Source organism: Pseudomonas sp. SJZ078 (genome assembly GCF_007828255.1).
In the GTDB taxonomy this organism is placed as follows: Bacteria; Pseudomonadota; Gammaproteobacteria; order Pseudomonadales; family Pseudomonadaceae; genus Aquipseudomonas.
On the sequence record NZ_VIUG01000029.1, the window covers coordinates 1 to 57,183 of the forward strand.

At 57.5% G+C, this 57,183-nt stretch carries 51 protein-coding genes, 2 tRNA genes, 1 other RNA gene and 2 pseudogenes (1 of these 56 only partly in view); 33 read left to right on the forward strand and 23 right to left on the reverse strand.

Features of this window, described 5'->3' with window-relative positions; translation table 11 throughout:
* Positions 1-434: 434 nt before the first annotated feature.
* Positions 435-1,106, reverse strand: coding sequence for a hypothetical protein (locus FBY02_RS21685; RefSeq protein WP_178115381.1), 672 nt, complete (start codon positions 1,104-1,106; stop codon positions 435-437).
* Between the two features lie 205 nt (positions 1,107-1,311).
* Between FBY02_RS21685 and FBY02_RS21690 the strand changes: the two genes are divergently transcribed.
* The 3 genes and pseudogenes from FBY02_RS21690 (at position 1,312) to FBY02_RS21700 (ending at position 4,148) form a co-directional block, all read left to right on the forward strand.
* Positions 1,312-2,658 carry a hypothetical protein gene (locus tag FBY02_RS21690; RefSeq protein WP_144930199.1) on the forward strand — a complete coding sequence of 449 codons (1,347 nt, stop codon included), beginning with the start codon at positions 1,312-1,314 and terminating at the stop codon, positions 2,656-2,658.
* Positions 2,659-2,729: 71 nt separating this feature from the next.
* Positions 2,730-2,965, forward strand: a pseudogene (locus tag FBY02_RS21695) (helix-turn-helix transcriptional regulator).
* 484 nt (positions 2,966-3,449) lie between these two features.
* Positions 3,450-4,148 (forward strand): inovirus Gp2 family protein, encoded by a 699-nt coding sequence (locus FBY02_RS21700; RefSeq protein WP_144930200.1) that lies wholly within the window; start codon positions 3,450-3,452, stop codon positions 4,146-4,148.
* Between the two features lie 180 nt (positions 4,149-4,328).
* Here the strand turns inward: FBY02_RS21700 and FBY02_RS21705 are convergent, their stop codons facing one another.
* Entirely contained in the window at positions 4,329-4,730 is a 402-nt protein-coding gene (locus tag FBY02_RS21705; RefSeq protein ID WP_144930201.1) for a very short patch repair endonuclease, read from the reverse strand.
* 482 nt (positions 4,731-5,212) lie between these two features.
* Between FBY02_RS21705 and FBY02_RS21710 the strand changes: the two genes are divergently transcribed.
* Genes FBY02_RS21710 through FBY02_RS21720 form a run of 3 tightly spaced genes read left to right on the forward strand, consistent with a single transcriptional unit; the run spans position 5,213 to position 9,828 of the window.
* The gene (locus tag FBY02_RS21710; RefSeq protein ID WP_144930202.1) at positions 5,213-6,601 is read left to right on the forward strand and encodes a DNA cytosine methyltransferase; all 1,389 of its coding nucleotides are present in this window, start codon (positions 5,213-5,215) and stop codon (positions 6,599-6,601) included.
* A gap of 36 nt (positions 6,602-6,637) precedes the next feature.
* Positions 6,638-8,098, forward strand: a complete 1,461-nt coding sequence (locus FBY02_RS21715; protein ID WP_144930203.1) for an McrB family protein — start codon at positions 6,638-6,640, stop codon at positions 8,096-8,098.
* A complete protein-coding gene (locus tag FBY02_RS21720; RefSeq protein ID WP_144930204.1) occupies positions 8,095-9,828 on the forward strand; it encodes a DUF2357 domain-containing protein in 1,734 nt (577 codons plus the stop codon). Before FBY02_RS21715 ends, FBY02_RS21720 begins: the two co-directional genes overlap by 4 nt.
* A 72-nt stretch (positions 9,829-9,900) precedes the next feature.
* On the opposite strand, the gene FBY02_RS21725 is transcribed toward FBY02_RS21720, so the two are convergent.
* Together FBY02_RS21725 and FBY02_RS21730 are read right to left on the reverse strand one after the other, a co-directional pair.
* On the reverse strand, positions 9,901-10,719 hold the full coding sequence (locus FBY02_RS21725; protein ID WP_256662548.1) for a hypothetical protein: 819 nt from the start codon (positions 10,717-10,719) through the stop codon (positions 9,901-9,903).
* A gap of 34 nt (positions 10,720-10,753) precedes the next feature.
* On the reverse strand, positions 10,754-11,122 hold the full coding sequence (locus tag FBY02_RS21730; protein ID WP_144930205.1) for a hypothetical protein: 369 nt from the start codon (positions 11,120-11,122) through the stop codon (positions 10,754-10,756).
* 137 nt (positions 11,123-11,259) lie between these two features.
* Here FBY02_RS21730 and FBY02_RS21735 point away from each other — a divergent pair, with 137 nt between their 5' ends.
* A complete protein-coding gene (locus FBY02_RS21735; RefSeq protein WP_144930206.1) occupies positions 11,260-11,607 on the forward strand; it encodes a helix-turn-helix domain-containing protein in 348 nt (115 codons plus the stop codon).
* Here FBY02_RS21735 and FBY02_RS21740 read toward each other — a convergent pair.
* The 7 genes and pseudogenes from FBY02_RS21740 to FBY02_RS21770 all read right to left on the reverse strand — a co-directional run bounded on the left by FBY02_RS21740 (position 11,594) and on the right by FBY02_RS21770 (position 16,157).
* Positions 11,594-11,899 (reverse strand): hypothetical protein, encoded by a 306-nt coding sequence (locus tag FBY02_RS21740; protein ID WP_144930207.1) that lies wholly within the window; start codon positions 11,897-11,899, stop codon positions 11,594-11,596. The genes FBY02_RS21735 and FBY02_RS21740 overlap by 14 nt on opposite strands.
* Before the next feature lie 59 nt (positions 11,900-11,958).
* A complete protein-coding gene (locus FBY02_RS21745) occupies positions 11,959-12,168 on the reverse strand; it encodes a hypothetical protein (RefSeq protein ID WP_144930208.1) in 210 nt (69 codons plus the stop codon).
* Between the two features lie 11 nt (positions 12,169-12,179).
* Positions 12,180-12,677, reverse strand: a complete 498-nt coding sequence (locus tag FBY02_RS21750; protein ID WP_144930209.1) for a JAB domain-containing protein — start codon at positions 12,675-12,677, stop codon at positions 12,180-12,182.
* Positions 12,652-13,599 (reverse strand): annotated as a pseudogene (locus FBY02_RS21755) (hypothetical protein); the annotation flags it as partial. The gene FBY02_RS21750 and the pseudogene FBY02_RS21755, both read right to left, overlap by 26 nt.
* 90 nt (positions 13,600-13,689) lie before the next feature.
* Complete coding sequence (locus FBY02_RS21760; protein ID WP_144930210.1) at positions 13,690-14,694, reverse strand: YqaJ viral recombinase family protein; 1,005 nt, start codon at positions 14,692-14,694, stop codon at positions 13,690-13,692.
* Between the two features lie 73 nt (positions 14,695-14,767).
* Entirely contained in the window at positions 14,768-15,736 is a 969-nt protein-coding gene (locus FBY02_RS21765) for a DUF932 domain-containing protein (RefSeq protein WP_144930211.1), read from the reverse strand.
* 91 nt (positions 15,737-15,827) lie between these two features.
* Positions 15,828-16,157, reverse strand: a complete 330-nt coding sequence (locus FBY02_RS21770; RefSeq protein ID WP_144930212.1) for a hypothetical protein — start codon at positions 16,155-16,157, stop codon at positions 15,828-15,830.
* 228 nt (positions 16,158-16,385) lie between these two features.
* Between FBY02_RS21770 and FBY02_RS21775 the strand changes: the two genes are divergently transcribed.
* Complete coding sequence (locus tag FBY02_RS21775) at positions 16,386-18,200, forward strand: ATP-dependent endonuclease (RefSeq protein ID WP_144930213.1); 1,815 nt, start codon at positions 16,386-16,388, stop codon at positions 18,198-18,200.
* Positions 18,197-19,960 carry a UvrD-helicase domain-containing protein gene (locus FBY02_RS21780; RefSeq protein WP_144930214.1) on the forward strand — a complete coding sequence of 588 codons (1,764 nt, stop codon included), beginning with the start codon at positions 18,197-18,199 and terminating at the stop codon, positions 19,958-19,960. Before FBY02_RS21775 ends, FBY02_RS21780 begins: the two co-directional genes overlap by 4 nt.
* A 64-nt stretch (positions 19,961-20,024) precedes the next feature.
* Here FBY02_RS21780 and FBY02_RS21785 read toward each other — a convergent pair whose 3' ends face one another.
* From FBY02_RS21785 to FBY02_RS21820, 8 genes are all read right to left on the reverse strand, one after another.
* Positions 20,025-21,281 carry an integrase domain-containing protein gene (locus tag FBY02_RS21785; protein WP_144930215.1) on the reverse strand — a complete coding sequence of 419 codons (1,257 nt, stop codon included), beginning with the start codon at positions 21,279-21,281 and terminating at the stop codon, positions 20,025-20,027.
* Between the two features lie 184 nt (positions 21,282-21,465).
* Positions 21,466-21,859, reverse strand: a transfer-messenger RNA (tmRNA) gene (gene ssrA, locus FBY02_RS21790).
* A 95-nt stretch (positions 21,860-21,954) separates the two neighbouring features.
* Positions 21,955-22,233 carry a hypothetical protein gene (locus FBY02_RS21795; RefSeq protein WP_144930216.1) on the reverse strand — a complete coding sequence of 93 codons (279 nt, stop codon included), beginning with the start codon at positions 22,231-22,233 and terminating at the stop codon, positions 21,955-21,957.
* Between the two features lie 95 nt (positions 22,234-22,328).
* A complete protein-coding gene (locus tag FBY02_RS21800) occupies positions 22,329-25,196 on the reverse strand; it encodes an FAD-binding and (Fe-S)-binding domain-containing protein (RefSeq protein ID WP_144930217.1) in 2,868 nt (955 codons plus the stop codon).
* Entirely contained in the window at positions 25,193-25,864 is a 672-nt protein-coding gene (locus tag FBY02_RS21805) for a lactate utilization protein (protein WP_144930218.1), read from the reverse strand. Before FBY02_RS21805 ends, FBY02_RS21800 begins: the two co-directional genes overlap by 4 nt.
* Positions 25,861-27,318, reverse strand: coding sequence for a LutB/LldF family L-lactate oxidation iron-sulfur protein (locus FBY02_RS21810; protein WP_144930219.1), 1,458 nt, complete (start codon positions 27,316-27,318; stop codon positions 25,861-25,863). The genes FBY02_RS21805 and FBY02_RS21810 overlap by 4 nt, the downstream gene beginning before the upstream one ends.
* On the reverse strand, positions 27,315-28,139 hold the full coding sequence (locus FBY02_RS21815) for a (Fe-S)-binding protein (protein WP_144930220.1): 825 nt from the start codon (positions 28,137-28,139) through the stop codon (positions 27,315-27,317). Before FBY02_RS21815 ends, FBY02_RS21810 begins: the two co-directional genes overlap by 4 nt.
* A gap of 150 nt (positions 28,140-28,289) precedes the next feature.
* Positions 28,290-29,984 carry a lactate permease LctP family transporter gene (locus FBY02_RS21820; RefSeq protein ID WP_144930221.1) on the reverse strand — a complete coding sequence of 565 codons (1,695 nt, stop codon included), beginning with the start codon at positions 29,982-29,984 and terminating at the stop codon, positions 28,290-28,292.
* 263 nt (positions 29,985-30,247) lie between these two features.
* On the opposite strand from FBY02_RS21820, the gene FBY02_RS21825 reads away from it, so the two are divergent.
* A complete protein-coding gene (locus FBY02_RS21825; protein WP_144930222.1) occupies positions 30,248-31,015 on the forward strand; it encodes an FCD domain-containing protein in 768 nt (255 codons plus the stop codon).
* A 113-nt stretch (positions 31,016-31,128) separates the two neighbouring features.
* On the opposite strand, the gene smpB is transcribed toward FBY02_RS21825, so the two are convergent.
* Positions 31,129-31,611, reverse strand: a complete 483-nt coding sequence (gene smpB, locus FBY02_RS21830) for an SsrA-binding protein SmpB (protein ID WP_030139770.1) — start codon at positions 31,609-31,611, stop codon at positions 31,129-31,131.
* Positions 31,612-31,729: 118 nt separating this feature from the next.
* Here smpB and FBY02_RS21835 point away from each other — a divergent pair, with 118 nt between their 5' ends.
* From FBY02_RS21835 to FBY02_RS21845, 3 genes are read left to right on the forward strand one after another with little or no spacing between them, the layout of a single operon-like run.
* A complete protein-coding gene (locus FBY02_RS21835) occupies positions 31,730-33,133 on the forward strand; it encodes a sodium-dependent transporter (protein ID WP_144930223.1) in 1,404 nt (467 codons plus the stop codon).
* Between the two features lie 7 nt (positions 33,134-33,140).
* A complete protein-coding gene (locus FBY02_RS21840) occupies positions 33,141-33,584 on the forward strand; it encodes a type II toxin-antitoxin system RatA family toxin (protein WP_041025009.1) in 444 nt (147 codons plus the stop codon).
* On the forward strand, positions 33,581-33,883 hold the full coding sequence (locus FBY02_RS21845) for an RnfH family protein (RefSeq protein ID WP_144930224.1): 303 nt from the start codon (positions 33,581-33,583) through the stop codon (positions 33,881-33,883). Before FBY02_RS21840 ends, FBY02_RS21845 begins: the two co-directional genes overlap by 4 nt.
* A gap of 59 nt (positions 33,884-33,942) precedes the next feature.
* Here the strand turns inward: FBY02_RS21845 and FBY02_RS21850 are convergent, their stop codons facing one another.
* Positions 33,943-34,467: an outer membrane protein assembly factor BamE gene (locus tag FBY02_RS21850; protein WP_041025007.1), complete on the reverse strand. Its 525-nt coding sequence runs from the start codon at positions 34,465-34,467 to the stop codon at positions 33,943-33,945.
* Positions 34,468-34,564: 97 nt separating this feature from the next.
* Here FBY02_RS21850 and fur point away from each other — a divergent pair, with 97 nt between their 5' ends.
* Positions 34,565-34,969: a ferric iron uptake transcriptional regulator gene (gene fur, locus FBY02_RS21855; RefSeq protein WP_144930225.1), complete on the forward strand. Its 405-nt coding sequence runs from the start codon at positions 34,565-34,567 to the stop codon at positions 34,967-34,969.
* A 75-nt stretch (positions 34,970-35,044) separates the two neighbouring features.
* On the opposite strand, the gene recN is transcribed toward fur, so the two are convergent.
* Positions 35,045-36,718 (reverse strand): DNA repair protein RecN, encoded by a 1,674-nt coding sequence (recN, locus tag FBY02_RS21860; protein ID WP_144930226.1) that lies wholly within the window; start codon positions 36,716-36,718, stop codon positions 35,045-35,047.
* A 241-nt stretch (positions 36,719-36,959) separates the two neighbouring features.
* On the opposite strand from recN, the gene grpE reads away from it, so the two are divergent.
* The 8 genes from grpE (at position 36,960) to FBY02_RS21900 (ending at position 47,402) form a co-directional block, all read left to right on the forward strand.
* Positions 36,960-37,526, forward strand: coding sequence for a nucleotide exchange factor GrpE (gene grpE / locus FBY02_RS21865; RefSeq protein ID WP_144930227.1), 567 nt, complete (start codon positions 36,960-36,962; stop codon positions 37,524-37,526).
* A gap of 101 nt (positions 37,527-37,627) precedes the next feature.
* Positions 37,628-39,544 (forward strand): molecular chaperone DnaK, encoded by a 1,917-nt coding sequence (dnaK, locus tag FBY02_RS21870; RefSeq protein ID WP_144930228.1) that lies wholly within the window; start codon positions 37,628-37,630, stop codon positions 39,542-39,544.
* Positions 39,545-39,828: 284 nt separating this feature from the next.
* Positions 39,829-40,953: a molecular chaperone DnaJ gene (gene dnaJ, locus FBY02_RS21875; protein ID WP_047699393.1), complete on the forward strand. Its 1,125-nt coding sequence runs from the start codon at positions 39,829-39,831 to the stop codon at positions 40,951-40,953.
* Between the two features lie 9 nt (positions 40,954-40,962).
* Positions 40,963-41,769, forward strand: coding sequence for a 4-hydroxy-tetrahydrodipicolinate reductase (dapB, locus tag FBY02_RS21880; RefSeq protein WP_144930229.1), 807 nt, complete (start codon positions 40,963-40,965; stop codon positions 41,767-41,769).
* Between the two features lie 257 nt (positions 41,770-42,026).
* The gene (gene carA, locus FBY02_RS21885) at positions 42,027-43,163 is read left to right on the forward strand and encodes a glutamine-hydrolyzing carbamoyl-phosphate synthase small subunit (RefSeq protein WP_047699397.1); all 1,137 of its coding nucleotides are present in this window, start codon (positions 42,027-42,029) and stop codon (positions 43,161-43,163) included.
* A gap of 105 nt (positions 43,164-43,268) precedes the next feature.
* Entirely contained in the window at positions 43,269-46,490 is a 3,222-nt protein-coding gene (carB, locus tag FBY02_RS21890) for a carbamoyl-phosphate synthase large subunit (protein ID WP_144930230.1), read from the forward strand.
* Positions 46,491-46,492: 2 nt separating this feature from the next.
* Positions 46,493-46,969 carry a transcription elongation factor GreA gene (gene greA, locus FBY02_RS21895; protein ID WP_047699695.1) on the forward strand — a complete coding sequence of 159 codons (477 nt, stop codon included), beginning with the start codon at positions 46,493-46,495 and terminating at the stop codon, positions 46,967-46,969.
* Positions 46,970-46,997: 28 nt separating this feature from the next.
* Entirely contained in the window at positions 46,998-47,402 is a 405-nt protein-coding gene (locus FBY02_RS21900) for a hypothetical protein (protein ID WP_047699402.1), read from the forward strand.
* Positions 47,403-47,412: 10 nt separating this feature from the next.
* Here the strand turns inward: FBY02_RS21900 and FBY02_RS21905 are convergent, their stop codons facing one another.
* A complete protein-coding gene (locus tag FBY02_RS21905) occupies positions 47,413-47,721 on the reverse strand; it encodes a YhbY family RNA-binding protein (RefSeq protein WP_024779952.1) in 309 nt (102 codons plus the stop codon).
* 105 nt (positions 47,722-47,826) lie between these two features.
* On the opposite strand from FBY02_RS21905, the gene rlmE reads away from it, so the two are divergent.
* The 11 genes from rlmE to infB all read left to right on the forward strand — a co-directional run.
* Positions 47,827-48,477, forward strand: coding sequence for a 23S rRNA (uridine(2552)-2'-O)-methyltransferase RlmE (gene rlmE / locus FBY02_RS21910; RefSeq protein ID WP_144930231.1), 651 nt, complete (start codon positions 47,827-47,829; stop codon positions 48,475-48,477).
* Between the two features lie 192 nt (positions 48,478-48,669).
* Positions 48,670-50,580, forward strand: coding sequence for an ATP-dependent zinc metalloprotease FtsH (gene ftsH, locus FBY02_RS21915; RefSeq protein WP_144930232.1), 1,911 nt, complete (start codon positions 48,670-48,672; stop codon positions 50,578-50,580).
* 8 nt (positions 50,581-50,588) lie between these two features.
* Positions 50,589-51,440 (forward strand): dihydropteroate synthase, encoded by an 852-nt coding sequence (gene folP / locus FBY02_RS21920; protein WP_144930233.1) that lies wholly within the window; start codon positions 50,589-50,591, stop codon positions 51,438-51,440.
* Positions 51,441-51,456: 16 nt separating this feature from the next.
* A complete protein-coding gene (gene glmM, locus FBY02_RS21925; protein ID WP_144930234.1) occupies positions 51,457-52,794 on the forward strand; it encodes a phosphoglucosamine mutase in 1,338 nt (445 codons plus the stop codon).
* A 66-nt stretch (positions 52,795-52,860) separates the two neighbouring features.
* On the forward strand, positions 52,861-53,616 hold the full coding sequence (gene tpiA / locus FBY02_RS21930) for a triose-phosphate isomerase (protein ID WP_144930235.1): 756 nt from the start codon (positions 52,861-52,863) through the stop codon (positions 53,614-53,616).
* Positions 53,617-53,620: 4 nt separating this feature from the next.
* Entirely contained in the window at positions 53,621-54,004 is a 384-nt protein-coding gene (gene secG, locus FBY02_RS21935; RefSeq protein WP_055127902.1) for a preprotein translocase subunit SecG, read from the forward strand.
* 21 nt (positions 54,005-54,025) lie between these two features.
* A tRNA-Leu gene (locus FBY02_RS21940) sits at positions 54,026-54,111 on the forward strand.
* A 99-nt stretch (positions 54,112-54,210) separates the two neighbouring features.
* Positions 54,211-54,287: transfer RNA gene (locus FBY02_RS21945), tRNA-Met, on the forward strand.
* A 139-nt stretch (positions 54,288-54,426) separates the two neighbouring features.
* Complete coding sequence (gene rimP / locus FBY02_RS21950; RefSeq protein WP_047699697.1) at positions 54,427-54,885, forward strand: ribosome maturation factor RimP; 459 nt, start codon at positions 54,427-54,429, stop codon at positions 54,883-54,885.
* A gap of 59 nt (positions 54,886-54,944) precedes the next feature.
* Positions 54,945-56,426, forward strand: coding sequence for a transcription termination factor NusA (nusA, locus tag FBY02_RS21955; protein WP_144930236.1), 1,482 nt, complete (start codon positions 54,945-54,947; stop codon positions 56,424-56,426).
* A 27-nt stretch (positions 56,427-56,453) separates the two neighbouring features.
* Positions 56,454-57,183, forward strand: the beginning of a protein-coding gene (infB, locus tag FBY02_RS21960) for a translation initiation factor IF-2 (protein ID WP_144930237.1). The gene runs 1,796 nt beyond the window's last position; 730 of the gene's 2,526 nt are visible here — the first part of the coding sequence; it begins with the start codon at positions 56,454-56,456; the stop codon falls past the right edge of the window.

A 57,183-nucleotide genomic window follows, 5' to 3' on the forward strand; every position in this document is an offset into this window, starting at 1 on the left:
TGCCCAGTTTGATGTAGAGCTTGACCGCTCGGATACGGTCTTCGTATGAATACATGAACTACCTCCAGGTAGTCCAAGATTTCCGCCGCATCCCCACCGGGTCAGTTTTCGGTCAGCGGCAACACACATCCTCTCCGAGCGAGCTGATGAGCGTTTTATGCCCCCATATATGCCCCCGTCAACTGTGGGATGCCCTGGGATTAGGTGGGAAAACGCGGGCAAGAAAAAAGCCGTAAAGCTTTGATTTCTCTGGGCTTTACGGCTTTTCTGGGTCTTCCTGGGAAGACTAAATGGTGGGCCGGGGTAATCTGAAATGGTTCTATATCTATATGAAATTCAACAAAAAAACTAGTTTAAAAAGTCTTGTGGAATACCTTTTGGAATGCCGAGCCGATTGGTCTGAGTGCGTGGATAGGGCTTGGCTTGGAGGGGGCTCATGGCATGGGACGTTCGGTCGTCAGGGTATCCCTGAAGGCGATGTAGGCTAGCGCGTCCTTGAGTTCCTTCATTCTGGGTTCAACGCGTTTCTTGATGTCATCGTCGCTGGCTGTCGGTGGCTTATCGTCTGGCCACATCAGTTCCCAGCGAGCAACAAGCTCTAGACATCGCTCCAGGTGTTTCAGCGCCTCATCCAACTGAGCCGTTAGGAAGGCAGCGCGCTGCTGACCATTTTTGCGCTCCAGTGCGACTGCAGTTTTGAGCTGTTTCTCATAATTTTTTTGGGTTTCGAGGGCCTCGCCCTCTTGAGTGATGAGCGCTGTGATCAGCGTAGCCTCGCTAACTTTGTGTCGCCTGGCGAGAGACGTCAGTTTGGTGATTGTCTCGTTGCTCAGGGTGAACGTCAGCGGCTTCCTGCCGTTGCTGTCCGAGCGATAGCGGCGTTGTCGTATGGTCCCTTGCAGTCTGAAAACAAGTTCCGGTCGTTCCCTCTGGAGTTTTCTGATAACGGAAACCACGCTCTCATACGTCTCAAGACGAGTAGACGGATTGGGCGCTAACGACTTTATGTGCTCAGGTCCGAGCGCTTCCACGAGATAGTCGGCAGCCCACCGCCACTCACCCTCATGCTCGCGTAGCCACTTTAATGGTTTTTCGTGTTCTGACATTCCATCCTCCAGCGGGGTAATCGGGCCATGTGACGGAGCCCTTGCGCTAGACTGGAATATATATCGTTACTGTAACGTCATACAACGTTTTATGAGATGTTGCGGTTGTGTTGGTGCTACGTTAGTTAGCGTTACGTGTTCCGTTACTGTTATTAGTATTCTAAAATATAGGGTATATTTACGGTAGAAAAATAGGATTCATTCGATGCTCTCCAGGATTCTCGATGCAAGGTTAAGGTTCGTTGATCATGATTCGAAGTTTGTCCTTCTCGCTTTCTGGCGATGCTATGGTGCTGCTACCCCTCAGCGCTGCTCGGTGAAGCAGCTCGCTGAAGACCTGAGGCTTCCGGCGCAAGCTGTCTCCAAGTCGTTGGCTCAGTTGGTGAAGGTCGAGGTGCTGACGGTATCCACCCAGCCAGAAGGAAAGGGGAGGCCTAAATGCATTTTCGAGGTAAGTGAAGGTGCTCAATCTCAGCTACGGGAGATTAAGGAGAGGCGCTTAAGGCATCCGGAGTTGCTTGAGCGGCTTCTGAGAGGCGAGCGGATCAGGGCAACTTGGTCTGGTTGGAAGGAAGGTCTCGACTCGACGTCAGCCTCCAATCCTGACTCCCGGGAAGAGAAACGAGGGGCTCCTGTGCGGATGGGGAAACTCAGCTTGGCGAATCGTTTGTTGCTCATGATCTTGGTTGGCCACGCGGATCCGTTCGGGGTTGTCAGGGGGGTGAGCAGTCGAGAGCTCTGTTTTATGGCTGGGATAGAGGTCGACTGCCTTAAGCAACGCTTGCGAAGACTGACCGCGCTGGGTTTCATTCGTAGGCATATTCCTGGGATTGCGAGTTCCATATTTGCCAAGAAGCTCACCAGCATCTATCTGCTCAATTTGAACCACCTGCAGTTATCTCCGGTGCGTGATGTGGTATCCACCGCTGTGCATCAGGTGCTGGATGACTCGAATCGAGATTGTGAGCACGTGACGGCTGTTTGGCGGGATCGGGAATCCTTTTTGAAGCGGCGTGAATACCACATTCCTCTGAGCGTGGTGCGTCTTTTCAGAAAGGCGCCCAAGCACGCATTTGATCAGCTGGAGTTCTTTATCTGCGAATCAGCATCAGGCTTCCTCTCGCGCCACTGGGCTGGCGCTGATTCGGCCGTGTGGAAAAAGGTGCGTGGTGTTGACGCAGTGGTAAAACAGCAAATCGCCGATTTCTTCCGAATGCCGATGCTTGATCCGAAACATAAGGTGGCCTTGGATCATGACGAGCTCATCGACTTTTTCGAGCGACTGGTATTTCGAGTCGCAAACGAGTATGCCAGGCGCTTTTCAGAGTTGTCCGCAGTTTCCTTCACTGAGGTCGACTTCATGCTGCTGCCGGTCCATGTGTCGATTGGTCACGAGCACGTCGCTATGTTGTTTAAGGGGCGACCAGATCGTGATCAGGAACATTGGCTGGTCACTAGGGCGTATGGCGATCCGGAGGTTACGAGAGTGTCTAGAGAGTCGGATATCGAATTGGACGTTCGTCAGAAGGCAGGGCTTCTTACGCCGCTATGAGCGGTTTGGGGAGGCATCGTTTTTTTATACCGACCTTGCCAATCCTCTGAACGAATACGAGGAGCCCGTTCATGAGGATCATCCGCCTGAAAGAAGTCATCGACTCGACCGGCTTGGCCCGGTCAACCATCTACAAATACATCGCGGAAGGCACCTTCCCGAATTCGGTACCATTAGGCGACCGTAGCGTGGGCTGGGTTGAAAGCGAGGTGCACGACTGGATCCTAGCAAAAATCGAGGAGCGTGACCTGGCAGAGGGGCTGCGACGCGTTCTACCGGCCGGCTGAGTATGGCGAGTGAGATCTGACTATCTGCGCCATGACTGGCTACGGCTGGTCATGGCGCTTATGCCGGGCGCTTCTTCAGGCTGCTAGGCACTCGCCAGGAAGCCGGATCGATGTAGCTCCCTATCGATCCGGCGGACTCTGGCTAGATAATGCACCACCATGGGCTCTCTATCTGGTTTTTTTCCGCAATACGGTTTCAACAAAAAATGCCGCTGCGCCTTTGTGAGCGAGGTGGATTTCACCGAGCCATTCGGAGCGATCAGTTGCGGTGTGGGTAGTATGCTTTTACTCGCTACCATTATCCGAATGGGTTCACGCTAAACCGAGCGACAACCTTTACTGATTAGATCCCATTCAAGTGGAGTCGGAGAGGTAGAGTCACCATCTGAAGGAGAGCACTACACTGCATGCAGTGAGGCCAACTGATTAGGTGAGGAAAGGTAGCGGTAAAAAAGTACACAACAGGCACTGGTTATGAAACTCCACCAACGAGAGGTCTTAACCATGCTCAACGATGCCGATACCATCCAGCGCTACCCACTCCGTCATCCCACCAATACCAACCTCCATTTGTACTACGGGGATACCTTTGAAGGCTTCCCGTTGATGCGTGACAAAGGCCCTTTCATTCGTGAGTACCTGTCTGATCTCAAGCACGCCATCGAGCTGGCCATGGCTGAGTATCCGAGGGTACTGGCCTTCAGGGTGGATCTCAGGCTACCTCAAGGTATCGAACTGCCCGACTACGCCTATACGAACCAGGTCATCAGCCGGTTCTTCGAGTCTTTCACGAGGAAGATCCAGTACCATCAGGAGAGGGTGGCCGAGCGTGGTTACTCGCGTGGCTGCAAAGTCCGATACGCTTGGTCGAGAGAGATAAGTCAGGGATGTAGACCCCATTACCACGTGCTGATTATGTTGAACCGCGATGCTTATTACAAGGTAGGGCGGCTGCGTTCAGCAAGGGTGAACATGATCAGCCGTATGGAAGAATCCTGGGCTAGTGCATTGGGTGTATCAGTCGATCAAGTGAGTGGGCGGGTGCATATCCCGAAGAATGCTGAATATCGAATTGATCGGAATGTCCGCCATGGCGAGGTCGATGAGTTGCCAGAGGTGTTCTACAGAGCGAGCTATCTTTGCAAGAAGGCCACCAAATCCTACGGGAATCGTCAGCGAGGGTTCGGTACCAGTAAGGGGTAGAGCTCTCTTGGTCATCCGCTCTTGCTTCGTGTGAAAATCGGTCCTGTCTTGGATGAGGCAGGGCCGATGCCATTCTGCCGCTAGCGCGAGCGCCTATGAGCGCGGCTCCAAATTTGGCTGACTGGATCCAGCTTTGCGTAGGGTTGGTAGCCCTTTGAGCAAGACCGGGTTCGCCAGTCCTTAGCCAGATTCACGACTTCTGAGTGCATGCTTCAAGCGGTGCTCTAGATCTACGTTTTCTTTGATCTCGCATTCCCAGACGACAATGACTTGCCAGCCCATTTCCTGGAGGGCCTTGGTATTTCGGAGATCACGTTCGACGTTCGCCATAAACTTGGGGAGCCAGTAGTCTTGTCGAGATTTTGGTGTCGTAGCCAGGCGGCAACCAGGATGGCGGTGCCAGAAACATCCGTGTACAAAAATAACCGCTCGGTACCGCGGTAGCACGATGTCTGGCGAGCCAGGTAGATTCTTCCTATGAAGGCGGAAGCGAAATCCTAAGCGATGGAGCAGGCTACGAATGAGGAGCTCGGGGGTAGTATTCTGGCTCTTCACGGATCGCATGATCTCGCTGCGATTCACAGTGCTCTCCAGGAATGGGCTGAATTCGAAATCTGGTGATTTCCAACCCTAGCATGAGACCATGCTCCGGCCAGTGCTACCATGGCTAAGCTGTTGGCTCTAGGAAGCTTTGGGAGGCTCATTTTTGGTGAGATACACCGATTTTTCCCCAGGTGCCTATGAATTAGGCGACGTCCGCCGATCATGTCGAGCGTCCCAAGCATCGTAGGCAGGCTTGAGGCTCTGGGGCAGTTTGGTTGCCCTGAGCGAGCTTCGCCGCTTCCTGCACATGATGGTCAATGGTTACTCAGGCCATGGGTGGCTCTGCGCTGAGACCTCCTTGCTGCTACCGGGCTGGCCTGCTCGGTACACGAAAAAGGTAGAGGGGAGCGGAGGCCTGAAACGGCGCGAGCTCCACGGCGATACACGGACACACCGGTTGTCGTACTGGTTCCTGCTGCAAGATGTGAAATGCGATAATTGTTAGTTTAAGGGCTCAATACATGCTTGAAAAGAAATACTCCCTTGCAGAATTCTTCTGCGGTTGTGGTGGAACCTCCCGCGGATTCACCCGATCTGGGCGGTTCAACGCAGTATTCGGCAATGACATAAAGGCCGAGGCTCTACGTACGTTTGAGTTCAACCATCGGCAGGATGAACTGCCTCCCGTCACTCTGCGCGAAGACATCCGACTGCTGGAGGTTGAGCGCATCCATGAAGCATTACGTGACCGTGGTGTCGCGAGGGGAGAATTGGATTGCATGATCGGAGGGCCTCCCTGTCAGGGTTTTTCGCAGCTCCGACGTAGCGAGCATCGCGAAAAAGGAAAGATTGTAAAATTTAAGGGGTATAGCCAGCTGGCTCATGATCCTCGAAATGATTTGGTTCTACGATATCTTGAAGTGGCTGAGGCGCTTCAACCCAAGTTTCTGGTTATCGAGAATGTCCCTCAGATGCTCAATCACGGCTTTGATGGGCGTTTAGGTAAGCTATCTGAAATTGTTATTCAAATGCTTGAGCGCGACTTGGGCTACAAGGTTGAAGTTGCTATTCTTAATTGCGCGGACTACGGTGTTCCGCAGCTTCGTGAACGTGCGGTTTTTATCGCAAGTTCCCTAGGCTCAGTATCTATGCCAAGTCCTAGTCATTGCGATCCGTTGAGTGAAGGGCTTTTGCAAGAGGGACGTTTGCCGTGGGTGACTGTAGCTGATGCGATCTCTGACTTGCCAATGCCATCTGTTGCGGAAGAGGTACTGGGCGGGCAAGCACTTCAGCTATATGGAGAAAACTCGAGTCCATATGCGCAGCAAATGCGGAGTGCGAAAGAGTTTCCTTACAATCATATCACTCGGCCGTACAGAAAGTCGGTGCTCGATATTATAAAAGAGATGAGGCCAGGAAAGACCTGGGATGCTGAAAGTGAGCGCATGAGAAGTCAATATGCTAAGGAAATACAGGAACTCTCAATTTCCAGTCATCTCTCATTGCAGGCCGCACAAGCTGAACTCGAGCGTTCTGGAGTAATCAATCCTGTCTTCTACAAAGACTATTATTGGAGTGCATACTCACGCCTGGCTTGGAATTCCCCTTCTCTGACCATCACAGCAAACGCTAATTTCTTAGGATCAGGCAGGTTCACGCATCCAACGGAGATGCGCGGAATTACAATGCGGGAGGCTGCACGTTTGCAGTCCTTTGATGACGATTTCCGTTTCATTACTTCCGATGGCGGAAGCATGGATACTGCACGTATTGGGGTCGGAATGGATATGATTGGTGAGGCTGTACCTCCGTTGTTGTCGAAGGCCATTGCACTACATCTGGCTGCGCAATTAGATGATTACAATGCGCCGGCAGATACCACTGCCAAGCTGGCGGCGAAGGTAGGCTAGTTTTTTCCTAGTCAAGCGTAAATAAAAGGATGTCGGATGACGCTCACGAACGATGAAATTTTTGAAATGGCGAGCGCCGCGGTTCGAGTAATGTACCAGCGATATGGCGCGGACTTTAAATTTCCGGCTGATGTTATTTGGCAGAATATACCTCAAAACGTTGATATTCCGAGCACCAAGAGACCGCATCAGCCTGCTCGACTAATTCGTGCCGGACTTTTGGAAAAAACTGGAGGCCTGACGAAGGCCCAATCAGAGAGTAGGGCTGGAAGCCCTACAGCGGAATATCGCTTTGGGCCTAAATTGGTTCATAGGGCCAAAGAGTCTACACAAAGCCAGGCTCCCGGCAAGCGTTCACCAGGTGAGTCGCTCAAAGATATCCAATTGGCTATGGACACTGAAGGTTACGTTATCTCAGTAGCTGAGCTAGCCAACTTTTATTTGGCCATGACCGTGAGCCCGCTTGTGGTTCTTTCAGGTATCTCGGGCACAGGTAAAAGCTTGTTGCCGCGAAAATTTGCGAAGTACACGAATTCTTTGTTTCATGCAATCCCAGTACAACCGCAATGGTCCGATAATAGTGATCTTTTCGGCTACGTCCCTACGTTGACCCCCACAAAGTATATAAAGGGTGCACTGATCGAAAGTTTGCTAGAGGCGAAGCAAAACCCTAATAAGCTCGTAATTGCGCTGCTTGACGAGATGAATCTTGCTCCTGTTGAACACTATTTCAGCGATTTTCTAAGTGTGGCTGAGACACGTGCTCGGGCGGGAAAAAAAATTATAACCGATAGGCTGCCGATTGAGCTGCCCGATGAAGATCAGGATCAGTCGAATACTCTCATTGAATTGCTGCGTGAAATTCAACTACCATCAAATCTCCGTATCGTGGGAACCGCGAATATGGATGAAACAACTCATACCTTCAGCCCCAAAGTTTTGGACAGAGCATTCACTATTGAATTTGACGATCCAGACTTGACCGCTTTCGCGTCTAGCCAGAATAGAAAGCATGATGATAGTAGTGTGTTCGACGAGCTTGCCGCTATCGCTATCCACGAATCTAACGCAATATCCGTTCAGGAGGCATATTCCTCTAGTCAGGAGCTTTTTGAGCATATAGCGCTACTTCTGAGCGAGATTCAAGAGATCTTAGCTCCCGCGGGTATTAAGTTTGGATATCGTACGCGAGATTCTATCTTGTTGTATCTTCACTTCTGGCGCGAGTTTCATCTCAATGACATCTTAACTGGTTATGCCGCATTAGATTTTTGCATTTTGCAGAAAATTCTACCGAAAGTGGCCGGTAGTGGAGAGGTTCTTGCAGAAGCACTGATGAATCTTAGTGCTTGGCTCAATGCTAGAGCGGAAGTTCAAGTGGATGAGGATAGGATCTTTGCAGAGTTTTCCGGCCCATTAGCCAGGAGTGTTCAAAAGGTCGAGCGAATGACTGCTCTACTCAACCTTGATGGATCGACTCGCTACTGGGGCGCATGATGCCGCTACTGCTTGAGGTTACTGGAGCTGGCTGGAAAATTGAGGTGGTCGGTAAGCTGCCCGATCTGCCACCGTTTATTCCTGTTCTGCCTCAATTCGCTATCGGTGTCGACGGTCCAGTAGCAGTTGAGGCGTTTGATGCTAAAACAGGTAAAATGCGCTCTGTCGCGCCAGGAGAGTTAATCGAGCCTCTTTTTTTTGAAGCAGTTGCCTACGATATTCATTTTGAAAAAAATGATGAAACTGCAAGGCTAAGACTTCCACCAGGAGCAGAGGCGCGTCGTATACGCGAGAGTAGCGAGCACCATCTGCTCAACTTTGGAAATAATGTTGGTTTTGCTGAGCTGCTTGTTTTTACGAACAGTGGTACAGCAAAGCTTCGGCTCGAAGTTTTTTCACGTAAATTGGATTATAGAACCGACTACATTCAAATGCGTGCAGATGTTTCGTCAATGCTTCGCAATCTGGCGATGACGGCAAATGCAAAAACCTTTGGGATGGCTGCACCCGCAAGTGACTACCAGCCCACATTGGTCGAGTGGTTTTCACTCATACAGTCTTATTTCAGCGAATATATCAAGTTGACGAGCGCAATTGCCAAGAAACCGCATACTGGCTTGGCGGTTAAGGCTGTGCTTGAGGATACAGAACGTGCCCGTCGAGTTTCTCGACAGGCAGTCGGGCGAGCATTACGACGAGAAAACGGAGGCACGGCCATTCCAAGTCTTGGTATCGCGTTGCCGCGTAAGATCCAAGAAAATTTTGCTGCGATCACATTCGATACCCCAGAAAACCGCTATTATAAGGCAATGATCAGAGCGACTTATCGCAATGTCAGGGCTCTATCGAAGGTGAATGACTCGGGTGATGAGGATGCAGACCAGTTTTCAGAGCGTCGTTTTTTTGAGTCGATTAGGCCATTACTAAAATCTATGGAGCGTCAACTTGAAGTCGCGTTGAAAGCGCCATTCCTTACGCAGGTCAAAGAGATTATGCTCGTGAGGCCTCAATCTATGGTCTTCCACAAGCACCCGCTCTACTCAAGATTCGACAAGCTTTTCCGTCTGCTAAATGGCGGTCTTTCTTTTGCAGGAGAGATCATTCCTGTTGGTGTAAAAGAGACGGCGCTACTTTACGAATATTGGTGCTTTTTGAAATTGATTTCACTTCTACGTACTCGATTCGACTTGGTCAGTCAGTCAGTGGTAAAAGTTAATCGCCTGCGAACGATCGTGGCATTGTCCAAAGGGAAATCATCGACCATGGAGTTCATCCATAGGTCCAGCGGTAAGCGTCTCTTTCTCGTCTATAATCGCCTTTTTAACAGATTGCCGACGATTGCCCAAAAGCCCGATAACGTGATTCAGTTTGCAAGCGACACGCAATTCTACATTTTTGATGCTAAGTACCGAATTCAGTTTGATAAAGACTACGTCAGGCAATATGGTGGCCCAGGGCCAACTACAGACGATGTGAATACGATGCATCGTTATCGGGATGCTATTGCTATTCCGCACCCGATGCGTTCAGGAGAGTACCTTCAAGGAGTGGTGACTGGTGCTGTTGTGCTATTCCCTTATCCACATGAGGAGAGTTATCGTACTCACAAATTTTATAAAAGTATTGAGCAAGTCGAGATCGGTGGAGTGCCTTTTTTACCTGGGGCAACAACGATAATGGATGAAAAAATTGAAGCGCTCTTAGTAGAGCTGGGTTACGTCACTACTTGAAAATGGTCAGTGGTGGCTTACTTGGTTTTGAAATAAAAAAAATAAAAAAGGCACGTTTTTCGTGCCTGTTTTCTATCGTATTCCGACAGGTTTGTCATTTTTATCGTAGCAAATTGGATGCTCGCAGTATCCTCCTGCGTTCAGTATTTCAAGCTCGTAAACTTCAGGTAAATAATCTTGGAGCTTGGCTTTTTCGACTTTTCTACCATTCACCGTACAATCGTCATCTGCACGAGGGTTGCACCAGGCATCTTTTACTTCGACATGCTTTGTTGGTTTTGAGATGGGCTTCTCATCAAGCTGAGTCGAAGCTTCGACAGAAGAGGTGAGTTCGGTATTTGCATCAAGGCGGTATGCTGCAATGGCGTCTGCTGCAGTCGCGGAACTGATGCCGTGATCAAGTAAAAACTCCTCAAGTGTAGTGCGGGCTTGCGAGTAGGTAAATTCTTTGCCTTTTTTATGCGGGCCACCATCCATGCGATATGCGATTGGATAACCATCTTTGCTTTCATATATGTAATAGTAAACGGACAGGGTAAAGCTGAGGTCTTGGCCATACATGCCATAGACGCCCGCCCCATTGGAGGCTCGGCATGTGCCACGCTTACATGCGCCACTTATCTGATTGCTGAAAGTAATGTTGCGCTGCTGTTGGGCATCCCACATAGTGATGTTTCTAGGTAGAGTATACCAAGTGCAGCGGTAGAATTTAGCGCCATACTGATTTTTGGCTTCTGCGCAGGGAATTGCATAAGGTAAATCCTTCATGGTTTTTTCATTGGGCAGCATTGCAGGATAAAGATACCCGTAATCAACATCCGCTTGAGCGTTATATGAGAATAGCAATGTTAGTAAGCTTATTGCTTTTAGTTTGAATAATTTGTTTTTCATGGTTTTGATCTGCGATATTTTTAGATGGTTCGACTTATTTTCTCTTAGCCCGTTTCTTATGGACCACTTTGAGTTTTTTATTAACGTAGTCTTTTATGATTTCGTAATCTGGGTCGTAGGTTGCGAGCGTATGGCCGACGCCTGCTGCCGCAGTTAATGTGGCCAGGGCCAATGTGGCTGGTGTGGATACGACGCTGAAGACCGCTCCTAGGGCTCCGCCTTGGATCAGTGATCCTTTGACATCTGTCCTGACTCGGCACTTCATGCCGAGGGCCTCTATTTTGGTTTCTACAAGCTTGATTCCTTCCGTGAAATTTCCTCTGAGGCCGATTACCTCGAAGGACGATTTGCCTCTCACGAGGCCATCAATCTGCGCTTCATTCAAACCAGTTACGACGATCATGATGCTTTGTGCTCCTTGCTGGGGATTTGAGTTGGCAAATAGGTCGAATATCAACCTTTTGGGTTGAGTGTCGGTTTAGAAGGTCCTTCATGTCAACAGGTTGATGCCCAACCATTCAGGTTGATCTGGAGGGTGGCATGTCAAGAACTGATTCGAAGCAGTTGGCTGAAGTTGTAGGTCAAGCCATTGCTCGCCAACGAATACGCTGCAAGCTGAGTCAGGAGCAGGTCGCGGAGCGATTAGGGATCGGTAGTGAGGCCGTTTCACGCATTGAGCGTGGCGTGGTTATGCCCAACGTCGAGCGTTTGGTTGAACTGGCGGCGGTTTTCGGCTGTGAAACCGCTGATCTGCTGACCGAGGGCAGTTCGCGCCCGGAGGATCAGGCGCGTCGACTGCATGGGCTGCTCTCTACGCTGAGCCAGGATGATCGTGCGCTGGTGCTGGAGTTTGTGGAGCGTCTGGTGGAGCGCCTTAGCCAGCGCTAAGGCCCTCCTTACTTTCTGCGGTTTCGTCGAACAAGGCGCCGCGGCGTAGACACAGGCAGTCGAAGCCCGCGAAGTGAAACCGCACAACATCTTCTACTGCCTTCCGCGCCTCCGGGTATGCGGGTGCAACTGCTGCCAGGCCGCTGAGAAGATCGGCATGGCTGCTCCCCTCATGTGGGCGCTGAGCGCCCTTGATTACGCCATTGAGCAGCCCGACCAGCAGGGTCAGCCCTTTGGCTGCGTCCCGTGTCAGCACGGCGCTGGAGTCGCATATCAAACATTGTCTGTTCATCGTCATGCTCCCTATTGAATTGAGGCGGCCAGTGCAGGCCTGGCGGCTCGGGGTAGTGATCAGTTCTGTGGTGCAGTGGTGGATTCTGCCGCGGCTGTTCCGGGCGCCAACGCCTTCACGAGGCGGCAGAAAATCCAGCATGCCAGCAGCACGGCGATCAGCAGGGGCGGAAAGCGCGCCAGCAGAAGCACCAGCAGCAGAAGGGCCAGGCAGCCTGCGAGGATGCCGGCGAACAGGAACACGGCAGCAAAAACTCGTAGTAGCTTCATTGTCGCTCTCCTCACAGGTAGCCCTGTTCCGCCAGCGATATGCAGCCCTTGTGGCCCACCACGATGTGGTCCAGGGTTCGTACCCCGACCAGGTTCAAGGCCTCCCGCAGCTTGTGGGTGAGGGTGAGATCCGCTTGGCTGGGTTCCGGATCACCGGAAGGGGGGCTGTGGACCAGCACGGTTGCTGCGGCGTTGTGCTCCAGGGCAGCCTTGACGACTTCCCGGGGATAGACACTGGCGCTGTCCAGGGTGCCCCGGAACAGTTCGTGAAAGACGATCATCCGGTGCCGGCTGTCGAGCAGGAGCAGGGCGAATACCTCATGCTCGTAGTCGCCCAGCAGCGCCTGCAGGTGGCTGAATATTTCCTTCGGTGAAGTCAGTGCTCGCCCCCGACGCAGACGCAGATTCGCCAACTGCCTGGCCATCAGCAGGATGTTGGTTTCGGTGACCGGCGACTCGACCAGGTAGGTGCCGGTCGATTCGCTGGCCTTCAGCTTGTGTGGGCGCATGCTGGGCTCCTTGATGGTGAACTGTCGGTGGGGTATGGCGCTGGGCTTGTGCGTCCAACTTCTCGGCCAGGCTAGTTTTCGCAGAACGCTGGGAAGTATTGGTGGTTGGAGATGAGGTTTCTTCGGCGGGGTAGAACTCCTCGGCGATGGCACCAGCATCTTCCTCACTGTCCTCGAACGCGCCATTGCCGAAGCCACGCTTCGCCGCTTCATCCAAGGCGGCCTGAACGAATCCTGCTGCTTGCCGCTGCGCATCGAGCTCGTTGGCGGCCTGCAGCGTCTCGGCAATGTCCATACCGCCGCGTACCGTCAGGTCGACGTAGAAGATCGGCGTGCCATGGCTTTGCCGGGTGGATTTACCGCGCAGGCGCAGTTCGAGCGGCAGGCACGCCAAGCGGTTGCCGGAGATGGCCTTGAAGTAATGCAGCCGGGCGGCGAGGGTGCGGATGCTGTTGAAGCCGGTGGTGCGGAACACGAAGCTGCCCAGCGGGTCGTCGTCACCAATGATCACGTTCAGTCGGCCGTAAGGTTTGCAGGCATTGCCTTTGGCCAACGAGCAGGTGTTTGGCGAAGGGCAGGGCAGCGACTGCATGCCGTCCTGGGTGACCCGCTTGCAGGTCTCGCCGTTGCCCACGCACAGCGGCCGCCCGGATTGCCGGTCGAACAGAGTGTAGTCGGCGCGAAAGTTCAGCTCCGGTTCGTTGAACAGCAGGCGTACCGGGATGCTGCGCAGCTTGTCTTCCTTGCCCTGACGCAGCTCATCATTGAGCGGGTGCAGCAACCAGCCGTCATTGCCTTGTACCTGGGAGGTGATGGTGAACTGGTCATCCTTCTCCGGAAGGCGCTTGCCGTTCTTCTCGACGACCTTACCGATGGAGATGCGTCCGAGCACCGGGGGCGTGATAGCCAGACCTTTGAGCATGGTGGTTCTCCTGAAAATGAAAAAAGGCCAGCCACGCAGCACGAACTGCATGGACTGGCCAAGGGGGGAAAGAGTTGATGGAGATGGAAATCAGCCGACCAGGAAACGCCGCGCACCGGGTTTCAGCAGCGGGTACTTGGCCTGCAAGTAGGGCTTGTCCTGGAGCAGTTGAGCGACATCGAGACCGACGCTGTCCTTGGCCTTGCGCCAGCTGACGTAGCCGCTGGAGAACTCCGCCCGACTGGCATCACCCATGGCCTGTTGCAGCATCTGCTTGAGCTCGGCCTCGCGCTTTTCCTTGTCGGCAATCGACTGGCGAACGGCCTTGAGCTCGATGAAGGCAGCGGCCAGTCCGGCATGGCTGCTGAAGTCGACGACCTGACCGTTATCCTCTGGATAGAGGCAGCGCAGTGCTGCTTCAGCAGAGACGGTGCCATCGGCTGGCGGTGGCGTATCGGTTTCCACGTAGTGCCAGAACTTGCGCTCCAGTTCGATCAGGCGAGCGATCATCTGCTCGTCCCGCTTGATGCGGTGGATATCCAGCGTCTGGCCGCCGAGCAGCACGGCCACATCCGCAGCCTGCTTGCCGGTGACGGCGAGCTGGTGCATTACCTGCAGCTGCACATACTCGGGCACGCCTTCTTTCCAGAGGCGTGCCCCGTTTATGCCGCCGGTCTTGCATTCGAGGATTTGCACGTCGTCGGCACCGATCACCTCACGGTCGATGTTGGCCAGCATCCAGGGCAACTCGGGATCGGGATGCTGCAGCACGGCGTTGATACGCCGGACTTTGTTCTTGGTGCGCTTGCTGTAATGCCAGGCTACGATGGGTTCCAGGATATTGCCCCAGTACATCGGGCTTTCCTCATCGTGGGGATCGGCCTTCGGCAGCGCGGTGTCGCGGCCGGTTTTCTCCAGCCATAGCTCCAGCTGCGACTTGTAGGGGTTCAGTCCCACGGCAGCGGCGGCATCCGAACTGCCGATGCCCTGCTTGCGGATCTGCAGCCAGTCCTCGCGCGGCAGCTCCTTGGTGCTGACCAGGCGCAGGGCAGGACGTCTCTTGCTGGTGATGCTGTTCAATGACATTGCTTTCATGGTTCACCTGCAGACATAAAAACGCCTGACCAGCACAAGGCTGGCCGGGCGCGAGGGTGGATGTAATTGAGGGTTAAGCGGCGAGCTGCAGCGCGGCATCCAGGGCGCGTTGCTTGATCTGCGCGCCCTGACCGAACCAGGCCGAGTCCATGCGGTACTCTTTGCTGCGTGCACGGCGCTCGTGATCGACGTACTCGGTGACGGCGTTGAGCAGGCCCCAGGCAGTTCCGCGTGCTGATTCCAGTTGACTACCGCGACCACGACCTTCGTACAGCTCCTGAACCTTACGCAGGGCGCGTTCGTTGGGCAGTTGCTCCGGCAGCGCGCCGGCCGGGCTGGTCTCGCACATCACGTTCATGAAGAATCCGAGTGCCTCATGCCATTGAACCTTGCGCTCGGCCAGCGCACGCATGCGGTACATAAAGTCGTCCCATTGGGAGACGGCAATGCCGAGTTGTCTCTTCACCACCTTGGGGTCGAAGCGAGTGTTGTGCGGCACCTTGATCGCCCGGCTGGAGCCATCCACCGCTATGGTCAGGGTGTTATTGCACACCACGCGCACCGTAGTCGGTGTGGCTGTGGTGGCAAGGGTGCCGTCGCAGGAGGTCGCCAGCAGCAGATAGCCATTCACCTGGTCGTTGCCCTTGAGTGCCGCGCCTTGTCCGGTACGCGCCAGCGCCCAGAACTTGCGTCCCCCCTTGAGCACGCCCGCGGTTTCCAGCTCGTAGCCGGAGACCTCGGTAAGGTCCCGGTAGAACTCCAGCACTTCACGCGGCTGCACGGTGTGATAGCGCTGGGAGACCACGGACAGCGGTGCCTTGCTGTCCGAGCGGAAGAGCACCTTCTGCTCGGGAAAGGAGTGGATAGCGCCCAGATGCCCGGCAACTTCTGATTTGAAATGCACCGGGCTTTCGAGGATCTGCCAGTCCATGCCGGCTTCGCGTTGCCAGACTTCGATGGGCTGTTTCTGAGTGAGTTGATTGCCTAGGCCGTGCCAGGGGGCAGCGCCAGCGTAGGCCATGGTTTCAACGAGATGTGCCATGTGAATGATTCCTTTGGGTGCAAGACGGCATAAAGCGCTGCGCGAGGCGCAGCACCGTCCGGATGAATGAAATGAAAAGAGGGGAGTCGGATCAGGTCGGCAGGTTGAAGCGATGACCGCAGAGAAGGCAGAGGTTGTGAGCTAGAACGTGGCGGTCGAGCGACTCGCCGAGCTGAGCGCCGAGCGCACAGCCGCCAACCCCGCCAGCTAGGCCACCGAGGATGGCGCCAGACACGGAACCGAGAGTGATACCAACAGGGCCGGCGAACGCGCCGATAGCTGCGCCAGCCTGCCCGCCTGCCAGGGCAGTGCTGACTCCGCGCGCAACACCGCCCACGGTGCCGATGGCGGCGCCGACTTTCATTGCGTGGTGGAAGGAAGCGACTTTGGGTGAGTGACAGCGAGGGCATTGTAATGACATGGGGCTAACCTCCTTGGTGCTTATGTCACCCCGATGATGTGTGGTTGAGATTTTTTCGAAACGAATGGCAGTTGTAGGGGGTTGATTTTATTTCCTAATCGGCAGAAAACAGCCATCAACGGTCATCTGATATCTAAGAAAACTCGGCGATTCATTTCTTCTATGGCTAGGCAGGTTTGGCTGGTTGAGCCAAGCTGAGGCGTAAAGCCAGCATAAGGATCTGCGAAAATGCGCATTATCAATCTGAAGATTGAGAACTTTCGGGGTGTGAAGTCAGCGGATCTTACGTTTGACGGACATACCTTGCTTGTAGGGGGCAACAACGTCGGAAAGAGCACGATTTGCGAGGCTTTGGATCTTGTGCTCAGTCCAGATAGGCTTTCTCGCTTCCCCCCGGTTCAGGAGTTTGATTTTTACAATGCCTCGTACCTCGATGCTGACGGGACTACCCCCGTAAAGATCAGGATCGACGTCATGCTGGTTGATCTCAGTGGTGAGGTTGAGCGCACCTGCGCCGCTCACACCGAGCTGTGGCACGTCAAAGAGCAACGTCTGTTGGAGGCTGGTGAGGCAGATGCCGCCGTCCCTCCTGAAGTTATTCGATGTCTGCGCATTGAAACGCAAGCCTTTTACAACCCAGAAGAAGATGAGTTCGAGGCGGACACGTTTTTCTCGTATAGCCCCAGCCTCGAAGACGGCGAGCTTCAGCGTGTAAAGAAAACAGTGAAGCGGTTGTTTGGGTTCCTCTACCTTCGAACTCTGCGCACAGGTTCACGTGCCCTCAGTCTTGAGCGAGGTTCTCTGCTCGATCTCATCCTCCGGTTGCAAGGCGTTCGAACCGGGCTTTGGGAAAAGTCTATCAAGCGGCTTCGGGAGTTGGATCCCCCGATCGATTCGGATGCTGCCGACCTCCGGCCAGTACTGGATTCCATTGAAGAGAGGCTTGCCCAGTACATTTCCGTGGGTGGGGCTGGCAAGGCGACCCAGCTATTCGTTTCGCAGCTTACGAGAGAGCACCTGCGCAAGACGATGTCGTTCTTTCTTTCCATCACAGAGGATCAAAAGCCAGTCCCCTTCCAGCATGTCGGGACAGGTACGCTGAACACTCTCGTGTTGGCTCTGTTGTCGTTCATCGCCGAGGTGAAAAAGGACAATGTGATTTTCGCGATGGAGGAGCCCGAAATAGCACTGCCACCGCATACGCAGCGCCGAATTGCGAAGTACCTTTTGGAAGAGACGACGCAGTGCTTTGTCACCTCGCATTCGCCGTATGTGATCGAGCGATTCGACCCATCTCAGATCATCATCCTGAGACGCAACGCTGACGCAACGGTGGAGTCGACGACCGTTGCGTCAGGCACAACCCTGAAAGGCAAGATGTACAAGCGTCATGCACGAAGAGGCCTTGCGGAAGCAATGCTCGGTCCTGGGGTGATTGTTGCGGAGGGGGTCACCGAGCAGAGTGCCTTGACCGCAGTCGCTGAGAAGATGGAACAGGCCAACCCGGATCTGTTTGCCCTCGACTTGGCAGGCATCACGATCTTCCCCGTTGATGGCGACGGTTCGTTGCCTAATTTCGGTGCGTTCTTCAAAGCACTTGGCCTTAGAACCTATGCTTTCTATGACTATAAGCCACGCAAGGCAGAGGAAAAACAGAAGTTTGCGGAAGCCTTCGATTTCCCGAACGAGATTCCTTTCCCAAACATCGAGCAGCTACTGGTAACCCAAACGCCGGTTGAGCACCAATGGACGTTCCTTTGTGCGCTTCGTGATGCCGGGGAGCAGGGGAACATTGGCATCCCTGCCGAGCGCCCAGATGATAGGGGGGTAATGGATAACATGCTCAAAGCGCTCAAGAGCAACAAGGGCAATGGATATGCAGCCCGGTTGCTGGATCTTTGCGCACTGCACGAGCTGCCAGTCGGTATCACAGATTTCCTGACGCGTGTTTACGAGGACTTTCCAAAACCTGCTCCTGCTGCTCAGCCCGGTGATGAAATGGCTGAGGAAGAGAATGAAGAGGATCAGGTAGGCGCCATATGATCATCTGTGAGCGGCGTCAGACGATTCTGGACGAGGATGGCCACCTCCTGATTGTCGGAGGGCCTGGCAGCGGGAAGACCACTATCGCCCTTCAGAAGGCCACGAAAATTATTGCTACTGGGTTGCAGCCGGGGCAGTCGATACTCTTCCTCAGCTTTTCTCGGGCAGCCGTGGCAAGGGTCGCAGAGGCGTCGAGTCTGCTGGTCGATAAGTCCGTACGTTCGAAGCTCAGCCTCCAGACCTTTCATTCCTTCTGCTGGTCATTGCTCAAAAGCCATGGCTACCTGCTCGGCTCTCCGAAGGGAAAGCTCAAGATCCTGCTGCCTCAAGATGAAAAGGCCTTGTCCGGTGGAGTGAAAGCACCGCAGAAGGGAGAGAGGCCAACAGCCGAATGGCTCGCGTGGCAAGCTGAGCGGGAGCGACTGTTTGCGGAGGAGGGGCAAATCTGTTTCGACTGGTTTGCTCCTAAATCCAGTGAGCTGCTGGAAAGGTGTCAGTTGCTTCGGGAACTGGTAGCGGACAGTTACCCTGTCATCATTGTTGATGAGGCTCAAGACACTGGGAATACGGCTTGGAGCTGCATCGAGAAGCTGGCAGACCTCTGCCAGATCATCTGCCTGGCTGATCTTGATCAGCAGATTTTTGACCACCTTGAGGGAGTCGGTCCGGAGCGAATCGATCATATCAAAGACGCTTTGTCTCCCGTTTTTGTAGATCTTGGCTCCGACAATAACCGCAGCCCTGGCACTGAGATCGCTGTGTTTGGAAATGACATCTTGGCGAAGACGCCGAGAAGAGCCCCATATGCCGGTGTCGGTCGCATTCTATATGACCCGAGACACGAACCGATCCAGTGGATGCGTGCGGCGCTCGGTCGGTTTTATGCAGGTGCTAAAGCGGACGGTTTGCGCGTGGAAAATATAGCCATACTCGCAACCACCGGCAGTGGCGTCGCCAAGATTTCAGCCGCCTTGAATGGAGGCGCGAAACCTATTCCTCACAAGGTGTTGTTCGACGAGGCCGCAGTTCTGCTATCGGCCCGATTGGCAGCGTTTCTTCTGGAGCCCAAGCTTCCTGAACGGCGTGCAGTTGATATCGCAACCTGTCTTGAATTACTTGCCTTGATCAGGCGTGCAGACGGTAGTGCAACGGCAATCAGGGAGGCAGCTACCTACCTGAAATGGAGTGCCAGCATCGCTGGTGGTAAGCCCCCGAAGACCAATCTTGCGAGGAGTGCTGAAGCACTCATCGATGGCGCTGCGGGTCTAGTGCTTACCGGTGACCCTGGCAGGGATTGGATTCAGATCAAAACGCTGCTCTACCGGACCGGCGTCACTGAATTCAAGCAGGTTGCGGGGGCTCTCGACTATTTGATCGCTTTCAATCGTGGGAAGCGAATCAGCGCGAGCTTGTCGGAGATGTGGATGACGACTGGCGCATACACCACCGCACGTCAGGGGCTCGATAACGCCCTCGTGCAGGATCAACTGCTTGCTGATGGAAACGATACTCAAGGCATACACGTCATGACCATCCACAAGTCAAAGGGCAAGCAATTCGATGCCGTGATTCTGGTTCGGGAAAGCATTAGGCAGGGAGCGCGGGAGTTTCGCTCTTCCTTGGTCTGGCGTGGGGATGAAGCGCCCTATGACCGTAGTCGGAAAATTCTTCGCGTTGGAATCACCCGCGCGCGCCGTTACGTTCTGATGCTCGAGCCGACATTTCCGGCATGCCCCATAATGTCGGAGCACAGATTGTGAGGATGACCGATTGTGGCCGGTTGTTGCTCGTTGCTACTGGCTGCTTTGCGGCAGTTGGCACTAATCAGCGTATCGGCACAACCTTCCTGTCCCGATTTTCCGCGATAGCTGACATCGAAAGGTTGCCGGTAGCTGCGTCCTGAACATGCTCGCTCCACCAAGCCATCATCGGGCGGCGGCGCTCGATGTAGTCCGCCCGATTGTAGGCACTGCGAACCTCGTCTTTATCGACGTGGGCAAGTGCTACCTCGATTAACTCAGGATCCCAGCCATGCTCGTTGAGGATGGTGCTACCCATCGAGCGCATGCCGTGGCTGACCAGGCGCCCCTCGAAGCCCATTCGTTTCAGCGCCATGTTGGCGGTCTGGCTGTTGCAGTGGGTGCGGGGGTTTCGGTCTGCGGGGAACACATACTCCCGATGTCCACTGTAAGGTTTGATAGCTTCCAGGAGCGCGAGAGCCTGCTCCGTGAGCGGGACAATGTGCGTGCGGCGCTTCTTCATACGCTCCGCAGGGATCGTCCAGATCTTCTTCTCGATGTCGATATCTGCCCAGCGGGTGGTTGCTGCCTCGATTGGTCGAGTCATGGTGTGGAGCTGCCACTCGATCAGGCAGCGGGTTGTTCTTTTTATGCTGGCATTGGCTATTGCCACCATGAGCTCTTTCAGCTCATCGGGGGGCAGTGCCGGCATGTTTTTCTTTTTCGGTTTCTTGAAGACGGAGCGGATGCCGCTAAGCGGGTTAGCGTGAATCAGTCCCGAGTTGACCCCGTAGGTCATGATCTCGTTGAGTCGCTGCGTCAGCCGCTTCACAGTCTCAAGGCTGCCCTTGGTTTCGAGTGGTCGGAGCAAGTTGATAACCTGAGGGGCGTTGATGGCTGAGATCGGAGTGGTGCCCAAATCAGGGAAGATGTGTAGCGTGAGGGAGCGCCAGATGTCCTCAGCGTAGGCCTGCGTCACTGAGTCCTTTTTCAGCTCATACCAAGCCGTCGCGATGTTCTGAAAGGTATGTTCGGTCGCGGCTTTTTTCGCCTGACGATTAGCGTTGCGCTGTTCCTTTGGATCAATCCCCTGAGCGACAAGCTCTCTAGCCTCAACGGTTCGCTTGCGTGCCTGAGCCAAGCTCACTTCAGGGAAAGTGCCTAGACCCATGTTTATCCGTTTCTTCGTTACGGGATGGATGTAGTTGAAATTCCACAATTTAGAGCCATTGCTTCTCACTCGCATCTGAAGGCCGTTGCCATCAGTTAGCGTGTAGTCCTTTTCACTAGGCTTGGCGGCTTTGACTTTGAGGTCAGAGAGGCGTGTGGCTTGAGCACCCATGATGTATTCCAAAGCTGGTTGTGTATTCCAAAAAATACCAGTTGAGTGCTTGGAATACCACGTGGAATACACGAAAACATAGATGCTACTGGACGCTATTGGATCATCGTGGTGCTGAAAGCCCTATATTTACTGGGTTTCAGGCACAAAAAAAGACGTCCGTGGACGTCTTTAGATGATTATTTGGTGGAGCCGGGGGGATTTGAACCCCCGTCCGCCAGTACTCCGCTGTCGGTACTACATGCGTAGCCGTGTCTATTAAGTTAACCCTCAGCGACCCGACGGGCAGGGTGCTTTGGGCGAGTTGTGTAAGTTTTAGCCGCTTCGTCCACAACGTACTGCACGGCGATTCTGTTCTATATGACAATCACTTTGGGTTTACAGACATCCCCTGATGATTGCTGGACCCGAAGGTACCAGAAGGGAAGGGCTAAGGCTGCTTACGCAGCGAGAGCGTATTCCCCGTAGGTTTCGTCATTGGCAACTATAGGAAGTTGCAACAGTGGATTTACGAGTTCTGTTACCAACTCGGCATGCACCTAAAGTTTCGCAACCGGCGTCGAATCCTGAACGGCCCCGAGCCTGTCGCTCGGTGAATCTCTTGGAGCGGCAGGTGTGTGCAGTGTACGCCAATACGTGACTGAGGCCAACCCGGAGGTTGGCCCAGTTGGTATTACTGCTTCGGTTCGTTACGAAGTTTATCCACGCGAGACAGCGCTTGGGTGGCTTCGGTGACGCATTTCTTTTCGTCTCCGGCAGCTTTGGCGGCTTCAGCTTCGCCCTGCAGCCGCTTGATTTCCATGGTGGTGTTTTCAGAGGTTGCCGGCAACGTGGTGACCTTATCCTGCAGCTCCTGAAGCTTGGCGGTGCACAGGTCGTTATCCGCTGCGAACACCGGAGAGGCCAACAGTGCAGCGGAAATGAACAAGCCAGCAAATGCGGTGTGCTTCATGTGTATCTCCTTGAACGTGTGGTCTCGGTGCTGCCGCTCACGGTCAGGCCGAGTCGTTGTCGTAGGGCCCGACAGAGCCGGGCCTATTCAAGTGACTACAGCGAAGCGCAGGAATTCGATTTTTCGTCGAGCCCAGCAGATGAACCTTCACCGCCGGTGGGTTTGGCCCGGGTGACGCGGTCTACCAGATACACCAGGCCGTGGTAATCGATTTCACCGTGTTGCGTCAGACCAATCTCACAGGTGCGGCTGGTGGAGATGCCCTCGGTGCAGTATTGAACCGCGTCATTGAGGGTGCGCAGCGAGTGGGCGTTGAGTTCCGGTGTGGTAAAGCCCTTGTCACCGGCGAAACCGCAGCAGTGGATGCCTTCCGGGATGACGACGCGTTTGCTGCATTTTCGCGCCAGATCGATCAGCGCCTGGCTCTCGCCGAGGTGCTGGGTGCTGCACGTGACATGCACGGCAATCGGCTCCTCCTGGGGGCTGAATTCCAGGCGCTCTATCAGATGCGTGCGAATGAAGCGCACGGGGTCGTACAGGTCGAGGCGTACTTCGCCGAGGTCCTGGACCAGCCGCAACGTGCAGGGGCTGGTGTCGCAGTAGATGGGGTCGAGGCCGCCGCGGCTGGCGTGCAGCAGTGCTCCGATCAGTTCTTGGCGTTTGTGCTCGGCTTGTTCGGCATAACCTTTTGAGGCAAACGGCTGGCCGCAGCAAAGGCTGTCGATGTTGTCGGGAAAGACGACCTGGTAACCGGCTTTTTCCAGCAGGTGTCGGGTTTTTTCGTACAGCGAAACCTGCTCTTTATCTCCCGCCGCAGGGCCCATGACACGCGACACACAGGCCGCCAGGTACACCACTCGCGGACGTTGGTCCGACACGGCCGGGTTGAAGCGGATGGGGCTTTCCGGCTGGGGCATGGCGGGGGTCCATTGCGGAACCTGACCCTTGGATAATCGGTTCAGTCCACCGGACAGCCGGGCCAGCCGGGGTGCCCCCAGCAGCATGCGCGCGCCGTTGGCCACGTGCAGGGTAAAGCGCGCTCCTTGCAGGGCCAGGGCGAAGTTGCCCGCAAGCCAATCGGCGGTTTTCGTACGTGTTGCGGTACGGCCGCGGAGCTTTTTCACCAGGTCGCCGGTATTGATGCCTACCGGGCAGCGTTGGGCGCACAACCCGGTGGCGGCGCAGGTGTCGATGCCTTGATGTTGATAGGCCGTTTCCAGCTCGGAGGTGTCGATGCCTGCGCGCTTTTTCGCCTGGATGTCCCGCCAGATCACGATGCGCTGGCGTGGGCTCAGGGTCAGGTCCTTGGACGGGCACACCGGTTCGCAGAAGCCGCACTCGATGCACTTGTCGACGATCTCGTCGGCGGCCGGCAGCGGCTTGAGGTGTTTGAGGTGGATCTGCGGGTCTTCGCTGAGCACCACATCCGGGTTGAGGATGCCGTTGGGGTCGAGCAGGCGCTTAAGCTGCCACATCAACTGGTAGGCATCGCTGCCCCATTCCAGCTCTACGAATGGGGCCATGTTGCGTCCGGTGCCGTGCTCGGCTTTCAGCGAGCCGCCGAATTCCACCGCGACCAACTGTGCCACGTCATCCATGAACGCCTGGTAGCGTGCGACTTCTTCAGGATTGTTGAAGCCTTGGGTGAAGACAAAGTGCAGATTGCCTTCCAGTGCGTGTCCGAAAAGGATCGCTTCGTCGTAGTGATGTTTGTCGAACAGCTCGATCAGGCGGTTCACGCCTACTGCCAGCTGTTCTACCGGGAAGGTCACGTCTTCGATTATCACCGTGGTTCCGGTTTTGCGCACCGCGCCCACCGCCGGAAAGGTGTCCTTGCGGATGGCCCAGAGTCGGGCGTTTTCCTTCGGGTCTTCGGTAAAGTCGACCTGCTTTTCCACCGGGAAGCCGGCCAGCGAGATCATGATCTGCGCCAGTTGTTCTTGCAGCAAAGACGAAGATGCGGCGCGGGATTCGATGAGCAGGGCGCAGGCATTCAGCGACAGGTGCTGGACGAAGTCCGGCATGCCTGGCTTGTCCTGGACGGAGCGCAGGCTGCGACGGTCCAGCAGCTCTACGGCCGATACCGGCTGGCTTTTCAGTACGGTGACGGCGTTGCAGCAGGTTTCCACGTCCGGGAACACGATCAGCGCCGAAGCCTTGTTCGGATGGTCGATCACCGTGTTGTAGGTCACTGCACTGATGAAACCGAGTGTGCCTTCGGACCCCACCAACAAGTGGCTCAAGATATCCACAGGCTCGTCGAAATCCACCAGGGCGTTGAGCGACAGGCCGGTGGTATTTTTCAGACGGTATTTGTGGCGAATTCGAGCGGCCAGTTCGGTATTGGCGCGGGTCTCGCGCCCGAGGGTCGCCAGCCGCTCTAGCAGCTCGCCGTGGCTGGCTCGGAATGCGGCTACGCTGGCGTCGTCTTCGGTGTCGAGGCGGGTGCCGTCGGCCAGTACCAGACGGATGCCGGCCAGGGTGTGATAGGTATTCTGCGCGGTGCCGCAGCACATGCCGCTGGCGTTGTTGGCGACGATGCCGCCGATCTTGCAGGCATTGATCGACGCCGGATCCGGGCCGATTTTGCGGCCGAACGGTGCCAGCCAGGCATTGGCCTGGGCACCGATCACGCCCGGCTGCAGACGGATTTGCGTGCCCTGTTGGCGAATCTCGCGGCCGTTCCAGTTGTCCCCCAGCACAATCAGCACCGAGTCGCTGATGGCTTGCCCCGACAGGCTGGTGCCGGCCGCGCGGAAGGTGACGGGGACGTGGTCGCGCTGGGCCAGCTTCAGCAGGGCGATCACTTCGTCTTCGCTTTCGACCCGTACCACCAGTTTCGGAATCAGCCGATAGAAACTGGCGTCGGTGCCGAAGGCCAAAGTCGACAGTGGATCGTCGAAACGGCGCTTTTGTGGGATCAGTTGTTGTACATCGTGTAGGAAAGTGGCCGGAAGAGTCATTGGTCCTCCAGAATCAGTACCACCAGATCCTTGGGACCATGGGCACCGTAGGCCAGGACTTGTTCGATGTCGGCGGTTTTCGACGGGCCTGACACCAGCAGGGCGTTGGTGGGCATGCCCTGGGCCCAGTCGAATTCCTGCTGCACTTCGTAGAAGTTATCGCGGATCTCGCTGGCCTTGAGCAGGGCAAAGTGTACGGGCGGCACCAGGCTCATCAGCCGTGGTTCTTCCCGCGTTGGCCACAGAATCAGGCTGCCGGTCGCAGCGATGGCGCCCAGGGTTCCGGTCAGGCTGGCGGGGGTGTCGTTGAACAGCTCGGCTTTCCATTCCTCGACCGGCCGGTTGTAGGCCTTGAGGGCCGGCAGGTCAGGATTATTCGCCCAGAACTGTGTGATTTTTTGCCCGTGCGCCGTGGTTGGAGCAATCAGCAAGCTCGGCAATTGCCGGTCGCGCAGCAACTGCGCCAGCAGCGCCGTCCAGCCTTCGCCCGACGTCAGGTGGATTTCGGTGTGCACCGCTTCCATCAGCTTGCGCAACTGCGGGATGCGCTCTTCGGGCGCGTAGCGATAGGTTTGCGTGACCAGATCGACGTCGAAATGGTCGGCAACCGGCGTGGTGCCGGTCAGGCTTTTCCGCAGTTTGGCGAGGATATTGTCCCTGGCGCTCATCGGCGGTCTCCCTGGGCTTTGAGGTGTTCGCGGGCCAGGTCGTGCAGCGAGCGGGCGGCGGGTTTGGGGGCGCTGTGGTTCTGGGTCCAGGGGCCGACGTTGCTGGGCGTCAGGGCGCGCAGGCGCGTGGCCAGGAAGGCGAATAGCCGGTACAGCCGTGGCGAACTGTTGAGCCGGGCCCAGGCATTCCAGATGAAGCGTTCCTTGGGCGAATATTTGCTGCCCTGACCGCGCATCACTTGGTTCGGGCTGTCCGGCGCCTTGACGTTTTCTTCCCGCAGGCGCCGCAGCAGGGCGGGGATCGGGATTTTCACCGGGCACACTTCACCGCAGGCGCCACACAGTGAAGACGCGCTTGGGTGGTCCGGCACTTTGGCAAGGCCGACCATGTGCGGCGTGATGATTTTTCCGATAGGTCCCGGGTAAACCTCGCCGTAGGCATGACCGCCGATTCGGGTGTAGACCGGGCAATGATTCATGCAGGCGCCGCAGCGGATGCAGTTCAGGGTCTGGCGCAATTCGCTGTCGGCAAACGCCTGGCTGCGACCGTTATCCAGTAGCACCAGGTGCACTTCCTGGGGGCCGTCCAATTCGTCGGCCTTGCGCGGGCCAGAGATCATGTTGACGTAGGTGGTGATCGGCTGGCCGAGGGCCGAGCGGGTCAGCAATGAGAGCAGCGGCACCACATCGCGCAGGTTCTCCACCACTTTTTCGATGCCGGTCACGGCGATGTGCACCGGCGGCACGGTGGTGGACATTCGCCCGTTGCCTTCGTTTTCCACCAGCAGCAGGGTGCCGGTTTCGGCGACGGCGAAATTGACGCCCGACACGCCGATGTCGGCCTCGAAGAATTTCTGCCGCAAGACCTTGCGACCAATCTGAATGAGTTGGTCGACGTCCTTGGTGTACTCCACGCCGAGTTTGTCGTGGAACAAGGACGCGACCTGACCGGCATTCTTGTGGATCGCCGGCATAATGATGTGTGAAGGCTTCTCGTGGTCGAGCTGGACGATGTATTCCCCCATGTCGGACTCAAGACATTCAATGTCCCGAGCCTCGAGGAAATGGTTCATCTCCATCTCTTCGCTGACCATCGATTTGCCCTTGATCACTTGCCGCGCCTCGTGAGCGCGGATGATCGAGAGGACGATGCCGTTGGCTTCGTCCACCGTCTCCGCCCAGTGCACAGTCACACCGTTGCGGGTCAGGTTGCTTTCAAGCCGCTCGAGCAGGTCGGGCAGCTTCGATAACGCACGGGCGCGGAGGGCGTTGCCGAGCACTCGCAGGTGTTCTCTTTCGTGGGCATCGCTGAAGGACGTTGCCCGCTTGGTCATCAGTGAATCCATCGCAGTGCGAAAGTTGTTTCGCAATTGCGTGTCGCCCAGGGCCTTGTGGGCGCGGGCACGAAAATCTTCCTGCAGTTCAACGGTCGGAATCAGCGTCGGCGTGCTCATGCCACACCTCCGGTACGCTGCCAGAGGAAACTCGCCAAGTGCTGGCCGCGCAACGCCTCCTGCTGTTTTTCCAGAGCGCCGTTGATGTTCATCAGGCAGCCGCAATCGGCACTGACGACCTTGTGCGCGCCGGATTCCTTCAACGCCCGGGTCTTGTCGGCCACCATCGCGCCGGAAATATCCGGCATGCGAACGCTGAATGTCCCACCAAAGCCGCAGCATTCGCTTTCGTGGCTGTGTTCGACCCGCTCCACATTGCGTAGCTGCGCCAACAACGCGCGGCCGTGCAGGTGGGTGTTCATTTCACGTCGTGCCGAGCAGGACGTGTGCAACGCAATCTTTACCGGTGTGCCGCTGTCCTGAAGCTGGACCTTGCAGACGAACAACAGGAATTCGGCCAGCTCATAGGTCCGGGCAGCCAGGGCCTGGATTTGCTTGAGCGTCTCGGGTTCATCCTTGAACAGGTCGGCGTAATGCTCGCGCATCATGCCGGCGCAGGAACCCGAGGGCACCACTACCGGATAGTCCTCGGCAAACAACGCCAGTTGCGCCCGCGCCACCGTCCGGGCCTGCTCGGTATAGCCCGAGGTGTACGCCGGTTGCCCGCAACAGGTTTGCCCTTGCGGATACTCCACCCGGATCCCTTCGCGCTGCAAAAGATGGATCGCGTCCATCCCGGCTTCGGGGTAGAACAGGTCCACCACGCAGGTGCCGAACAGGTAGACCCGTTGCGGTTTCTCGCTGGGGTACTGCCGAGGCTCGGGCAATGGCGGGGCGACACGGGTCGCGTTCGGCACGGCGTTGTAAAAAAGCTCGCTCATCAGGCGTGTCTCCGGGTGGTCCCGGTTATCCGTCCGCTGAGGCTGCTGAATATAGAGAGCAAATCTTTCAGCAACCTTGCAGACCCGGTTGTCGATAGCGAACGCCGGAGGATGTTCCGGCGTCGGTTTTTTCCAGGCAGCTTGTAGGACTCAATGCACCAGCATGCCGGTGAACCAGTAGGCCTGGGCCAACGTGATCAAGCCGACGATCGTTGCAAAGAATAGGCTGTGTTTCAGGGTAAAACGGAACAGGTCCGACTCTTTGCCCACCAGCCCGGTGGCTGCGCAGGCCACTGCGATCGATTGCGGCGAAATCATCTTGCCGGTCACGCCGCCGCTGGTATTGGCCGCCACGAGCAATGTGTCGTTGACGCCGATCTGGTGCGCGGTGGTGGCTTGCAGCGAACTGAACAGGGCGTTGGACGAAGTATCGGAGCCGGTCAGGAACACCCCCAGCCAACCCAGGAAGGGCGAGAAGAACGGAAACGCCGCGCCTGTGCCGGCCAGCACCAGGGCCATGGTCGACGACATGCCCGAGTAGTTGGTGACGAAGGCGAAGGCCAGCACCATGCCGATGGACAGGATCGGCCAGCGCAGCTCGAAAAACGTCTCCTTGAAAGTGGTAAGACCAGTTTTGATGTTGATCTTCAGCACCAACATCGAGATCAGTGCGGAGAAGAAAATCGCCGTGCCGGTGGCCGAAATCGGATCAAGTTTGAACACGGCCGGAATGGCGGTGGGGTTGACCACGATGGGAGCGACCTTGATCACCATCTGGTCCAGGTGCGGGATGGCGAAATTGAATACCCAGGCGTACATCGAGCCGCCGGCGGCGAACATCGCCTTGAACGGTTTCAAGGTCCAGATCGTGACCAGCACGGTAAGGATCAGGAACGGCGACCAGGCCTTGATGATTTCCCCCAGGCTGTAGGGCGAAGCCACGGTGCTGCGCGGTTGGCCGAAACCGCCGACGCTGGCGGTCACTGCTGCGCCGTAAGTGGCGCCGGCAATCTGGGCCCCTGCGCTGCGTTTGGGTTGCCAGACTTTCAGAAACAATGTCAGCGAGATCAAGCTGGCCAGGGCCGAGGTGATGTCCGGCAGCTCTGGGCCGATGAAGTTGGAGGTGAAGTACTGGGTGATGGCAAAACTCAAGCCTGCCACCAGCGCCGCTGGCCAGGTTTCGCGCACGCCGCGCAGGCCATCCATCATGAATACCAGCCAGAACGGTACGAACAGCGACAGCAGTGGCAGTTGGCGTCCGGTCATGGCGCCGATTTTGACGGCGTCGATGCCCGTCACTTGGCCCGCCACGATTATCGGAATGCCCAGGGCGCCGAACGCCACGGGCGCGGTGTTGGCGATCAGGCACAGCCCGGCGGCATACAGCGGGTTGAAGCCCAGGCCCACGAGCAGGGCGGCAGTGATCGCCACGGGTGCACCGAAGCCGGCGGCACCTTCCAGAAAGGCGCCAAAGCAGAAGCCGATCAACAATACCTGCAGGCGCTGGTCATCGGTAATCGACAGCACCGAACTGCGAATGACCTCGAACTGGCCGCTCTTGACCGTCAGTTTGTAAAGGAAAACGGCGGCGACGATGATCCAGGCGATGGGCCACAGGCCATAGGCAAAACCGTAGCCGGCAGCGGCGAAGGCCATGTCGGCAGGCATGTTGAACGCAAAGATTGCCACGGCAATCGCCAGGGCCAGAGTAATGCTTCCCGCCACATGCCCCTTGAGACGAAACACCGCCAGGGCCAGGAAGAAAAATACGATGGGAATGACGGCCGCGAGTGCGGACAAGCCGAGACTGCCGAGCGGGCTGTAAAGCTGTTGCCAGGTTTGCATGGTGGGTGAGCCCCTAATTGTTGTTGGTCAGGCACTGGTCAGCGGTTTTGGTTAATTGGTAAGACCAATTTACAAGCGCTGTCGGCTAGGGTAAAAGCCTTGGCTATCGTGTGTCAATTTGCCGCCCTGAAACTTTCGTCGAATAAACGGTGCAGATCGCATCTGATCTGTTTGCCTGAATGGCTTCTGGTAGGTGTGGGCAGGGCCCGGATGGGCCAGAATAGAGAGCCCGGCGAGCTGCCGGGATCGTGGAGAGTCGAGTTATGGGGTTTGATCAGATTCGTCAGCGCCGTTTGTCTGACGATATTGTCGAGCGGCTTGAAGGAATGATTCTTGAAGGCACGCTGAAGTCTGGTGAGCGGCTGCCGGCCGAGCGGACCCTGGCCGAACAGTTCGGCGTCTCGCGTCCTTCATTGCGCGAGGCGATCCAGAAGCTGACGGCCAAAGGCTTGCTGGTCAGTCGGCAAGGCGGCGGTAACTACGTGGTGGAATCGTTGGGCTCGACGTTCAGCGATCCGCTGCTGCAGCTATTGGAAAGCAATCCCGAAGCGCAGCGTGACTTGTTGGAGTTTCGTCATACGCTGGAAGCATCCTGCGCCTATTACGCGGCGTTGCGGGCCACGGAAGTGGATCGTGAGCGGCTGACGGCGGCGTTCGATGAGTTGCAGGATTGCTATGCGCGCCACGATGAAGTGAGCCGGGCGGAGGAGGGAGCGGCGGACGCCCGGTTCCACCTGGCGATTGCCGAGGCCAGCCATAACGCGGTCCTGCTGCATACCATCCGTGGGCTGTTCGACCTGCTCAAGCGCAATGTGGTGACCAACATCGGCGGCATGTACAAGCAGCGCAGCGAAACCCGCGATATGCTGATCAGCCAGCATCGGGAGTTGTACCAGGCAATCATGGACGGGCACGCCGAGCAGGCGCGGGAAGTGTCCAGCCGACATATTCTGTATGTGCAGGAAGTGTTGGAGGAGGTGCGCCAGGAAGTACAGCGAGTGGCGCGGGCAGAGCGGCGCAAGGGGATATAGCCAGTCTAACCCTGTGGGAGCGAGCCTGCTCGCGGTGGGTCAGTCAACATCGATGTCGACTGACCATACGCTATCGCGAGCAGGCTCGCTCCCACATCGGATTCTGTGTGGGCTTAATCTTCCTTGCCCTTGTTACGCACCGCACGCTGCAGTTCGCGACCGGCGTCGCGCTCGCGCTCGGTATCGCGCTTGTCGTATTCCTTCTTGCCCTTGCCCAGCGCAATCTCGCACTTGATCAGGTGCTTGCTCCAGTACAGCGACGTGCAGACGCAGGCGTAGCCCTTCTGCTGTACGGAAGCGAAGAGTTTTTCCAGCTCACGCTTGTTGAGCAGCAGCTTGCGCGAGCGCACCGGATCGGCAATCACGTGGGTGCTGGCGGTGGTCAAGGGCGTGATGTGGCTGCCCAGCAGCCAGGCTTCGCCATCCTTGAGCAGCACGTAGCTGTCGACCAGTTGCGCCTTGCCTGCGCGCAGGCTCTTTACTTCCCAGCCGGCCAGGACCATGCCAGCCTCGAAACGCTGTTCGATGAAGTAGTCGTGTCGCGCCTTTTTATTTTGCGCGATGGTCCCTGTGGGGTGTTTCTTCTGTTTAGCCATAGGGGCGGCATTATAGGCAGTTGCGTGCGTGTCGGCTACGGTGAAGCAGCATGCTTGAGCACGTTGAGTGAATCCCGGACAATGCGGCCTCTTTTTTGAACGCTTGGGCGTGATCACGATGTCGACAGACAAGGTTTCTGTCCACGGCAGTTGGGCTAGCCGCTGGGTCTTCATACTCGCGGCGACCGGCTCGGCCGTGGGATTGGGTAGTATATGGAAATTTCCCTACATGGTCGGCGTCTACGGTGGCGGTGCCTTCGTATTGATGTTCCTGGCGTGTATCGCCCTCATCGGCGCGCCGGTGATGCTGGCCGAGACCCTGATCGGTCGCCGCGCCCGGCAGAGCCCGGCCAATGCCTTGAAGGTGCTGGCCTTGGAGGCGGGGCACTCGCCCAAATGGTCGTGGGGCGCCTTCGCCGGGATGATCACGGCGCTGCTGATCCTGTCGTTCTACAGTGTGGTCGGTGGTTGGTCGCTGGATTACATCATTGACATGGGGCGCGGCGATTTCCAAGGCGTGGCACCCGATCAGGTGGGCGCCTACTTCGGCGGTGTCATCTCGGACCCCTGGAGATTGACGCTCTGGCACACGGTCTTCATGTTGCTTTCCGCCGTGGTGATCGCCAAGGGAGTGGTCGCAGGGCTTGAGCGCAGCCTGCGGGTCATGATGCCGCTGCTTTTCGTGATGATCCTGGTGTTGCTGGGCTACAGCATGACCACCGGGCATTTCATGGAGGGCCTGCACTTCATGTTCGACTTCAAGCCGGAGAAAGTCCTGGACGGCCTGCTGCCGGCCATGGGGCATGCGTTCTTCTCCCTGAGCGTCGGGGTTGGTTCGATCATGATCTATGGCGCCTACATGCCCAAGAACGCCTCCCTCACCAGGACGGTGGTCGGTGTCGCGCTGCTGGATACCTTCGTGTCGCTGATGGCGGGCGTGGCATTGTTTCCGATTGTGTTCGCAGCCGGTCTGAACCCCAGCGAGGGACCGGGCCTGATGTTTGTGAGTCTGCCTTTCGCCTTCGGTAGCATGGCATTCGGCCAGGTGATGGGCGTGATATTTTTCGTCCTGGTCGCCATCGCGGCCTGGAGCTCGGCGATTTCCCTGTTGGAGCCCATGGTGGCCTACCTGGTTGAGCGGACCCGGATCAGTCGCGCCTGGGTGACGTTCTGGCTGGCCTTCACCTGCTGGTTTGTGGGGCTGGGGACGGTGTTTTCCTTCAATATATGGAAGCAGGCGAAGTTTTTCGTGAACGAAGACGGCCTGTTCCGCCTCTACCAATGGGGGGCAACCGGAGGACTGGATTTCTTCGGCGTGATTGATTTCTTTACATCACGGATCATGCTGCCGTTGGGTGGTTTGTGTTTCGTGGTATTTGCAGGGTGGATCATGGGCCGGGAAGCCGTACGCGATGAGTTGTCGCTGCGCAGCCCTGTATTATTCGCCTTGAGCCTGTTCCTGATGCGCTACGTGGCCCCGATCGGCATCCTCGTGGTGTTCGCCGTCCAGCTGTGGAAGTGACGCTTACATGACGACACATATTCAACGCTCGGCCTTGCTGCCTTATCCGGCGCAAGCGCTGTACGACCTGGTCAACGATGTGGCGAGTTATCCGCAGTTCCTGCCCTGGTGCTCGTCCGCCGAGGTGCTCGAGAGCTCCGAGACCCATATGCGTGCGAGCCTCAACGTCGCCAAGGGCGGGCTGAGCCAGCATTTCGTGACCCGCAATACTCTGGTGCCGGGTCAGTCCATCGAAATGAACCTGGAAGAAGGGCCTTTCAACCAGCTTCACGGTATCTGGGTGTTCAAGCCGTTGGGAGAGAAGGCCTGCAAGATCAGTCTGGATCTGTCGTTCGACTATGCAGGCCCACTGGTTCGGGCCACGCTGGGGCCGTTGTTCAATCAGGCGGCCAATACCCTGGTCGACGCGTTCTGCCAGCGCGCCAAGCAAAATGCAGAGCTCAAGCGTTGATCGAGATAGAAGTGGTCTATGCCGCTGTCCAGCGTCAGGTCTTGCGGGCATTTGCAGTGCCACAAGGCACGACGGTTCGCGCTGCGCTGGCTGCATCGGGCATTGCCGATGAGTTCCCCGAGCTCGACCTGGCCACATGTCCGGTGGGGATTTTCAGCAAGGTGATTGCCGATCCGGAGCGCCAGACGGTCCAGGCGGGTGATCGGCTTGAGATTTATCGGCCGTTGCTGGCGGATCCGAAGGAAATCCGTCGCCTGCGCGCGGCCAAGGCTGCCGAGGCCCGTAAGCAGAATCAATAATCGGATCTGGATTGAAGGCAATAAAAAACCCGGCATGCCGGGTTTTTTCATGTCGCGATTTATTGCGGCGTGGTGTCCAGTGGTTCTGGTGTCGGGACGGGGACGGTTTCGACGCTGTCCACATCCTTCTGGATCTGGTCCAGCAACGAACCTGGCTTGACCGGTTTTTCCGGTTTCGCCTTCTCGCCGTTCTCGGCCGGCGTGACCGTCGTGCCGCTGTCCTTGCCCATGATGGCCTCGTCGCGACTCACGCCGGGCATGAAATCGCCTGACAGGCTGACGAGTTGATCATTGGCATTGAAGATAACGCTGATGCGTTCTTGCTGGCGCTCACCGCCGCCAGGCTGCAAGCTGTAGAGATAATCCCAGCGATCGGCGTGGAACGTGTCGGTCAGCAGGGGGTTACCCATGATAAACCGTACTTGCCGGCGGGTCATTCCCGGGCGTAACTGGTCTATCATGTCCTGCGTCACGACATTGCCCTGCTGGATGTCGATTTTGTAAACCCCGGGGAATGAACAACCGGCGAGTGCGAGCAGTCCCACGAAGGTGAAACTGGTTAGCAAGAGCTTGGTGTTTTGCATCGGTGGGCGACTTCCACTATCTTGGCTGGGACAACGTAAACGCCGATCATACCCGCATTAAGAGAAGCTGCGAAGCAGCATCGCGAGAAAGCTGACCATGGTTGAAAATAGCGAACTACGCAAAGCCGGCCTCAAGGTGACACTGCCAAGGGTCAAGATTCTGCAAATGCTCGACTCCACCGAGCAGCGGCACATGAGTGCCGAAGACGTCTACAAGGCCCTTATGGAAGCGGGTGAGGACGTCGGTCTGGCCACGGTTTACCGTGTTCTGACCCAATTCGAGGCTGCCGGCCTCGTGGCTCGCCATAATTTCGATGGCGGTCATGCGGTCTTCGAATTGGCGGATGGAGAGCATCACGATCACATGGTGGATGTTGAGAGCCGTGAGGTCATTGAGTTCGTCAGTCCTGAAATCGAGAAGCTGCAAAAAGCAATTGCCGCGGATCATGGTTTCGAGCTGATCGATCATCATCTCGTCTTGCATGTACGCAAACTTAAATAAGCATGTTGAGTGAGCCCTGGCTCCCGAAACGAAAGAAGGCGACCTCAGGGTCGCCTTCTTGCTTTGTGATGGTTGTCAGCTTTTTGCCGCAACCACCATTTTCTTCGCATGGGCCAGGGATTCCTTGGTGAGGTCGATCCCTCCCAGCATCCGCGCCACTTCTTCCACGCGTTCGTTTTTGTTGAGCTTGGACACTGCGGTACGGGTGGCATCCTCGCCGCGCACTTTATGGACAAATAGATGTTGATGGCCTTGTGCGGCGACCTGAGGCAGGTGAGTGACCGTCAGCACCTGGCCACGCTCCCCGAGCCTGCGCAGTAGCTGCCCGACAATTTCTGCCGTCGGTCCGCCAATCCCCACGTCCACTTCGTCGAATACCAGCGTCGGTACGCGTGAGGTCTGGGCGGTGATGACCTGAATGGCCAGGCTGATTCGCGACAACTCACCGCCGGACGCGACTTTTGCCAGTGCCTTGAGCGGTTGGCCGGGGTTGGCGCTGACCAGCAGCTCTACCTGCTCCAGCCCGTTAGGCTGAAGTTCGTCGCCTGCGTTGGGGCGCAGTTCAATGGTGAAGCGCCCCCCCGGCATGCCCAGGCGCTGGATTTCCTGCTCCACCGCGCTGGCCAGCCCGGTTGCGGCCATGCGGCGCAGTTCGCTGAGCTCTTTGGCTCTCTCATGGTAATGACGGGCATAGGAAGCCAGCTCGTCCCCCAGGCGCTCGATGGACTCATCGTTGGCGTTCAGGGTTTCCAGCTCTTCCAGCAGGCGTTGCTGCAGTTCGATGACGTCGGTGGGCTGGATACGGTGTTTGCGGGCCAGGGTATAGATAGTGTCCAGGCGCTCTTCCAGATATTGCAGGCGCGCCGGGTCGGCATCGAAATGATCGAGGAATCGGTTCAACTCCCCGACGGCTTCTTCAACCTGGATCTGCGCGCTGGTCAGCAGGTTGGTCGCTTCGCTCAGGGCACCGACGGAATTGTTCACGCTGGTGAGTCGGTTCAGGCTCGCTGTCAGTGCATTGAGTACGTTACCCGAATCACTTTCGCTGCATTGCTCGACGACTTGCCGGCAGATGCCCAACAGGGTTTCGGCATTGGTCAGGTTCTTGTGTTCCTGCTCCAGCTCCTCCAGTTCATTTTCCCCCAGGGCCAGGTTCTCCAACTCTTCGAGCTGATAGCTCAGCAATTGATGGCGGGCACGCTGTTCGTCGCCGGAGTTGGAGAGCTGATCCAGTTCCTGCCGGGTCTGGCGCCAGCGTTGGGCGGCCAGTTGGACCTGGCGGGCCAGGTCCGTGGCGCCGGCATATTCATCGAGCAGGCGACGATGGGTGTCGGTCTTGAGCAGCGACTGGTGTTCGTGCTGGCTGTGGATGTCGATCAGCAGTTCCCCGAGGGCCTTGAGGTCACCCAGGGGGCAGGGCGTGCCGTTGATGTAACCTCGGGAGCGGCCTTCGGCGGTGATGACCCGGCGCAGGATGCACAGGCCATCGGTGTCCAGGTCGCGCTCGGCCAGCCAGGTGCTGGCTTCGGGGATGTCGACCAGGTCGAAGGTCGCCAGGATGTCGGCCTTGTCTGCTCCGGGGCGTACGACGCCGCTGTCGGCGCGATCACCCAGTGTCAGGCCCAGGGCATCGAGCATGATCGACTTGCCGGCCCCGGTCTCACCGGTAATCACGCTCATACCCCGGTCAAGTTCGAGGTCGAGGTGTTCGACGATGGCGTAGTTGTGTACGGACAGGTGCACCAGCATAAAGCCGCTCCCAGGCGTTAAGTCTGGTTATTTATACAGTGTTTTGTTTCGGACTGACAATGCCCTCGCTTAGCTCGATTTGCTTGATGGAGTGAATTTCTTAGTGCGGTAGGTAATAGGTATGCAATTGCTTTTTGTAAGGTCAATTCGTCGAGCGCCCCTTGAAGCTGGAAAACCCGGCCCCATATACGGGGGCAGAAGCGCGAGTCGAGCTCGCGGACGAAGTTGAGAGGAGAGAACTATGGCTGACGAACAGACGCAGGATACGCAAAACCAAGAGGCCAATCAGACCTCCCAGGATTCGGGTGGTGATCTGGCGGCCCGTGTACAAGTGCTCGAAGAGCAACTGGCCGGTGCGCAGGATCAGGCGTTGCGTGTAGCAGCCGACCTGCAGAACGTCCGCCGTCGCGCCGAGCAGGATGTGGAGAAAGCTCACAAATTCGCCCTGGAGCGCTTCGCCGGCGACCTGCTGCCGATCATCGACAGCCTGGAGCGCGGCCTGGAGTTGTCCAATCCGGACGACGAGAACATTCGTCCGATGCGCGAAGGCATCGAGCTGACCCTGAAAATGTTCCAGGACACCCTCAAGCGCTATCAGCTCGAAGCCATCGATCCCCATGGCGAACCCTTCAACGCCGAGCACCACCAGGCCATGGCGATGCAGGAAAGTGCCGACGCCGAGCCAAACAGCGTTCTGAAGGTTTTCCAGAAAGGTTACCTGCTCAACGGTCGTCTGCTGCGCCCGGCCATGGTCGTGGTCAGCAAGGCGCCAGCACCGGTTTCACCTTCTATTGATGAACAGGCTTGAAATCGGCCGTAGCGGCCCCATTAAGAAGTCAAGCGTTTAAGTGCTACCGCGGTTAGCCACCACTGCCGCGGCAACAAAATCCAAGTTCCGGGAGAGTTAACATGGGCAAGATTATCGGTATCGACCTGGGGACCACCAACTCGTGCGTCTCCGTGCTGGAAAACGGCAAGGCCAAAGTCATTGAAAACGCCGAAGGCGCGCGCACCACGCCATCGATCATCGCGTACGCCAACGATGGCGAGATTCTGGTTGGCCAGTCGGCCAAGCGTCAGGCAGTGACCAATCCGCATAACACCCTGTATGCGGTGAAGCGTCTGATCGGTCGTAAGTTCGACGAAGAAGTCGTTCAGAAAGACATCAAGATGGTGCCTTACAAAATCGCCAAGGCTGACAACGGCGATGCCTGGGTTGAAGTGAACGGCCAGAAAATGGCGCCGCCACAGATCTCGGCTGAAATCCTGAAGAAAATGAAGAAAACCGCCGAAGATTACCTCGGCGAAGCAGTGACTGAAGCCGTTATTACCGTTCCTGCCTATTTCAACGATAGCCAGCGCCAGGCGACCAAAGACGCCGGCCGCATCGCGGGCCTGGACGTCAAGCGCATCATCAACGAACCAACTGCCGCGGCTCTGGCCTATGGCATGGACAAGGCCAAGGGTGATCACACCGTAATCGTCTATGACCTGGGCGGCGGTACCTTCGACGTTTCCGTGATCGAAATCGCTGAAGTCGATGGCGAACACCAGTTCGAAGTTCTGGCAACCAACGGCGACACCTTCCTCGGTGGTGAAGACTTCGACATCCGCTTGATCGACTACCTCGTCGACGAGTTCAAGAAAGAAACCGGCATGAACCTCAAGGGCGATCCGCTGGCGATGCAGCGCCTGAAAGAAGCCGCTGAGAAAGCCAAGATCGAACTGTCCTCGAGCCAGTCGACCGATGTGAACCTGCCGTACATCACTGCAGACGCCACCGGTCCTAAGCACCTGAACGTAAAAATCTCCCGCGCCAAGCTCGAAGCGCTGGTGGAAGACCTGGTTCAACGCACCATCGAACCTTGCCGTATCGCGATGAAAGACGCCGGTATCGACGTTGGCTCGATCAATGACGTGATCCTGGTAGGCGGTCAGACCCGTATGCCGCTGGTGCAGAAGCTGGTGACCGATTTCTTCGGTAAAGAAGCCCGTAAAGACGTGAACCCGGACGAAGCCGTTGCCATGGGTGCTGCCATCCAGGGCGCCGTTCTGGCCGGTGATGTGAAGGACGTTCTGCTGCTCGACGTCAGCCCGCTGACCCTGGGTATCGAAACCATGGGTGGCGTGATGACCGCGCTGATCGAGAAGAACACCACGATTCCTACCAAGAAATCCCAGGTGTTCTCGACCGCTGATGACAATCAGAGCGCCGTGACCATCCACGTCCTGCAAGGCGAGCGCAAGCAGGCTGCCCAGAACAAGTCCCTGGGCAAGTTCGACCTGGCCGAGATTCCGCCAGCGCCACGTGGCGTGCCGCAAATCGAAGTGACCTTCGACATCGACGCCAACGGCATCCTGCACGTCGGCGCGAAAGACAAGGCCACCGGCAAGACCCAGTCGATCGTGATCAAGGCCAACTCCGGCCTGTCCGAGGAAGAAATTCAGCAGATGGTTCGCGATGCTGAAGTCAACGCCGAGGAAGACCGCAAGTTCGAAGAGCTGGCCAGTGCCCGCAACCAGGGTGATGCTCTGGTGCACTCGACTCGCAAGATGATCGCTGACGCCGGCGAAAAAGTGACCGCTGAAGAGAAAACTGCCATCGAAGCGGCCGTGGTTGCCCTGGAAGCTGCCGTCAAAGGCGACGACAAGGCTGCCATCGAAGCGAAGATCGAAGAGCTGTCCAAGGTCTCCGCGCCAGTGGCCCAGAAGATGTACGCCGAGCAGGCTCAGCCAGCTGAAGGCGCCGCGCAGCAAGGCGAATCGGCCGAAAAAGCCGACGACGTCGTCGACGCCGAGTTCGAAGAAGTGAAAGAGCACAAGTAATCGCTTGTTGGTTGGCCGGTTGACTGCGTTTGTGCGGTGGCTGGTAGGATGTCGCCGCGCGGGAGCTTGCTCCCGCGTTGGCGTGTCTGGAACCCATGAATTTTTACAGCATGCGACAACGTTCGGGTGCTGATGGCGTAATCGGGAAAGCTCCTGCTTTTCGTTTTGGGCCTGAGACCGGGATCGCTGAATCGACGTGGTTGGGTCCGGGCCTGTAGGGGCTCAACGAGTTGGGCGAGGCTCAGGAGAGCTTTGCCGGACGTCCTAAAAGAGTGCAAAGACTAATGGCAAAGCGTGATTTCTACGAAGTATTGGGTGTCGAGCGGGGGGCCAGCGAGGCGGATCTGAAAAAGGCCTATCGTCGCCTGGCGATGAAGCACCACCCGGATCGTAATCCAGGCGATAAAGCGTCGGAAGAGCTGTTCAAGGAAGCCAACGAGGCTTACGAAGTGCTGTCCGACTCCAGCAAGCGCGCGGCTTACGACCAGTACGGGCATGCCGGTGTCGACCCGAGCATGGGGGGCGGCGGTGCCGGTTTTGGCGGGCAGAACTTCTCCGACATCTTCGGCGACGTGTTCAGCGATTTCTTCGGTGGTGGTCGCGGCGGTGCCCGTGGTGGCGCCCAGCGTGGCAGCGACTTGCGCTACACGCTGGAGTTGAACCTGGAAGAGGCGGTGCGTGGCACGACCGTCAATATCCGCGTGCCGACGCTGGTCAATTGCAAGCCGTGCGATGGTTCGGGCGCCAAGAAGGGCTCCTCGCCTGTCACTTGCCCGACCTGTGGCGGTATCGGCCAGGTTCGCATGCAACAGGGCTTCTTCTCGGTGCAGCAGACCTGCCCGCGTTGCCATGGTCAGGGCAAGATCATTTCCGACCCATGCGATTCCTGCCATGGCGAAGGGCGCGTCGAGGAATACAAGACCCTGTCGGTGAAAGTGCCGGCCGGCGTCGATACCGGTGACCGCATTCGCCTGTCCGGCGAAGGCGAGGCGGGTGCCCAGGGCGGCCCGACCGGTGACCTCTATGTCGTCATCAACGTGCGTGAGCACTCGATTTTCCAGCGCGACGGCAAACACCTGTTCTGCGAAGTGCCGATCGGTTTCGTCGATGCCGCGTTGGGTGGCGAACTCGAGATTCCAACGCTCGACGGTCGCGTGAAGCTGAAAATCCCCGAGGGCACACAGACCGGCAAGCAGTTCCGGATCCGCGGCAAGGGTGTTGCGCCTGTGCGCGGCGGCGGTGCGGGCGACCTGATGTGTCGTGTTGCGGTCGAGACGCCGGTCAACCTCAGCCGGCGCCAGCGCGAATTGCTGGAAGAGTTCCGCAGCTCGCTGGCGGACGACAACAGCCACTCGCCAAAAACCACCGGTTGGTTCGAAGGCGTGAAGCGCTTCTTCGGCGATCTGTAAGGAGGTCGCATGCGACGTATAGCTGTGATGGGCGCCGCTGGGCGCATGGGCAAGGCGTTGGTGGAGGCGGTGCAGCAGCGTTCGCCGCTCTCCGGCCTGACGGCTGCCATCGTTCGGCCCGACAGCACGTTGGTCGGTGCCGATGCGGGTGAGCTGGCGTCGCTGGGGCGCATCGGTGTGCCGATGTCTGGTGGCCTGGAAAAAGTGCTCGACGAGTTCGATGTGCTGATCGATTTCACCTTGCCGGAGGTAATGCTGAAGAACCTCGCCATCTGCCGCAAGAATGGCAAGGCGATGGTCATCGGTACCACAGGGCTGGACGCTGCGCAGAAGCAGTTGCTGGCCGATGCAGGCAAGGACATTCCGATCGTGTTCGCGGCGAACTTCAGCGTCGGAGTGAACCTGTCGTTGAAGTTGCTGGACCTGACTGCCCGAGTCCTGGGGGATGACGCCGATATCGAGATCATCGAGGCGCATCACCGGCACAAGATCGATGCGCCTTCGGGAACCGCCCTGCGCATGGGCGAAGTGATTGCCGAGGCGCTGGGGCGCGACCTGCAGGCCGTGGCCGTCTATGGGCGCGAAGGGCATACCGGCGCCCGTGAGCGGGAAACCATCGGTTTCGCTACGGTGCGCGGTGGTGATGTAGTGGGGGATCATACGGTGCTGTTCGCCACCGAGGGCGAGCGCCTGGAGATCACCCACAAGGCTTCCAGCCGGATGACCTTCGCCAAGGGTGCTGTCCGGGCCGCGCTGTGGCTGGATAGTCGCGAGCCTGGTTTGTACGATATGCAGGACGTACTCGACCTGCGTTGATGCCAATGAAAGCGGGGTTCAGTGTATACTGCGGCCCCGTTTGACACCGCTTCGCGACGCCCTGTCGCATTCCTCTGCCTTTAAGGCTCATTAGCGGTGGACCAAAAAAGCCTTTTTCTGTAAGCTACAGCTTTAGTGTGTCCACTAAAAGCGCGCAGAATAATTCAGTGAAAAAAGCGGGGTGACGTGTCCATACGTCACTCCGCTTTTTTACAACCTGCGATCGCCCTTTCAGGCTTTATTTACGGGAGGTCTTCTTGACTAAGCCAGCCATACTCGCCCTTGCTGATGGCAGCATTTTTCGCGGCGAAGCCATTGGAGCCGACGGTCAGACCGTTGGTGAGGTGGTGTTTAACACCGCAATGACCGGCTATCAGGAAATTCTTACCGATCCTTCCTACGCCCAGCAAATCGTTACCCTGACTTACCCGCACATTGGCAACACCGGCACCACGCCGGAAGATGCCGAGTCCGATCGCGTCTGGTCTGCCGGCCTGGTCATCCGTGACCTGCCGCTGGTTGCGAGCAACTGGCGTAATACGATGTCCTTGTCCGATTACCTGAAAGCCAACAACGTCGTGGCAATCGCAGGGATCGACACCCGTCGCCTGACCCGTATCCTCCGGGAGAAAGGCGCGCAGAACGGTTGCATCATGGCCGGCGACAATATCTCCGAAGCCGCCGCCATCGCCGCCGCCCAGGGCTTCCCGGGTCTCAAGGGCATGGACCTGGCGAAAGTCGTCAGCACTCAGAAGCAGTACGAGTGGCGTTCCTCGGTCTGGAGCCTGAAGACCGACAGCCACCCGACGATCGAAGCGTCCGAGCTGCCGTACCACGTGGTCGCCTACGACTACGGCGTCAAAGTGAACATCCTGCGCATGCTGGTCGAGCGCGGTTGCCGCGTGACCGTGGTGCCGGCGCAGACCCCGGCGGCTGACGTTCTGGCCCTCAACCCCGATGGTGTGTTCCTGTCCAACGGCCCGGGTGACCCTGAGCCTTGCGACTACGCGATCCAGGCGATCAAGGATGTGCTGGAAACCGAGATCCCGGTGTTCGGTATCTGCCTCGGTCACCAGCTGCTGGCCCTGGCGTCGGGTGCCAAGACCCTGAAAATGGGTCATGGTCACCACGGTGCCAACCACCCGGTCCAGGACCTGGACACTGGTGTGGTGATGATTACCAGCCAGAACCACGGCTTCGCGGTGGATGAAGCGACCCTGCCGGCCAACGTGCGTGCGATCCATAAGTCGCTGTTCGACGGTACGCTGCAAGGCATCGAGCGCACCGACAAGAGCGCGTTCAGCTTCCAGGGCCACCCTGAAGCGAGCCCGGGCCCGAACGATGTGGCGCCGCTGTTCGATCGCTTCATCAATGAGATGGCCAAGCGACGCTGACCGCGTGAAGCCCGAGGGCGGCCCCGAGTGCGGCGGCCCCCGCGGGCGCTTCAAAGATTGTTCGACGGCCTAGCCGACTGACCTGCGGATTTGAGTGACAAACCCATGCCAAAACGTACAGACATAAAAAGCATCCTGATTCTCGGCGCTGGCCCGATCGTGATCGGCCAGGCCTGCGAATTCGACTACTCCGGCGCCCAGGCTTGCAAAGCCCTGCGCGAAGAGGGTTATCGCGTCATCCTGGTGAACTCCAACCCGGCCACCATCATGACCGACCCGGCCATGGCCGACGCCACCTACATCGAGCCGATCAAATGGCAGACCGTTGCCAAGATCATCGAGAAAGAGCGTCCCGACGCGCTGTTGCCGACCATGGGCGGCCAGACGGCGCTGAACTGCGCCCTGGACCTGGAACGCGAAGGCGTCCTGGAAAAATTCGGTGTGGAAATGATCGGCGCCAACGCCGACACCATTGACAAGGCCGAAGATCGTTCGCGCTTTGACAAGGCAATGAAAGCCATCGGCCTGGAATGCCCACGCTCGGGCATCGCCCACAGCATGGAAGAGGCCAACGCGGTCCTCGAGAAGCTCGGCTTCCCATGCATCATCCGTCCGTCCTTCACCATGGGCGGCACCGGTGGTGGCATCGCCTACAACCGTGAAGAGTTCGAAGAAATCTGCGCCCGTGGCCTGGACCTGTCGCCGACCAAGGAACTGCTGATCGACGAATCCCTGATCGGCTGGAAAGAATACGAGATGGAGGTTGTCCGCGACAAAAAGGACAACTGCATCATCGTCTGCTCCATCGAAAACTTCGACCCGATGGGCGTGCACACCGGCGACTCGATCACCGTCGCACCGGCCCAGACCCTGACCGACAAGGAATACCAGATCCTGCGTAACGCCTCCCTGGCGGTATTGCGTGAGATCGGCGTGGAAACCGGCGGCTCTAACGTCCAGTTCGGCATCTGCCCGAATACTGGCCGCATGGTGGTCATCGAGATGAACCCGCGGGTTTCCCGTTCGTCGGCCCTGGCTTCGAAAGCCACCGGCTTCCCGATTGCCAAGGTCGCTGCCAAGCTGGCCGTGGGTTATACCCTCGACGAACTGTCGAACGACATCACCGGCGGCAAGACCCCGGCGTCCTTCGAGCCGTCCATCGACTACGTCGTGACCAAGCTGCCACGCTTCGCCTTCGAGAAGTTCGCCAAGGCCGATGCCCGCCTGACCACTCAGATGAAGTCGGTCGGTGAAGTCATGGCCATCGGCCGGACCTTCCAGGAGTCCCTGCAGAAAGCCCTTCGCGGCCTGGAAGTGGGTGTCTGCGGCCTCGATCCGAAACTGGACCTGAGCAACCCGGAAAGCATGAGCGAGCTCAAGCGCGAGCTGACCGTGCCGGGCGCCGAGCGTATCTGGTACGTGGCCGATGCCTTCCGTGCCGGCATGACCGTCGAGCAGATCTTCGGCATGAACATGATCGACCCTTGGTTCCTGGTGCAGATCGAAGATCTGATCAAGGAAGAAGAGAAGGTCAAGACCCTGGGCATGTCCAGCATCGACCGCGACACGATGTTCCGCCTCAAGCGCAAGGGTTTCTCCGACATGCGCCTGGCCAAGCTGCTGGGTGTGACCGAGAAGAGCCTGCGGGCCCATCGCCACAAGCTGGAGGTGTTCCCGGTCTACAAGCGCGTCGACACTTGCGCGGCCGAGTTCGCCACCGATACCGCCTACCTGTACTCCACGTACGAAGAAGAGTGCGAAGCCGCGCCATCGACCCGGGACAAGATCATGATCCTGGGTGGCGGTCCTAACCGGATCGGCCAGGGTATCGAGTTCGACTACTGCTGCGTACACGCGGCGCTGGCCCTGCGCGACGACGGGTACGAGACCATCATGGTCAACTGCAACCCGGAAACCGTGTCCACCGACTACGACACCTCCGATCGCCTGTACTTCGAGCCAGTGACCCTGGAAGACGTGCTGGAAATCGTCCGTGTCGAGAAGCCGAAAGGCGTGATCGTTCAGTATGGCGGCCAGACTCCACTGAAACTGGCTCGCGCCCTGGAAGCTGCTGGCGTACCGATCATCGGTACCAGCCCGGATGCCATCGACCGCGCCGAAGATCGTGAGCGCTTTCAGCAGATGGTCGAGCGCCTGAACCTGCGTCAGCCGCCAAACGCCACCGTGCGCAGCGAAGACGAAGCGATTCGCGCCGCCGCCAGGATCGGTTATCCGCTGGTGGTGCGCCCGTCCTATGTACTGGGCGGCCGTGCGATGGAAATCGTCTACCAAGAAGAAGAGCTCAAGCGCTACCTGCGCGAAGCGGTCCAGGTGTCCAACGACAGCCCGGTGCTGCTGGACCACTTTCTCAACTGCGCCATTGAAATGGACGTGGACGCGGTCAGTGACGGCAAGGACGTGGTGATCGGCGCGATCATGCAGCACATCGAGCAGGCCGGCGTTCACTCCGGTGACTCCGCCTGTTCGCTGCCGCCTTACTCGCTGCCGGCGCACATCCAGGACGAGATGCGCGAGCAGGTCAAGAAAATGGCCCTGGAGCTGGGCGTCGTCGGCCTGATGAACGTGCAACTGGCCCTGCAGGGCGAAGACATCTATGTCATCGAAGTCAACCCGCGCGCTTCCCGGACCGTGCCGTTCGTCTCCAAGTGCATCGGTGTTTCCCTGGCGATGATCGCGGCGCGAGTCATGGCTGGCAAGACCCTGAAAGAACTCGGTTTCACCAAGGAAATCATTCCGAACTTCTACAGCGTGAAAGAGGCGGTGTTCCCGTTCGCCAAGTTCCCAGGCGTGGACCCGATCCTCGGCCCGGAAATGAAGTCCACCGGTGAAGTGATGGGCGTGGGCGATACCTTCGGCGAAGCCTTTGCCAAGGCCCAGATGGGTGCCAGCGAAGTGTTGCCGACTGGCGGCACGGCGTTCATCAGCGTACGTGATGACGACAAGCCACTGGTTGCAGGCGTGGCCCGTGATCTGATCAACTTGGGCTTCGAAGTGGTTGCCACTGCCGGTACCGCCAGGCTGATCGAGGCGGCGGGGCTGAAAGTGCGCCGCGTGAACAAGGTGACTGAAGGGCGTCCGCATGTGGTCGACATGATCAAGAATGACGAGGTCACGCTGATCATCAACACCACCGAAGGCCGTCAGTCGATCGCCGACTCCTACTCCATTCGTCGCAATGCGCTGCAGCACAAAATCTATTGCACCACCACGATTGCTGCGGGCGAAGCGATCTGCGAAGCGCTCAAGTTCGGTCCCGAGAAGACCGTCCGTCGCTTGCAGGATCTACATGCAGGATTGAAGGCATGAGCATAACCAAGTACCCCATGACTGTTCAGGGCGCTCGCGCCCTGGAAGATGAGCTGGCGCACCTGACCAAGGTCGAGCGTCCGCGCTTGAGCCAGGCGATCGGTGAGGCCCGCGAACTGGGCGATCTCAAGGAAAACGCCGAATACCATGCAGCCCGTGAAGAGCAGGGTATGGTCGAGGCGCGGGTACGAGACATCGAAGGCCGCTTGCAGAATGCGGTGATCATCGATGTCACGACGATTCCGCATACCGGTAAGGTCATCTTCGGCACCACCGTGGAGATCGCCAACGTCGAGACCGATGAAAGCGTGACTTACCAGATCGTGGGTGAGGACGAGGCGGACATCAAACTCGGCAAGATTTCCGTTGGTTCGCCTATCGCTCGCGCCTTGATCGCCAAGGAAGAGGGGGATGTGGTGACGGTGAAGACGCCGGGTGGCGTCATCGAGTATGAGATTGTCGAAGTCCGTCACGTCTGAACGAAGGCGCCCGTTGCGTGCGGGCGCCATGCTTTGGCAGCTTGCCCAGATGCTGTGGGTTGGCGGCCTTTGGCTGCTGCACATCGGTCTGCTGCCGGTGCTGGGACGAATCGGCCTGGCACCGCTGCTGATCGACGAAATTGTGGGCATGCTGACGGCACTGATGGTGGCGTTCTCAGCAGTCTGTGTAATATTCCAGGCTTTGGTGCTGGTTCAGGCTGAGGGCCGTGCCAGCCTATGGCGCGACATTCGTGGGCAATTGCTGCTCATGTCGTTGTATGCCTGTGGAATGTTTCTGGCGGTGAGTCTCGGCTGGCCGGACGCAAGCCAGTGGCGGGTGTTCAGCTACGTAGTGTTGGGGCTTTCCGGATTGGTGCTGGTGTTGCAGCCGGTGCCTGGATGGAGTGGCAGGGTGCGCGAAGCGCACCCTTGACCCTTTGTCGTTACTTGAAGCGGTGAACGTTCGACAGTTGCTTGTTGACGCTGAAGTTCTTGCGGTAAAGCAATGCCATCTTACCGATGACCTGTACCAGGTCTGCCTTGCCGGTCTTGCACAGTTCTGCAATGGCAGCCAGGCGGGCTTCGCGGTCGAGGATGTTGAGCTTGATCTTGATCAGCTCGTGATCGCTCAATGCGCGTTCCAGCTCGGCCAGTACACCTTCAGTCAAGCCGTTGTCCGCCACAATCAGAACCGGTTTCAGGTGGTGGCCAATGGATTTGTATTGTTTCTTCTGCTCTTGAGTGAGCGGCATAATCTGACCCCTGCGTCTGATCTTGTAAAAAAGCGGCGGCCAGTTTACCCGAGCGAGTCCGGGACCGCCCACTTAATCACGACCCGTTTTATGTAGAGGTGGCCTGTGGCCCGTTCCAAGACTAGCCTGAACTGGCTCAAAGAGCATTTCAACGATCCATACGTCAAGATGGCGCAGAAGGACGGCTATCGTTCTCGTGCCAGCTATAAATTGCTGGAGATCCAGGAAAAGGATCGTTTGATCCGTCCTGGCATGACCGTGATCGACCTCGGCGCCGCGCCGGGCGGGTGGTCCCAGGTGACCAGTCGTCTGATCGGCGGTCAAGGACGATTGATCGCTTCCGACATCCTGGAAATGGACAGCATCCCTGATGTGACCTTCATCCAGGGCGATTTCACGGAAGACGCCGTCCTGGCAAAAATCCTGGAGGCCGTCGGAAATACGCAGGTCGACCTTGTGATTTCCGATATGGCCCCCAATATGAGTGGATTAGCGGCTGTCGACATGCCTCGTGCAATGTTTCTCAGCGAACTGGCCCTGGATCTTGCCGGGCGGGTTCTGCGTCCGGGCGGTGATTTTCTGATCAAGGTCTTCCAGGGTGAAGGTTTCGACGAATACCACAAGGGCATCCGCAAACTGTTCGACAAGGTGCAGATGCGCAAGCCATTGTCGTCCCGTGACCGCTCTCGCGAGCAGTATCTGCTGGCGCGGGGCTTTCGCGGAATTGAAGGCGCAGCCAGCGATGAGCGTCTTTAATACGGGTCGATAGTTTTTTTTGTCTCGCATTGCGAAAGTCGTGTAACGAAAATTACGCGGTCAAAGTTTCACAAAGGGTTACAGACGGCGCCTGCCAGAGTCGTAGGTAATGTAGTAAGTTAGGCCGGTGAATATCATGCGAAGCGCGCGCCAATAGCGGAGCTTGCTTCAGAGGGTAGTTAATTGAACGATATGGCAAAGAATCTGATCCTGTGGTTGATCATCGCCGCTGTCCTTGTGACCGTGATGAACAACTTCTCCAGCCCTAACGAGCCGCAGACCCTCAACTATTCCGACTTCATTCAACAGGTCAAGGATGGCAAGGTCGAGCGCGTTGCCGTCGATGGCTATGTCATCACCGGCAAGCGTACCGATGGCGACAGCTTCAAGACCATTCGTCCGGCCATCCAGGACAACGGCCTGATCGGTGATCTGGTGGACAACCATGTCGTGGTCGAAGGCAAGCAGCCTGAGCAACAAAGCATCTGGACCCAGCTCCTCGTGGCCAGCTTCCCGATCCTGGTGATCATCGCGGTGTTCATGTTCTTCATGCGCCAGATGCAGGGTGGTGCCGGCGGCAAGGGAGGGCCGATGAGTTTCGGCAAGAGCAAGGCAAGGCTGCTTTCCGAAGACCAGGTTAAAACCACCCTGGCAGACGTCGCTGGCTGTGACGAAGCCAAGGAAGAAGTGGGTGAGCTGGTCGAATTCCTGCGTGATCCGGGTAAATTCCAGCGCCTGGGCGGTCGTATCCCTCGCGGCGTGCTGATGGTCGGCCCGCCGGGTACCGGTAAAACCTTGCTGGCCAAGGCCATCGCCGGCGAAGCCAAGGTGCCGTTCTTCACCATTTCCGGTTCCGACTTCGTTGAAATGTTCGTGGGTGTGGGTGCCAGCCGTGTTCGCGACATGTTCGAACAGGCCAAGAAGCACGCGCCCTGCATCATCTTCATCGACGAGATCGACGCCGTCGGTCGCCACCGTGGCGCCGGCATGGGCGGCGGTCACGACGAGCGTGAGCAGACCCTCAACCAGTTGCTGGTGGAGATGGACGGCTTCGAAATGAACGACGGCATCATCGTCATTGCTGCCACCAACCGTCCAGACGTGCTCGACCCTGCGTTGCTGCGTCCGGGGCGCTTCGACCGCCAGGTCGTGGTGGGGTTGCCGGATATTCGCGGTCGTGAGCAGATCCTCAAGGTCCACATGCGTAAAGTCCCGATGGGTGACGATGTGGCTGCGGCGGTTATCGCCCGTGGTACACCGGGCTTCTCTGGTGCCGACCTGGCCAACCTGGTCAACGAAGCCTCGTTGTTCGCCGCTCGCGCCGGCAAACGCGTGGTGGAGATGAAAGAGTTCGAACTGGCCAAAGACAAGATCATGATGGGCGCCGAGCGCAAATCCATGGTCATGTCGGAAAAAGAAAAGCAGAACACGGCTTACCACGAGGCGGGCCATGCCATCGTCGGTCGCGTCGTGCCTGAGCACGATCCGGTCTACAAGGTTTCTATCATCCCCCGCGGTCGTGCGCTGGGTGTGACCATGTTCCTGCCGGAAGAAGATCGCTACAGCTTGTCCAAGCGGGCGCTGATCAGCCAGATCTGTTCGCTCTACGGTGGCCGTATCGCCGAAGAGATGACATTGGGCTTCGATGGTGTAACCACTGGTGCATCGAACGACATCATGCGTGCCAGCCAGATCGCACGGAACATGGTGACCAAGTGGGGCCTTTCCGAGAAGCTCGGTCCGCTGATGTATGCCGAGGAAGAAGGCGAAGTGTTCCTGGGTCGTGGCGGCAGTGGCCAGCATGCAAGCTTCTCCGGTGAGACGGCCAAGCTGATCGACTCCGAAGTGCGCAGCATCATTGACCAGTGCTACGGCACGGCGAAGCAGATCCTCACGGATAACCGTGACAAGCTCGACGCCATGGCTGATGCCTTGATGAAGTATGAAACCATCGATGCCGAGCAGATCGATGACATCATGGCGGGTCGTCCGCCCCGTGAGCCACGGGATTGGACCGGTGGTACGGGTACTCCTGGTACGCCTCCGGCGGTGCAGGGTGAGCGTCCGGAAGCACCGATCGGCGGTCCAGCTGCTGATGTCTAAGGCTTGAAATGACTTCTGTTCAGTCCTCGACCCGGTTGCCTTGTGGCAACCGGGTTCTTGATTTGGCCCATGTGCATGTCATGGGTATCCTCAATGTCACTCCCGATTCCTTTTCCGATGGCGGCCGGTTTGGTCAGCTCGATGCCGCGCTACGGCATGCCGAGGCCATGGTGGCAGCTGGTGCGACGCTGATCGATGTCGGCGGCGAGTCGACCCGGCCGGGTGCGCGTGCTGTCTCGCCTGTCGAGGAGCTGGAAAGAGTGGCCCCGGTGGTCGAGCGTATACGCCGTGAACTGGATGTCATAATCTCGGTCGATACGTCCACGCCGGCGGTCATGCGTGAAACGGCTCGGTTGGGAGCGGGCTTGATCAACGATGTCCGCTCCCTGCAGCGCGATGGAGCCCTGGATGCCGCGGCGGCTACCGGATTGCCGGTGTGTCTGATGCATATGCTCGGCGAGCCGGGAACCATGCAGAACGACCCTCGCTATGACGATGTAACCAGGGAAGTCGGCAAGTTCCTGGCCGAACGCATGAATCAGTGCGCGTTGGCGGGTATTCCTGCCGAGCGGGTGGTGCTGGATCCCGGTTTCGGCTTTGCCAAGACCCTGGATCATAATCTTAGCCTGTTCAAGCATATGGACGCCTTGCATGCCCTGGGTCGACCGCTGTTGGTCGGAGTGTCCCGGAAAAGCATGATAGGCAATGCCTTGGGGCGCCCGGTGGGCGAGCGACTGTTTGGTGGTCTCGCTCTTGCGGCCCTGGCTATTACAAAAGGTGCGCGCATATTACGTGTGCACGATGTGGCCGAAACGATGGATGTCGTGCGGATGATCGCAGCGGTAGATTCAGCCGAATAAGAATGACGGAGCGCTTATGAGCAAGAAATATTTTGGCACCGACGGTATCCGTGGTCGGGTCGGCGAATACCCTATTACCCCTGATTTCATGCTCAAACTCGGTTGGGCTGCCGGCATGGCGTTCCGCAAGATGGGCGCCTGTAAGGTGCTGGTCGGCAAGGACACGAGAATTTCGGGCTATATGTTCGAGTCGGCTCTCGAAGCTGGCCTGACCTCGGCGGGCGCCGATGTGATGTTGCTGGGGCCAATGCCGACACCAGCCATCGCCTACTTGACGCGCACCTTCCATGCGCAGGCGGGTATCGTGATCAGCGCCTCCCATAACCCCCATGATGACAATGGCATCAAGTTTTTCTCCGGCAAGGGCACCAAGTTGCCTGACGAAGTCGAGCTGATGATCGAAGAGCTGCTGGATACGCCGATGACAGTTGTTGAGTCGAGCAAGATCGGCAAGGTATCGCGGATCAACGATGCGTCGGGTCGTTACATCGAGTTCTGCAAAGGCAGCGTGCCCACCGGTACCAGCTTCGCGGGCTTGAAGGTCGTCGTCGATTGCGCCCACGGTGCAACCTATAAAGTCGCACCGAGTGTATTTCGCGAGTTGGGCGCCGAGGTAGTGGTGCTGTCCGCCCAGCCTAACGGGCTGAACATCAACCACAACTGTGGTTCCACTCATACCGACGCGTTGCAGGCGGCGGTCCTGGCCGAACAGGCCGATCTCGGGATCGCCTTCGATGGCGACGGTGACCGGGTTCTGATGGTGGATCACACTGGGGCTGTCGTTGATGGCGATGAGCTGCTGTTCATCATCGCGCGGGATCTGCATGAGCGCGGCAAGCTGCAGGGGGGCGTGGTCGGCACGCTGATGAGCAATCTCGGGCTCGAGCTGGCGCTTGCCGACCTGGATATCCCATTCGTGCGGGCCAACGTGGGTGATCGCTATGTCATCTCGGAGCTGCTGGAACGCAATTGGGTCATCGGGGGCGAAAACTCCGGTCACATCGTGTGCTTCGATCACACCACCACCGGTGATGCGATCATTGCCGCATTGCAGGTACTGATGGCGCTCAAGGCCCGCAACGAGAGCCTCGCGCTGTCGCGCCAGACGTTGCGCAAATGTCCGCAGGTGCTGATCAATGTGCGTTTTGGTGGCGGGGCGAACCCCATCGAGCACGCCACTGTCCAGCAAGCCAGCGAGCGGGTGACCCAGGCGATGGCGGGGCGTGGGCGGGTGCTGCTGCGCAAGTCCGGCACGGAGCCCCTCGTGCGTGTCATGGTCGAGGGCGAGGACGAAGCCCAGGTTCGCGGTTATGCCGAAGAACTGGCGAAGCTTGTTACTGAAGTTTCTGCCTGAATTCGGCTTGCCAGTCATGAAACGGTTGGGTAACATCTGCGCCCACTTTGACCGACGAGGTACAGCATGCGTCGCCCTATGGTAGCTGGTAACTGGAAGATGCACGGTACCCGCGCCAGCGTCGCTGAGCTGATCAATGGCCTTCGTCATCTGGCCTTGCCAAGCGGTGTTGATGTCGCGGTATTCCCGCCTTGCTTGTATATCAATCAAGTGATTGATGGCTTGAAGGGCAAGTCGATTTCGATCGGTGCGCAGAATTCTGCGGTGGAATCCATGCAAGGTGCGCTGACCGGTGAAATTGCGCCAAGTCAGCTGGTGGATGCAGGATGTTCTCTGGTTCTTGTCGGGCACTCCGAGCGCCGCATGATCATGGGTGAGCAAGATAAGGCCCTGATTCGCAAGTTTGCAGCGGCTCAGGCCTGCGGTCTGGTTCCGGTGTTGTGCGTAGGGGAAACCCTTGAGCAGCGTGAAGCCGGCAAGACCCTTGAAGTTGTCGGGCGTCAGCTGGGCAGCATCATCGAAGACCTGGGTGTCGGTGCTTTTGCAAAGGCAGTCATAGCTTACGAGCCGGTCTGGGCCATTGGCACCGGGCTGACTGCTTCGCCGCAACAGGCGCAGGATGTGCACGCCGCCATCCGCGCCCAGTTGGCGGCAGAGAATTCTGAAGTGGCACGAGGTGTGCGGCTTCTATACGGCGGCAGCGTGAAGGCGGCCAATGCGGTCGAACTGTTCGGCATGCCGGATATCGATGGGGGGCTCATTGGTGGAGCTTCCCTGAATGCAGATGAGTTCGGTGCGATCTGTCGCGCCGCGGGAAACTGAAAAAATGCTGGAAACAGTCGTAGTCGTTTTTCATCTGCTGGGTGCATTGGGCGTAGTTGCTCTGGTATTGCTGCAGCAGGGTAAAGGTGCGGATGCTGGTGCGTCTTTCGGTGCAGGTGCTTCAAATACTGTATTCGGAAGCCAAGGTTCCTCTACCTTTCTTAGTAAGTTTACTGCTATACTTGCCGCCGGTTTCTTCATGACCAGCTTAGGGTTAGGTTACTTTGCTAAAGAGAAAGCTCATGAGCTGACTCAAGTAGGTTTGCCAAGCCCGGCGGTATTGGAAGCGCCAAAGCAACAACCGGCTTCTGATGATGTCCCGGTGCTTCAAGAGCAAAAGTCGGCCAACCCGGCGACTGACGTGCCTCCAGCTCAAGAGCAGAAGTAAGAAGATTTCAAACGCTGTATTGCCGAGGTGGTGGAATTGGTAGACACGCAACCTTGAGGTGGTTGTGCCCATAGGGTGTAGGGGTTCGAGTCCCCTTCTCGGTACCAATTGAATCAGGAAAGCCCGCAATAGCGGGCTTTCCTGTAGGTGGAAGGGTTACATTGACCCTGTAAAGGATCGGTCGTATACTTCCGCCCCAGCTTTGTCGCGGGATGGAGCAGCCTGGTAGCTCGTCGGGCTCATAACCCGAAGGTCGTCGGTTCAAATCCGGCTCCCGCAACCAGTTTTAGGGCCCCTTCCAAGGGGCTTTTTGTTAGCTGGACACTTTATAACGCCGCTGTTCAACGGCGTTTCAGGGATGGGCGATTCGCCCATTTTTTTTTATTTGCACAGCATGCACAAACATGCACGAGGGGGTTCAGGTGTCGAGCAAGCTAGAACAGTTGCAGGCCTTGTTGGCCCCGGTGGTCGTGGCCCTTGGCTATGAATGCTGGGGTATTGAGTTTTCGGCTCAAGGTCGCCACTCACTGTTGCGCGTTTATATCGATAAGGAAGGCGGCGTGTTGGTGGATGATTGCGCCATCGTCAGCCGTCAGATCAGCGGTGTGTTGGATGTTGAAGATCCAATCAGCACCGAATACACCCTTGAGGTTTCCTCGCCCGGCATGGAACGCCCACTGTTCAACCTTGAACAGTTCGCTTCGTTTGCCGGTGAACAAGTGAAGATCAAGCTGCGCTCGCCCTTCGAGGGTCGACGCAACTTTCAAGGCCTTCTGCGCGGTGTAGAAGAACAGGATGTCGTGGTGCAGGTAGATGACCATGAGTTCCTGTTGCCGATCGATATGATCGACAAGGCCAACATTATTCCCAGTTTTGACTGATACGTGCCAGATACTGCGGATCCCGCGGATCCAATGGCTTGCGAAAGGCGAGGCGTACGATGAGCAAAGAAGTACTGCTGGTTGTTGAGTCGGTATCCAATGAAAAGGGCGTACCGGCTAACGTTATTTTTGAAGCGCTGGAGCTGGCTCTGGCCACTGCTACCAAGAAGCGGTTTGAAGACGAAGTTGATTTGCGTGTGGAAATCAACCGCCACACCGGTTCCTATGAGACTTTCCGTCGCTGGACGGTAGTAGAGGAAGCCGATCTGGATGATCCGGCTATCGAGACCTGGCCGAGCAAGGTTGCGCAAACGCATCCTGGTGCCAAGGTCGGTGATGTCGTCGAAGAAAAGATCGAGTCCATCGAGTTTGGTCGCATCGCTGCACAGACTGCCAAGCAGGTCATCGTGCAGAAGGTCCGCGAAGCCGAGCGCGCGCAAGTGGTTGACGCTTATCGCGAGAAGCTGGGTGAGATCATCTCCGGTACCGTGAAAAAGGTCACCCGCGACAACGTGATCGTCGACCTGGGCAACAACGCCGAGGCGCTGTTGGCTCGTGAAGACATCATTTCTCGCGAAACCTTCCGGGTGGGCGTGCGACTGCGCGCGCTGCTCAAGGAAATCCGCACCGAGAACCGCGGCCCGCAGCTGATCCTGTCGCGTACCGCGCCGGAAATGCTGATCGAGCTGTTCCGCATCGAAGTGCCGGAAATCGCCGAAGGCCTGATCGAAGTCATGGCTGCCTCCCGTGATCCGGGATCGCGTGCCAAGATCGCGGTCCGCTCCAAGGACAAGCGCATCGACCCGCAAGGTGCCTGCATCGGCATGCGCGGTTCGCGTGTCCAGGCCGTATCCGGCGAGTTGGGCGGTGAGCGTGTGGACATCGTTCTCTGGGACGATAACCCGGCTCAGTTCGTGATCAACGCAATGTCGCCAGCCGAAGTGGCGGCCATTATCGTTGACGAAGATGCCCACGCCATGGACATCGCCGTTGGCGCAGACAATCTGGCTCAGGCCATCGGCCGCGGTGGTCAGAACGTGCGTCTGGCCAGCCAGTTGACTGGCTGGACCCTGAACGTGATGACCGAATCGGACATCCAGGCCAAGCAGCAAGCTGAAACCGGTGACATCCTGCGCAACTTTATCGAAGAGCTCGAAGTCGATGAAGAACTGGCGCAGGTGCTGGTGGATGAAGGCTTTACCAGCCTGGAAGAGATTGCCTACGTGCCGGTGGAGGAGATGCTCAACATCGACGGCTTTGACGAAGATATCGTCAACGAGCTTCGTGCTCGGGCCAAGGATCGTTTGTTGACCAAAGCCATCGCTACTGAGGAAAAGCTGGCAGACGCCCATCCGGCCGAAGACCTGCTCTCGCTTGAGGGTATGGACAAGGATTTGGCGATGGAACTGGCGGTGCGCGGCGTAATTACCCGCGAAGACCTGGCCGAGCAGTCTATTGACGACCTGCTCGACATCGACGGCATTGACGATGATCGTGCCGGCAAGTTGATCATGGCCGCCCGAGCCCACTGGTTCGAGTAATTAGGCGCGGCCTGAGGAGAGAAGTGCATGACGCAAGTCACGGTGAAACAACTGGCCGATGAGGTCAAAACACCGGTAGAGCGCCTGTTGCAGCAGATGCGTGAGGCAGGTCTGCCGCACACCGCCGCCGAGGAACATGTGACCGACAGTGAGAAGCAGTCCCTGCTGACCCACTTGAAGAGCAGTCACAAGGCGAAAGTGGAAGAACCGCGCAAGATTACTCTGCAGCGTAAAACCACCAGCACCCTGCGTGTTGCCGGTAGCAAAAGCATCAGCGTAGAAGTACGCAAGAAGAAAGTTTTCGTGCAGCGCAGCCCGGAAGAAATCGAAGCCGAGCGCAAGCGCGAGCTGGATGAACGTCGCGCAATAGAGAATGCCGCGCGCCAGAAGGCTGAAGAAGAAGCCAAACGCCGCGCCGAAGAAGAAGCGCGTCGTCAGCCTGCCCCAGTCGCTGCGCAATCCGTTCCGGCGGAAGTCGTCGCGGAGCCTGCCCAGGTGGCTGAGCCCGTACGTGAAAGCGCGCCGGTCCTGGAGGCAGTACCTGCTCCTGTGGCTGATCGCAAGCGCGACGAGCCGCGTCGTCCGGACAAGCCGCGCGCCGACGAAAACCGTCGTGGCGGTGGCGATGGCGAGCGCAAGAACGCTCCACATCGTGCTTCGGTCAAGGAAAAGGCGCCGGCACCACGCGTCGCTCCGCGCACCACCGACGAAGAAAGCGACGGCTTCCGTCGTGGCGGTCGCGGCAAGGCCAAGCTGA

Coding starts and splice junctions, on each gene's coding strand:
- ftsH (WP_144930232.1), top strand. CDS start 48,670: ATGGCAAAGAATCTGATCCTGTGGTTGATCATCGCCGCTGTCCTTGTG.
- grpE (WP_144930227.1), top strand. CDS start 36,960: ATGGCTGACGAACAGACGCAGGATACGCAAAACCAAGAGGCCAATCAG.
- FBY02_RS21765 (WP_144930211.1), bottom strand. CDS start 15,736: ATGGCACATCTCGTTGAAACCATGGCCTACGCTGGCGCTGCCCCCTGG.
- carB (WP_144930230.1), top strand. CDS start 43,269: ATGCCAAAACGTACAGACATAAAAAGCATCCTGATTCTCGGCGCTGGC.
- FBY02_RS21815 (WP_144930220.1), bottom strand. CDS start 28,139: ATGAGCGAGCTTTTTTACAACGCCGTGCCGAACGCGACCCGTGTCGCC.
- FBY02_RS21800 (WP_144930217.1), bottom strand. CDS start 25,196: ATGACTCTTCCGGCCACTTTCCTACACGATGTACAACAACTGATCCCA.
- FBY02_RS21835 (WP_144930223.1), top strand. CDS start 31,730: ATGTCGACAGACAAGGTTTCTGTCCACGGCAGTTGGGCTAGCCGCTGG.
- FBY02_RS21810 (WP_144930219.1), bottom strand. CDS start 27,318: ATGAGCACGCCGACGCTGATTCCGACCGTTGAACTGCAGGAAGATTTT.
- secG (WP_055127902.1), top strand. CDS start 53,621: ATGCTGGAAACAGTCGTAGTCGTTTTTCATCTGCTGGGTGCATTGGGC.
- recN (WP_144930226.1), bottom strand. CDS start 36,718: ATGCTGGTGCACCTGTCCGTACACAACTACGCCATCGTCGAACACCTC.
- FBY02_RS21820 (WP_144930221.1), bottom strand. CDS start 29,984: ATGCAAACCTGGCAACAGCTTTACAGCCCGCTCGGCAGTCTCGGCTTG.
- FBY02_RS21840 (WP_041025009.1), top strand. CDS start 33,141: ATGACGACACATATTCAACGCTCGGCCTTGCTGCCTTATCCGGCGCAA.
- smpB (WP_030139770.1), bottom strand. CDS start 31,611: ATGGCTAAACAGAAGAAACACCCCACAGGGACCATCGCGCAAAATAAA.
- fur (WP_144930225.1), top strand. CDS start 34,565: ATGGTTGAAAATAGCGAACTACGCAAAGCCGGCCTCAAGGTGACACTG.
- FBY02_RS21825 (WP_144930222.1), top strand. CDS start 30,248: ATGGGGTTTGATCAGATTCGTCAGCGCCGTTTGTCTGACGATATTGTC.
- FBY02_RS21735 (WP_144930206.1), top strand. CDS start 11,260: ATGTCAAGAACTGATTCGAAGCAGTTGGCTGAAGTTGTAGGTCAAGCC.
- FBY02_RS21805 (WP_144930218.1), bottom strand. CDS start 25,864: ATGAGCGCCAGGGACAATATCCTCGCCAAACTGCGGAAAAGCCTGACC.
- folP (WP_144930233.1), top strand. CDS start 50,589: ATGACTTCTGTTCAGTCCTCGACCCGGTTGCCTTGTGGCAACCGGGTT.
- FBY02_RS21685 (WP_178115381.1), bottom strand. CDS start 1,106: ATGTCAGAACACGAAAAACCATTAAAGTGGCTACGCGAGCATGAGGGT.
- FBY02_RS21775 (WP_144930213.1), top strand. CDS start 16,386: ATGCGCATTATCAATCTGAAGATTGAGAACTTTCGGGGTGTGAAGTCA.
- FBY02_RS21730 (WP_144930205.1), bottom strand. CDS start 11,122: ATGATCGTCGTAACTGGTTTGAATGAAGCGCAGATTGATGGCCTCGTG.
- FBY02_RS21785 (WP_144930215.1), bottom strand. CDS start 21,281: ATGGGTGCTCAAGCCACACGCCTCTCTGACCTCAAAGTCAAAGCCGCC.
- FBY02_RS21720 (WP_144930204.1), top strand. CDS start 8,095: ATGATGCCGCTACTGCTTGAGGTTACTGGAGCTGGCTGGAAAATTGAG.
- FBY02_RS21780 (WP_144930214.1), top strand. CDS start 18,197: ATGATCATCTGTGAGCGGCGTCAGACGATTCTGGACGAGGATGGCCAC.
- FBY02_RS21770 (WP_144930212.1), bottom strand. CDS start 16,157: ATGTCATTACAATGCCCTCGCTGTCACTCACCCAAAGTCGCTTCCTTC.
- FBY02_RS21700 (WP_144930200.1), top strand. CDS start 3,450: ATGCTCAACGATGCCGATACCATCCAGCGCTACCCACTCCGTCATCCC.
- FBY02_RS21715 (WP_144930203.1), top strand. CDS start 6,638: ATGACGCTCACGAACGATGAAATTTTTGAAATGGCGAGCGCCGCGGTT.
- FBY02_RS21750 (WP_144930209.1), bottom strand. CDS start 12,677: ATGCGCCCACACAAGCTGAAGGCCAGCGAATCGACCGGCACCTACCTG.
- FBY02_RS21760 (WP_144930210.1), bottom strand. CDS start 14,694: ATGAAAGCAATGTCATTGAACAGCATCACCAGCAAGAGACGTCCTGCC.
- FBY02_RS21690 (WP_144930199.1), top strand. CDS start 1,312: ATGCTCTCCAGGATTCTCGATGCAAGGTTAAGGTTCGTTGATCATGAT.
- FBY02_RS21850 (WP_041025007.1), bottom strand. CDS start 34,467: ATGCAAAACACCAAGCTCTTGCTAACCAGTTTCACCTTCGTGGGACTG.
- FBY02_RS21710 (WP_144930202.1), top strand. CDS start 5,213: ATGCTTGAAAAGAAATACTCCCTTGCAGAATTCTTCTGCGGTTGTGGT.
- dnaK (WP_144930228.1), top strand. CDS start 37,628: ATGGGCAAGATTATCGGTATCGACCTGGGGACCACCAACTCGTGCGTC.
- FBY02_RS21795 (WP_144930216.1), bottom strand. CDS start 22,233: ATGAAGCACACCGCATTTGCTGGCTTGTTCATTTCCGCTGCACTGTTG.
- FBY02_RS21740 (WP_144930207.1), bottom strand. CDS start 11,899: ATGAACAGACAATGTTTGATATGCGACTCCAGCGCCGTGCTGACACGG.
- nusA (WP_144930236.1), top strand. CDS start 54,945: ATGAGCAAAGAAGTACTGCTGGTTGTTGAGTCGGTATCCAATGAAAAG.
- tpiA (WP_144930235.1), top strand. CDS start 52,861: ATGCGTCGCCCTATGGTAGCTGGTAACTGGAAGATGCACGGTACCCGC.
- FBY02_RS21900 (WP_047699402.1), top strand. CDS start 46,998: ATGCTTTGGCAGCTTGCCCAGATGCTGTGGGTTGGCGGCCTTTGGCTG.
- FBY02_RS21745 (WP_144930208.1), bottom strand. CDS start 12,168: ATGAAGCTACTACGAGTTTTTGCTGCCGTGTTCCTGTTCGCCGGCATC.
- glmM (WP_144930234.1), top strand. CDS start 51,457: ATGAGCAAGAAATATTTTGGCACCGACGGTATCCGTGGTCGGGTCGGC.
- dapB (WP_144930229.1), top strand. CDS start 40,963: ATGCGACGTATAGCTGTGATGGGCGCCGCTGGGCGCATGGGCAAGGCG.
- dnaJ (WP_047699393.1), top strand. CDS start 39,829: ATGGCAAAGCGTGATTTCTACGAAGTATTGGGTGTCGAGCGGGGGGCC.
- FBY02_RS21905 (WP_024779952.1), bottom strand. CDS start 47,721: ATGCCGCTCACTCAAGAGCAGAAGAAACAATACAAATCCATTGGCCAC.
- FBY02_RS21725 (WP_256662548.1), bottom strand. CDS start 10,719: ATGAAAAACAAATTATTCAAACTAAAAGCAATAAGCTTACTAACATTG.